Annotated in this window: 23 protein-coding genes (1 of these 23 running past the window's edge); 6 read left to right on the top strand and 17 right to left on the bottom strand. The window is 72.4% G+C overall.

Annotation, left to right across the window (positions count from 1 at the left end):
- On the top strand, positions 1–921 hold the 3' portion of the coding sequence (locus ACZ4N4_RS42200) for an acyl-CoA synthetase (protein ID WP_467599191.1). It extends 690 nt beyond the left edge of the window; 921 of the gene's 1,611 nt are visible here — the last part of the coding sequence; its start codon lies off the left edge, out of view; the stop codon is at positions 919–921.
- Between the two features lie 20 nt (positions 922–941).
- Here ACZ4N4_RS42200 and ACZ4N4_RS42195 read toward each other — a convergent pair whose 3' ends face one another.
- The 4 genes from ACZ4N4_RS42195 to ACZ4N4_RS42180 form a co-directional block, all read right to left on the bottom strand.
- Entirely contained in the window at positions 942–1,778 is an 837-nt protein-coding gene (locus ACZ4N4_RS42195) for an alpha/beta fold hydrolase (protein ID WP_467599188.1), read from the bottom strand.
- A gap of 73 nt (positions 1,779–1,851) precedes the next feature.
- A complete protein-coding gene (locus ACZ4N4_RS42190; protein ID WP_450766582.1) occupies positions 1,852–2,571 on the bottom strand; it encodes a class I SAM-dependent methyltransferase in 720 nt (239 codons plus the stop codon).
- Positions 2,572–2,598: 27 nt separating this feature from the next.
- A complete protein-coding gene (locus tag ACZ4N4_RS42185; protein ID WP_467599184.1) occupies positions 2,599–4,134 on the bottom strand; it encodes a purple acid phosphatase family protein in 1,536 nt (511 codons plus the stop codon).
- 67 nt (positions 4,135–4,201) lie between these two features.
- On the bottom strand, positions 4,202–5,704 hold the full coding sequence (locus ACZ4N4_RS42180; RefSeq protein WP_467599181.1) for an acyl-CoA synthetase: 1,503 nt from the start codon (positions 5,702–5,704) through the stop codon (positions 4,202–4,204).
- A gap of 580 nt (positions 5,705–6,284) precedes the next feature.
- Here ACZ4N4_RS42180 and ACZ4N4_RS42175 point away from each other — a divergent pair.
- From ACZ4N4_RS42175 to ACZ4N4_RS42165, 3 genes are all read left to right on the top strand, one after another.
- The gene (locus tag ACZ4N4_RS42175; protein ID WP_467599178.1) at positions 6,285–7,763 is read left to right on the top strand and encodes a cytochrome P450; all 1,479 of its coding nucleotides are present in this window, start codon (positions 6,285–6,287) and stop codon (positions 7,761–7,763) included.
- Positions 7,747–8,754, top strand: coding sequence for a (-)-alpha-amorphene synthase (locus tag ACZ4N4_RS42170; protein WP_453575643.1), 1,008 nt, complete (start codon positions 7,747–7,749; stop codon positions 8,752–8,754). Before ACZ4N4_RS42175 ends, ACZ4N4_RS42170 begins: the two co-directional genes overlap by 17 nt.
- Before the next feature lie 184 nt (positions 8,755–8,938).
- Positions 8,939–11,848 carry an ATP-binding protein gene (locus ACZ4N4_RS42165; RefSeq protein ID WP_467599173.1) on the top strand — a complete coding sequence of 970 codons (2,910 nt, stop codon included), beginning with the start codon at positions 8,939–8,941 and terminating at the stop codon, positions 11,846–11,848.
- A 12-nt stretch (positions 11,849–11,860) separates the two neighbouring features.
- Here ACZ4N4_RS42165 and ACZ4N4_RS42160 read toward each other — a convergent pair whose 3' ends face one another.
- The 8 genes from ACZ4N4_RS42160 to ACZ4N4_RS42125 all read right to left on the bottom strand — a co-directional run bounded on the left by ACZ4N4_RS42160 (position 11,861) and on the right by ACZ4N4_RS42125 (position 22,406).
- Positions 11,861–13,414: an acyl-CoA synthetase gene (locus ACZ4N4_RS42160; protein ID WP_467599170.1), complete on the bottom strand. Its 1,554-nt coding sequence runs from the start codon at positions 13,412–13,414 to the stop codon at positions 11,861–11,863.
- Positions 13,411–14,520 (bottom strand): nitronate monooxygenase, encoded by a 1,110-nt coding sequence (locus ACZ4N4_RS42155; protein WP_453575634.1) that lies wholly within the window; start codon positions 14,518–14,520, stop codon positions 13,411–13,413. The genes ACZ4N4_RS42160 and ACZ4N4_RS42155 overlap by 4 nt, the downstream gene beginning before the upstream one ends.
- 172 nt (positions 14,521–14,692) lie before the next feature.
- Complete coding sequence (locus ACZ4N4_RS42150; protein WP_467599167.1) at positions 14,693–16,258, bottom strand: phytoene desaturase family protein; 1,566 nt, start codon at positions 16,256–16,258, stop codon at positions 14,693–14,695.
- A 157-nt stretch (positions 16,259–16,415) separates the two neighbouring features.
- Positions 16,416–18,644 carry a serine/threonine-protein kinase gene (locus ACZ4N4_RS42145; RefSeq protein WP_467599164.1) on the bottom strand — a complete coding sequence of 743 codons (2,229 nt, stop codon included), beginning with the start codon at positions 18,642–18,644 and terminating at the stop codon, positions 16,416–16,418.
- 120 nt (positions 18,645–18,764) lie between these two features.
- Positions 18,765–19,610 (bottom strand): oxygenase MpaB family protein, encoded by an 846-nt coding sequence (locus ACZ4N4_RS42140; protein ID WP_467599161.1) that lies wholly within the window; start codon positions 19,608–19,610, stop codon positions 18,765–18,767.
- 9 nt (positions 19,611–19,619) lie between these two features.
- A complete protein-coding gene (locus ACZ4N4_RS42135) occupies positions 19,620–20,798 on the bottom strand; it encodes an acyl-CoA dehydrogenase family protein (protein WP_467599158.1) in 1,179 nt (392 codons plus the stop codon).
- Positions 20,799–20,935: 137 nt separating this feature from the next.
- Positions 20,936–22,270: a nucleotide disphospho-sugar-binding domain-containing protein gene (locus tag ACZ4N4_RS42130; protein ID WP_467599154.1), complete on the bottom strand. Its 1,335-nt coding sequence runs from the start codon at positions 22,268–22,270 to the stop codon at positions 20,936–20,938.
- Complete coding sequence (locus ACZ4N4_RS42125) at positions 22,263–22,406, bottom strand: hypothetical protein (RefSeq protein ID WP_467599151.1); 144 nt, start codon at positions 22,404–22,406, stop codon at positions 22,263–22,265. Before ACZ4N4_RS42125 ends, ACZ4N4_RS42130 begins: the two co-directional genes overlap by 8 nt.
- A gap of 232 nt (positions 22,407–22,638) precedes the next feature.
- Here ACZ4N4_RS42125 and ACZ4N4_RS42120 point away from each other — a divergent pair, with 232 nt between their 5' ends.
- Complete coding sequence (locus ACZ4N4_RS42120) at positions 22,639–22,896, top strand: methyltransferase family protein (protein ID WP_467599148.1); 258 nt, start codon at positions 22,639–22,641, stop codon at positions 22,894–22,896.
- Positions 22,897–22,937: 41 nt separating this feature from the next.
- Here ACZ4N4_RS42120 and ACZ4N4_RS42115 read toward each other — a convergent pair whose 3' ends face one another.
- Entirely contained in the window at positions 22,938–24,167 is a 1,230-nt protein-coding gene (locus ACZ4N4_RS42115) for a cytochrome P450 family protein (RefSeq protein ID WP_467599145.1), read from the bottom strand.
- 265 nt (positions 24,168–24,432) lie between these two features.
- Positions 24,433–27,267 (bottom strand): ATP-binding protein, encoded by a 2,835-nt coding sequence (locus tag ACZ4N4_RS42110; protein WP_467599143.1) that lies wholly within the window; start codon positions 27,265–27,267, stop codon positions 24,433–24,435.
- Positions 27,268–27,474: 207 nt separating this feature from the next.
- Between ACZ4N4_RS42110 and ACZ4N4_RS42105 the strand changes: the two genes are divergently transcribed.
- A complete protein-coding gene (locus ACZ4N4_RS42105; RefSeq protein WP_467599140.1) occupies positions 27,475–28,128 on the top strand; it encodes a sigma-70 family RNA polymerase sigma factor in 654 nt (217 codons plus the stop codon).
- A gap of 1,024 nt (positions 28,129–29,152) precedes the next feature.
- On the opposite strand, the gene eccCa is transcribed toward ACZ4N4_RS42105, so the two are convergent.
- The 3 genes from eccCa to ACZ4N4_RS42090 all read right to left on the bottom strand — a co-directional run bounded on the left by eccCa (position 29,153) and on the right by ACZ4N4_RS42090 (position 57,525).
- Positions 29,153–33,166: a type VII secretion protein EccCa gene (gene eccCa, locus ACZ4N4_RS42100; RefSeq protein ID WP_467599137.1), complete on the bottom strand. Its 4,014-nt coding sequence runs from the start codon at positions 33,164–33,166 to the stop codon at positions 29,153–29,155.
- 34 nt (positions 33,167–33,200) lie between these two features.
- Positions 33,201–33,599: a YbaB/EbfC family nucleoid-associated protein gene (locus ACZ4N4_RS42095; protein ID WP_467599135.1), complete on the bottom strand. Its 399-nt coding sequence runs from the start codon at positions 33,597–33,599 to the stop codon at positions 33,201–33,203.
- Positions 33,600–33,696: 97 nt separating this feature from the next.
- Positions 33,697–57,525, bottom strand: a complete 23,829-nt coding sequence (locus ACZ4N4_RS42090; protein ID WP_467599132.1) for a lonely Cys domain-containing protein — start codon at positions 57,523–57,525, stop codon at positions 33,697–33,699.
- Positions 57,526–57,671 lie beyond the last annotated feature (146 nt).

Here is a 57,671-nt window from a genome sequence, read left to right as displayed (position 1 = left end):
CCGCTGATGCACGGCACGTCGACGCTGACCACCTTCATCGGCTTCAACTTCGGGCAGCGGGTGGTGATCCACCGCAAGTTCGTGCCCGAGGAGGTGCTGCGGACCGTCGAGAAGGAGAAGGTCACCAGCATGTCGCTGGTCGGCGACGCGATGCTGCGCCCGCTGATCGACGCCCTGAAAGGGCCGTTGAAGGGCACCGACTGCTCCTCCATGTTCAGCGTCTCCTCCTCCGGCGCGATCCTCTCCGAGACCGTGCGCCGGCAGTTCAGCGAACTCGTCCCCAACTGCATGCTGCTGAACAACTTCGGGTCCTCCGAGTCCGGCTTCAACGGCACCGCGACGAACGACTCCGGCGCCGGCAGTCGGTTCCGCGTCCGCGTGAACTCCCGTACGCAGGTGGTCGATCCGGCCACCCATGAGCCGGTCGCGGTCGGCGAGATCGGCCGGGTCGCGCAGAGCGGCCATGTCCCGCTCGGCTACTACAACGACCCGCGGAAAACGGCCGAGACCTTCTTCGAGAAGGACGGCCGGCGCTGGGTGCTCCTCGGCGACATGGGCACGGTCGACGAGGACGGCGTCGTCACGGTGCTCGGCCGGGGCTCGCAGTGCATCAACACCGGCGGCGAGAAGGTGTACCCGGAGGAGGTCGAACAGGCGCTCAAGTCCCATCCGGACGTCTACGACGCGCTGGTGGCCGGGGTGCCGGACGCCCAGTGGGGCAACCATGTGGCGGCCGTGGTGCAGCTGCGCGAGGGCGCCGGTCAGCCCTCTCTCGCGGACATCCAGACCCACTGCCGTACCCAGCTGGCCGGCTACAAGATCCCCCGTCAGCTGGTGATCGCCGAGTCCATCCAGCGGTCACCGAGCGGCAAGGCGGACTACCGGTGGGCCCGGGAGGTGGCGGTGGCCGCCGACCGGTAGGCCGCGGAACCGATCCCGGCTCAGGCGTCCAGGAAACCGACGGTACGGCGGACGAACTCCTCGGGGTCGTCGAGCCAGGGGTAGTGGGCGGCTCCGGGCTGCACGATGACCTCGGCGTTCGGGAAGGCCGCGGCGGCGCGCCGGACCAGTGCGGGACTGGGTCCACCGTCGAGTTCGCCCGCGTACAGCAGGACGCGGGCGGTGAGGGCGCGCAGGGCTCTCCGGGTGGCGTCGGGGGCGAAGGCGCCGTCGGCGAAGTAGCGTTCGCCGGCCTCGTCGTTGGTCTGTTCCTCGGCGGCCGCGTCATGGGCCCGGGCGGTGTCGTCCCAACGGCCGTAGAAGAAGGGCATGAACGCCTCGTCGAAGTCCCCGGTGCCGTTCAGCCAGGCCTCCAGCGCGGGGAACGCTTCGGCGAACCAGGGCTCCGTGGCCCGCTGCCGGGCCGCCGCCAGGCGTTCCTCCGGGGTGGTCCGCAGGCCGAGGGCCGAGGGGTTGCCGGTGATCAGCGCGAGCCGCCGTACCCGGTGCGGTCGGGCCGCCGCGTACAGGATCGCCAGGCTCGCGCCCGCCGAGTGCGCCAGTACGTCCATGTGGTCGAGCCCTATGTGGGTCCGCAACATCTCCACGTCGTCGACCTGTTGGTCGCAGCGGTACGAATCCGGGTCGGCGGGCGCCGCGGAGTCGCCGGTCCCGCGCAGATCGAGCAGGATCAGCCGGCGGTGGGCTGTCAGGCCGCCCAGGTCCCCCAGGTAGGCGGAGGCGCGCATGGGTCCGCCGGGCAGCACGACGAGCGGTTCGCCCTCGCCCCGGACGTGGTAGGTGAGGCGGGTCCCGTCCGCCGCGGTGAAGGTGGGCATGAGGCCGATCATGGGGGACGGCGGCGCGGTACGGCAACGGAGTTCGGCGGGGCCCAGCCGCGCGGGCGGCGGCTCAGGTCCGCGGGGCCGGCTTGCTCACCCGGAACGCGAACTGGCCGCAGAAGGTGAGCTTGCGCAGGTTCACCAGGGCCGTGTGGCGCCCGCTCTTGCGTGCCCAGGTGTCGATCTCCGTGTTGAGCGGCGACTCCGTCTGCCAGAACCGGCCGTACTCCTTCTTCCGCGATGAGTGGTAGGTGCGCATGATCAGCGTCACGCCGTCCAGCGAGGGCCGGATCTCCTCCAGGGCCAGCCCGGCCTCCTCCACCAGCACCCGGAAGCCGTACGGCGTGTAGTTCCACAGGCTGAAGGAGTGGTAGGGCTCGAACTGGGAGGTGCTGCCGATGAACAGTCCGCCCGGACGCAGCACCCGGCCCACCTCCGCGAGCAGTTCCCTGGGCCGGGCGACGTGTTCGAAGACCTGGTGCGAGTAGACCAGCGGCACGGCGCCGGAGCGGAAGGGCATGTTGACGCCGTCGAAGTACACCACCGGGTCGCCGCCGGGCGAGCGCTGTGCGGCTTCCGGGGAGTCGCGGATGTCGAGCCCCACCCACCGCACGTCCGGGGCGTGCCGTCGGAAGAGCCCGGCCGAGGTGCCCCGCCCGCATCCGAGGTCGACCACCCGGTCCGGGGCCCTCGGCGAGCTCATGGCCTCGTCGAGGTAGTAGCGGGAGGTGACCTGGCGGGCGTGGTCGTCAGGGATGCAGTCGTGCATGAGTTCCCACAGGGTCGACATGCGTCCACGCTACGGAGGCGCCGTGTCTCAGGCCACATCCTGGCGGGGGTTCGGGTCGGCCGTCATCCCTTGGGGCGAACGGGGCGGCGCGGACGGCTGTGCCGGGCGGCTGATGCCGGACAGGTCGCGGACGGCCACGCTGTTGCGGTCTGCCACCGTTCGGCCGAGCGCGTGGTAGGGCCAGACTCCCCCGGCCTGGCGCCGGCTGCGCTCGTTCCACTCCAGGGCCTCGGCGTGACGGGCCCGGAAGAAGTTCAGGGCGTACCCGCCGGAGTGGATGCGCAGCAGGAAGAACCCGCCGGGGTACTCCTTGGCGGCACCGACCTCCTGCAGGGTCACCTGGGGGGCGAGGGACACATGGGTGCGCTTGTTGCGATGGGTGTGGCCGGCATGGTGCAGGAACACACCCGGGGCGGCGGCATAGGCCCGCAGGATCGCGCGGGCCTGGCGGCGGCCGAGGCGCTGGCCGGGGCTCACCGGGAAGAGGGCGTCCCGGACGGTGAGCGGATGGTGTCCGAAGACCACGGTGGGCTGTTCCCGGTGGGCCCGCAGCCGGCGGCGGAACCAGGACAGTTGCTCGGCCCCGAGAGCGCCCGTGTCACCGCCGTTCCCGCGCTTGTCGTAGGTGTCGAGCCCGATGATCCGCAGCCCGCCCACGTCGTGTTCGAAGCAGCCTGGACCGTCCGGCGTGCCGAAGACTCGGCGGAAGGTGTCGCCCTCCCGCGCGTCGCGGTCGTGGTTGCCGCGGACCACGAGGTAGTCCCGCCGGTGGGTGCCGAAGCCGTCCAGGATCCGCCGGGCCTCCGCCAGGTCGCGGGGGCCGCCGCCGGCGGAGATGTCACCGGCGGCCAGCAGCAGCTCGGCTCCGCGGTGACGGGCCTCGTCCACCACGGCGCGGCTCATCAGCTCCGGGTAGGCGGTGCGTCCGGCCCGCTGGGCCACGCCGCGCAGGAAGGGCACGCCGGCCACCAGACCGGCGACGGTCTCGCCGATGTGCAGGTCGTTGCAGAGGGCGAGGGAGAGCAGGTGGCGGCCGGGCGGGGGCTGCGGGGTGGTGAAGGAGTAGGGGCCGCCGGGCGAGCCGAGGCCGTGCCGGGAGGTGCCGGCCGCGTTGCCGCGCACCAGGTGCAGCGCGGTGGGTGTGGCGGGCACGCCCCGGGAGCGGGCCTGGTAGTAGTACGTCTGGCCCGGCTCCAGGCCGCTGAGTTCGACATGGTGGTGGGCGGTGGGACGGTCCTCGCCCACGGTGCGGTTCAGGCGGGCGGGATGGGTGCCGTAGACGACCTCGCCCTCCGTGACGGCGGGCAGCATGCGGCCGGTGCCGTCGTCGGTGCCGGGCAGGGCGGTGTGCCAGGTGACGACGGCGCGGTCCTCGGTGAGGGTGACCAGCTCCAGGTGGACGGCGGCGAGGGAGCGGGGCTGACGGGGCGCGGGGGCGGTGGCGGACCTGAGCAGGGCGGGTGCGAGCAGGAAACCGGAGCGCAGCATCTCGCAGGGGCCGGGGATGCCCGCGAGTGCGCCGAGGGGGACGGGGAGGCAGCAGCGCATGTCTGCTATGTGCACGCCACCGGTGAACGGCGGACGTGGTACCGGAAGCCGCGCAAGGTATGGAACCGGACGTCTTGGGTTGTCATGAGGCTTCCCCGAACCGCTCCCGCAGCTCCCGCTTCAGGATCTTCCCGCTGGCGTTGCGGGGCAGCGCGTCCACGAACAGCACGCGCTTGGGCGCCTTGAAGGCGGGGATCTTCTCCTTGACATGGGCGATCAGCTCGGCCTCGCCGACCTCGCCGCGCGCCACGACGACCGCCGTGACGGCCTCGATCCACCGCTCGTCGGGCAGCCCGATCACGGCGGCCTCGGCGACCGCCTCGTGGGTGTAGAGCGCGTCCTCGACCTGTCGTGAAGCGACCAGTACGCCACCGGAGTTGATGACGTCCTTCACCCGGTCGACGATGGTGAGGTAGCCCTGGGCGTCGCGTACCGCGAGGTCGCCGGAGTGGAACCAGCCGTCCCGGAAGGCCTCCCGGGTCTCCTCGGGCTTCTCCCAGTACCCCTCGCACAACTGCGGTGAACGGTAGACGACTTCGCCGGGCGTGCCGTCGGGCACGTCCTCGCCGTCCTCGTCGACAACCCGCGCCTCCACGAACAGCACGGTACGGCCGCAGGAGTCCAGCCGCCCCTTGTGCTCCTCGGGTGCCAGTACGGTGGCCAGCGGCCCGATCTCGCTCTGCCCGAAGCAGTTGAACAGGGCGAGTTTCGGCAGCCGTTCACGCAGCCGCTCCAGGACGGGCACCGGCATGATCGACGCCCCGTAGTAGGCCTTGCGCAGTCCACTCAGGTCACGCGATGCGAAGTCGGGCCGGTTGGACAGCCCGATCCACACGGTGGGCGGTGCGAAGAGGCTGTCCACGCGTCCGGCCTCGACCAGGTCGAAGAGGGTGTCGCCGTCCGGGCCGTCCAGCACGATGTTGGTCGCGCCGACCGCCAGGTAGGGCAGCAGGAACACGTGCATCTGGGCGGAGTGGTAGAGCGGCAGCGCGTGCGCGGGCCGGTCACCGGCGCTCAGGTCGAGGGCGGCGATCGCGCTCAGGTACTCGTGCACCAGCGCGCGGTGGGTCATCATCGCGCCCTTGGGCAGCGCGGTGGTCCCCGAGGTGTACAGCAACTGCACGAGGTCCTCGCTGCGCGGTTCGGGACCGTCGTACGGCGGCGCGTCCGCGAGCCGGGCGAGGAGCGAGCCGCCGGCGTCCCGCAGCGGCAGCGCCCGTACGCCGTCCGGGAGCCGTCCGGCGAGGTCCGGGTCGGCGAGCATCAGTGAGCTGCCGGACTGGCCGACGATGTAGGCGAGGTCGTCGCCGGTCAGGTTCTGGTTGACCGGCACGTGCACCAGGCCGGCCCGGGCGCAGGCGAGGAACGTGATCAGGTAGGCGTCCGAGTTGTGCCCGTAGGTGCCGACCCGGTCACCGCGGGTGAGGCCCTGGTCGAGCAGGACGCTCGCCGCCCGGGAGACGGCGTCGTCGAGTTCCCCGTACGTCCACCGGCGCTCGCCGTACTCCAGCGCCACCCGTGCGGGGGTGCGCCGGGCGCTGCGCCGCAGCACTCCGTCAACCGTGCTGCCCTGTCCCTGCGTCATGACTCATGATCCTCGGCCCGTCGCCGGGAGAGGTCAAGCACCATGGCACCGCACCTCCCCGCATCCGGGCTCAACCGCTTTGTCCCGCAACGACGTTGGGGGAATCAGATGCGCACCACCCGCGCGAGACGGCTGCTCGTCGCAGCCGTCGCCGTGCTCACCGCCGCGGCGGGGCGCCCCGCTCAGTGTCGGCGGCGCCTGGGTGCGGCCGATCACGACACTGGACGTGGCCACCCGTTATGACGCCCTCTCCGTCCGGGGCGGCCAGGGCGGCGCCGTGGACGACATCCTCTCGTCCCCGGCGTTGAAATCCGTCCGGGTGCACGAAAACTGAGTGCGGGGGTCTCGTTCCCCATGGGGCGGCACCGCACGTGAGTGACACAAGGAAATCCCGGTCGACGCCCACTGCATCAACAGTCGTTCAGACGATCGGGATTCTGCTTCAACGTGCTCCCGTGCGCCCCTCTGGAGAAAGGTTTCGGGAAACCGAGGAACGTGAAACTTGGGCAGGACTTGCCTCGGACGTTCAACGCGAGGCACGTTCACTCATTTCACGTATAGCACCGGGCAGGAGGTTTCCATGAACGACGCCGTGCCTGAACAAAGACGAACATGGACGACAGGTACTGCTCCCGGCATATTCCCTTTCCTCGGTCACGGTATCGCCTTATACCGGCGGCCGCTGGCGTTTCTGAATTCTTTGCCCGCACACGGAGATCTGGTCGAGATACGACTGGGCCCCCAGCGTGCCTGGATGGTGTGCCACCCGGAGCTGACCCACGAGGTGCTCATGGATCCGCACACCTTCGACAAAGGGGGCCCGCTCTACGACCGGCTCGGGAAGCTGATGGGCGACGGTCTCGTCACCTGCCGCCAGCCGACCCACCGGGCCAAGCGCCGGCTGCTGCAACCGGCCTTCCGCCCCTCCCATGTCGCCGCCTACACGGACCTCATTACCGAGGAGGCCGAGTCGGTGTGCGAGGGATGGCAGGCGGGCGGGACCGTGCCGGTCACCGAGTCGATGATGACCTTCACGACCCGGGTGATCAGCCGGGTCCTGCTCTCCGACTCCCTGGACGACCGGACGACCGCACAGGTGCGGGACTGTCTCGCGGACGTCGTCCGTGGCCTGTTCCTCCGCACGGTCGTCCCGGTCGACGTCCTCTTCCGCGTTCCGACCCCCGCCAACCGCCGCTACCGGCGCGCCCTGACCCGCCTGCACGCGATCATCGACACGGCGATCGCGAGGCGGCGGCTCGGCGCCGACCGCGACGACGTGCTCGGCACGCTGCTTTCGGCCGCGCGCGGCGCCGACGGGTCGGCGGCGATCACCGACCAGGAGATCCACGACCACCTGATCACGCTGCTCCTCACCGGGGCCGAGACCTCGGCACTGGCGCTGGCCGCGGCCTTCAGCCTGCTGGCCCGCCACCCGGAGGCGGAGCAACGGGTGCACGCCGAGCTCGACGCCGTCCTCCCCGGCGGCCGCCGGGCCGGCCCGGACGACCTGCCGCGCCTCGTCCAGACCCGGTGCGTCGTCTCCGAGACGCTGCGCCACTCCTCGCCCGGCTGGCTCTTCACCCGCGTCACCACCCGGGAGACGGAGCTCGCCGGGTGCCGGCTGCCCGCGGGGGCCACCGTGCTCTACAGCCCCTACCTCCTGCACCACGATCCGTCGTGGTTCCCCGACCCCGAGCGTTTCGACCCCGACCGCTGGCTGCCGGGGCGGCCCACCGCCGCACAGCGCCGCGCGACGATGCCGTTCTCCGCGGGCAACCGCAAATGCCTCGGCGACGAGTTCGCCATGGTGGAGGTCACCCTGGCGCTCGCGACCATCGCCGGCCGCCGGCGCCTGCGCCATCTGCCCGGCGCCGCCGAACAACCCCCCCGACCGGCGATCACGCTGGGCCCGCGTTCCCTCGTCATGGCCTGCGAAGCCCGCTCCCGCATGTCGTCAGGCGCGACGCCCCGCGCCGACTCCCCCGCGTCCCGATCCGTGGCCACCCCGCGTGTCTCGGACTCCCGAACGGCAGGTGATCACGTTGTCGGCAACACATGAGGACATCACGGTCGGTGTACTGGACGAAACCCCGGTCGCCAACCTCCGCGACCTGATCGACACCCACCTCCACATGCCCTTTCCCTTCCAACGCAACCCCCATGAAGCCGAGGCCGCCGCCGGCGTCGACGCCTGGCTGCGCAGGTGGGGCCTGACAGGCGAACCGGGGGTGGCGGCGATGATCGCCTACACCCGGCCGGCCGAACTCGCCTCCTACAACAGTCCCACCATGGATTCCGACCTGCTCCAGATCGTGGCCATCCAGATCGCCTACCAGTTCATCTTCGACGACTGTGCCGAGGACGTCGGCCGACGCTCCCCGGGCAGGCTGGTCCCCATGCTGTGCGAGAGCATCGCGGTCCTGCGGGACGACCGGCCGCCCGGCACCGCCCTCGGCGCCGCCCTGGCCGACCTGTACCGACAGGTCCGGGAGCGGTGTACCCCGGCGCAAGCCGCGCGGTGGGCCTGGAAGAGCCGTGAGTACGTGCACGGCCTGCTGTACGAGGCGGTGGCGCAGGCCCAGCCCTATCTCGTACGGGCAGGCGACTGCACCTCGATTCGGTCGCTGACCGCGGGCGTCGAGCCGTTCTACCCGTTGTGCGAGGCCGCCCAGCCGTACGAACTCTCCGCCGCCGAACTGCACCACCCCGTCGTACAGCGGCTGGGACGGCTGTCGGCCGACGCGGCGGTGTGGATACCCGACCTGTTCTCCGCGGTGAAGGAACGGCGGGCGGGCGGAATGATCAATCTGGCCCTGGTCCACCAGCGCGAGCGCCGGTGCTCCCTGCAGACCGCCGTCGTCCTGGCCATCCAGCAGATCAACGCCACGATCGAGGAGTTCCAGAGGCTCTACGCCGAGGTCGAGCCGGAGTTGAGCCCCGCGGGCGTCGGCTACGTGGAGGGCATGATCGGCTGGATCAGGGGCTGTTACCACTGGTCTCGGACCGTGCCACGGTACGCGGACGTGGTGTCGGTGCCCGCCGCTTCGTAGGCTGTCGGCACACCCCGGTGACGGCGCCACTGGGACCTGGCCATCGGAGCCCCATACCCGAAGATGGGAGATTATCCCGCTCTCAGTTCATTATTCACCCTTTGGTGCCCGAACCGGCCTGCCGTACCTGGTCTGGGCGTACGCTCGGCTCCCCTGGGCCGAACGACAGAAAGCGGTACGGCACATGGCGACGGAGCCTAGGCAATCGATCATCGACCGGCGGACGTTGATCGAGCGCCAACGGGAACTGGAGGCCCTCGACGCCGCGTTCCGGGAGCTTCGGGGAACCACGGACGGTGTGCCGCGCGCGAGGCGCAGGGGACTGCTCGCCCTGACCGGCCGGGCCGGACTGGGCAAGACCGCGCTCGTCACTGAGGCCCGGGACAGGGCCGCGGCATCCGGGCTCACCGTACTGTCGGGCCGGGGCGGCGAGTCGGAGCAGGGGTCGGCGTTCCGCGTCGTACGCCAGTTGATGCAGCCCTCGCTGGCGAGGATGGACGACGCGCAACTCCACGCGTTCCTGGGCAGCTGGTACGACATCGTCGCCGCCGTGCTCGGCCTGGAAGCCCGGGGGGCCGTCCCGGCACCGGATCCGACCGGGGTCCGAGAGGGCCTGGACTGGGTCATGACGCGCCTCACGGTGCAGCAGGCACCCGTCGTCCTGCTCCTGGACGACCTGCACTGGGCGGACACCGAGTCCCTGACCTGGCTCACCTCCTTCGCCTCCCGGGTCGAGGACCTGCCGCTGCTGATCGTGGTCGCCTACCGGCCCGACGAACTGCCGCCCGAGGCCGGTGAATTCCGGGCCCTCGTCGCGGGCCACGGGGACCGCCCGTACGGCCTGGCGCCGCTCACCGCCGACGGCGTGGCACAGATCGTCAGGAGCGAGATCGGGGAGGCGGCCGAGGACCAGTTCTGCAAGGAGTGCTGGGAGGCGACGAGCGGCAGCCCCTTCGAAGCGGTGGAGCTCGCCATCGGTCTCGCCGAGCGGAAACTGGGCGGCACCGAGGACGACCTGCCGGTGATGCGCGAACTGGCCGCGGCGATCAAGGGCCCGGGGCTGATCGCGCGCCTGGAACGGCTCGGCACCGCCACCGTCCGCTTCGCGCACACCGCGGCCGTACTCGGGTCGCCCTTCGCACCGCAGCTCGCCGCGACCATCGCGGTCCTCGGCGAGCAGGCCGCGGCGGAGGCGACCAGGAAACTGCGCGCGGCGCGGATCCTGGCGGAGGGCCACGGCCCCGAGGGCGAGCAGGAGTTCGTCCATCCGCTGATCGTCACGACCATCTACGAGTCCATCGGCACGGATTTCCGGGCCGGACTGCACGACGCCGCCGCACAGGCGGTCCTGGCCGCCGGATACGGCGCGGCCAGCGCCGCCCGCCACCTGCTGGAGGTCCCCTGCGACGGCAGTACCGAGACGGTCGAGTGCCTGCGCGAGGCCGCCCGCGAATACCTTCGTGCCGGGGCCACCGAGGCGGCCGGGCGGCTGCTGACCCGCGCGCTGCAGGAGCCGCCGCTTCCCGAGGACCGTGCCGCGATCCTGCACGAACTCGCCTGCGCCACCTTCCTGATCGAACCCACGGCCACGGTGCGGCATCTGCGGCAGGCGCTGGCGGAGCCCGACGTCGACCCCGATCTGCGCGCCTCCGTCGTCTTCCGGCTGACGCAGGCTCTGGCCCACACCGACCAGATGGCCGAGGCGGAGCGGGTGGCCACCGAGGAGGCGAGGCAGGCCCCGAATCCGCGCGTCAAACTGCGGATGCAGGCCGACCAGTTCGTCTGGGGCATGTTCCGCACCGACGACCGGGACTCACCCGCGCGCTCGCGGAGGCTGGCGCGGCTGGCCGAGCACCTTCCTGGCCGCAGTCTTGAGGAGCGCTACATCCTGGGCCTGCGGGCCTGGGACGCGATTATGCGCGGCGAACCGCGGCAGACCGCCCTCGGGTACGCCGAGAAGGCCCTGGACGGCGGAATGAGCTGGACCGACGAGAACCGGGGCTTCGAGGTACCCGCTTCGGTGGCGCTGGTCTTCATGTACGGCGACCGGCCGCGCCAGGCCGAGGAGCTGTTCGGCAAGGGGATCGCCGAGTGTGTGGCCAAGGGGTGGTGCGGCTCCCATCTGGCCCTCGGCCACACTCTCGCCGGCTACATCCGCTACCGACGCGGCTGCCTGGCCGAGGCCGAGGACCTCGAACTGCAGGGTCTGCGGATCGCCGACAGGGTGGAAGGGGCCGTGCCCGCCCAGTGGTTCGCCGTCGGCATCCTGATCCAGACCCTGGTCGCCCGTGGGCGGGTGGCGGAGGCACGTGCCCTCGCCGACCGGCACCACTTCGGTGAGACGGCCCCGAACGCCGTCATCTATCCCGACCCCCGTACCGTGTACGCGGAGCTGCTGCTGGCGGAGGGACGGCATGCCGAAGCGGCGCTGCTGCTGTCCTCGGTCGGCGAGTGGCTGGACGGACGGGCCTGGCGCAACCCCTCCTGGTGCCCCTGGCAGCTACGGCTCGCCTCCGCGCTCGCCCCCACCGCCCCCCAGGAGGCGGTCGGCCATGCCCAGGAAGCCGTGCGGCGGGCCCGGGAGTTCGGGGCCGCCTCCGCCGTCGGCCAAGCCCTGCACACCCTCGCCGAGGTGACCGGCGGGCCCGCGGCCGTCCATCTGTACGCGGAGGCCGTCGGCCATCTGGAACAGTCGCCGGCCGCCTACGAACTCGCCCGCGCCCAGGTGGGCCACGGTGCCGCGCTGTCCCGCAACGGGCGGCTCCAGGAGGCCGCCGACCGGCTCTACCAGGGGCTGGAAGGAGCCGTCCACTGCGGGGCCGAGGCGCTCGCCGCGCGGGCCAGGGGAGAGCTGTCGGCGGCCGGGATGCGCCCGTTGCCGTTGCGCTACGTGCAGGCGGACACACTGACCGCCCAGGAACTCCGGACCGCCGAACTGACCGTCAAGGGACACCCGGTGGCCGTGGTCGCCAAGGAGTTACGCCTCACCGAGCAGGGCGTACGGCAGTTGCTGTCCCGCATCTACCGCAAGATCGGCACGGACGCCGCCGGCCTCGCCGGGTACCTGGAGGACCACCCTCGCCGGCACCTCTGAGTCCGCCGGTGCTCACACCGGGCGGGTGCGGCCCTCCCAGTACGGGTCGCGCAGCCGCCGCTTGTACAGCTTGCCGTTGGGGTCGCGGGGCATCTCGGTGATGAAGTCGACGGTCTTGGGCCGCTTGTAGCCGGCGAGCTGTTGCGCGCAGTGGGCGAGCAGGGCGGCGGCGAGGTCGGGTCCCGGTTCGTGTCCCGGAGCGGGTTCCACGACTGCCTTGACCTCCTCGCCCCAGTCGTCGTGCGGGATGCCGAAGGCGGCGGCGTCGGCGACGGCGGGGTGGGAGAGAAGCGCGGACTCGATCTCGGCGGGGTAGATGTTGACCCCGCCAGAGATGATCATGTCGATCTTGCGGTCGCGGAGGAAGAGGTAGCCGTCCTCGTCCAGGTAGCCGAGGTCGCCGACGGTGAAGAAGTCCCCGATGCGGTTCTTCTCCGTCTTGGCCTCGTCCTTGTGGTACGCGAAGCCGCCGGTGTTCATCTTCATGTAGACGGTGCCGAGTTCACCGGGCGGCAGCCGGTTGCCGTCGTCGTCGAAGACCGCGAGTTCGCTGATCGGCCAGGCCTTGCCGACCGTACCGGGCTTCTTCAGCCAGTCCTCGGCGGTCGCGAAGGCGCCGCCGCCCTCGCTGGCCGCGTAGTACTCCTCGACACTGGGCCCCCACCAGTCGAGCATCGCCCGCTTGACGTGGTCCGGGCAGGGGGCGGCGCCGTGGATGGCGTGCCGCATGGAGGAGACGTCGTAGCGGGAACGCACCTGTTCGGGGAGGGCGAGCAGGCGGTGGAACTGGGTGGGGACCATATGGGTGTGGGTACAGCGGTGTGCGTCGATCAGGCGGAGCATCTCCTCGGGGCTCCACTTGTCCATCAGGACCAGGCGGTGGCCTATGTGGAGTGACGCGCCCGCGAACTGCAGGACGGCCGTGTGGTAGAGCGGCGAGCAGACGAGGTGGACGTTGTCGCCGAAGGGCTGGATGCCGAAGATGCCGAGGAAGCCGCCGAGGTAGGCCGACTCCGGGAGCCTGCCGAGCAGCGGGCGGCGGATGCCGCGGGGGCGGCCGGTGGTGCCCGAGGTGTAGTTCATGACCCAGCCGAGTTCACGGTCGGCGGGCACCGCCTCGGGCTGTCCCGCGAGGAGTTCGGCGTACGGCCGGAAGCCCTCGACCTCCCCGACGGCGTACCGGTGGGTGGCCGGGAGGCCGGCCTCGTCGGCGGCGTGCCGGGCGGGGCCGGCGAAGCGTTCGTGGGCGATGAGCACCTTGGCGCCGGAGTCGGAGACGATCCAGGCGATCTCCGGGCCGACGAAGTGGTGGTTGACGGGCACCAGGTAGAGGCCGGCCTGGGTGGCGGCCAGGTACGCGACGAGGAACTCGGGCCCGTTGGGCAGCACGACCGCGAAGGCGTCGCCGCGTTCCAGGCCCGCGGCGCGCAGTCCGTGGACGAGTCTGTTGGCGGCTGCGTGCAGGCGGCCCGCGGTCCATTCCTCGCCGTCGGGTGCGACGAGCACCGTGCGGTCGGGCTCGCTGGCGGCCTGGGCCCAGAATCCGGCGGGGGGCGTGCTGGTCACTTGGCGCTCCTTCCGGCGATGCGGTTGATGCGGTCGACGGCCTGCTCGAAGCCGCGGGTGAGGTCGTCGAAGACGGCCTGGACGCTGCGTTCGCTGGTCATGCGGCCGACTATCTGGCCGACGGGGGTGCCCAGCAGGGGCTCGACCTCGTACTTCTGGATGCGGGTGACGGCCTCGGCGACCAGCAGGCCCTGCAGCGGCATGGGGAGGGTGCCGGGGCCGTTCGGGTCGTCCCAGGCGTCGGTCCACTCGGTGCGCAGCTGACGCGCCGGTTTCCCGGTCAGGGCGCGGGAGCGGACGGTGTCGCCGGAGCCGGCGGCGAGCAGTTTGCGCGTCACGCCGGGCGAGGTCAGATCGGCCTCTGTGGCGGTCAGCCATATGGAGCCCAGCCACACACCCTGGGCGCCGAGACTGAGTGCGGCGGCCACCTGCCGTCCGCTGCCGATGCCGCCCGCCGCCAGCACGGGCAGCGGGGCGACGGCGTCGACGACCTCCGGGGTGAGCACCATGGTGGCGATCTCGCCGGTGTGGCCGCCGGCCTCGTAGCCCTGTGCCACCACGACGTCGATGCCCGCGTCCCGGTGCTTGACGGCGTGCCGGGCGCTGCCCGCGAGCGCGGCGACCAGGACGTCCTGGTCGTGGGCGCGGTCGATGACGTCGGCGGGCGGGGAGCCGAGGGCGTTGGCGAGCAGCCGGATCGGGTAGTCGAAGGCGACGTCGAGCTGGGTGCGGGCGACCTGCTCCATCCAGCCGGTGATCCGCCATCCGGACGCGTCGCCCTCGGCCAGCTCGGGCACCCCGTACTTGGCGAGGGTGTCCCGCACGAACTGCCGGTGCCCGTCCGGGATCATCGCCTCGACGTCGGCCTCGCTGACGTTCTCCACCTTCTTGGCGGGCATCACGACGTCGAGTCCGTACGGCTTCCCGTCGACGTGCTCCTCGATCCAGTCGAGGTCGCGTCTGAGCTCGTCGGGGGCGGTGTAGCGGACCGCGCCGAGCACCCCGAACCCACCGGCCCGGCTGATGGCCGCGGCGACGGCGGGGAACGGCGTGAAGCCGAAGACGGCGTGCTCGATTCCCAGGGTCCTGCTCAGCTCCGTCTGCATGGGCGCAGGATGCCGCAGTCGACCGGCCGACGGAAGAGGTTTTCTGATGCTCCGTCAGATTTCTGCTCCGCCGGTCTTCGGCTGTGTCAGTTCTCTGCTGTCAGATCTCCGCCCGGTGGGATTTCCGACCTGCCGGTTCCTCCGGCGGCCACCGGTTCGGGCGAGGCGCCCGTCACACCCCCGCCAGCACCGCCATCGCCGCGTTGTGCCCGGGGACCCCGCTCACCCCTCCCCCGCGTACCGCGCCCGCCCCGCACAGCAGGACATTGGCGTGCCGGGTCTCCACGCCCCAGCGGCCTGCGCCGTCCTGGGCGTAGGGCCAGGACAGGTCGCGGTGGAAGATGTTGCCGCCGGGGAGGCGCAGGTCGCGTTCCAGGTCCAGGGGGGTCTTCGCCTCGATGCAGGGACGGCCGTCCGCGTCGAGGGCGAGACAGTCGACGAGGGGCTCGGCGAGATGGGCGTCGAGCTGGGCGACGGTGGACCTGAGGAGTTCGGCGCGTACGGCGTCGTTGTCGGCGGCGAAGAGCCGGGCGGGGGTGTGCAGGCCGAAGAGGGTGAGCGTCTGGTAGCCGCGTTCGACCAGGTCCCGGCCGAGGATCGTGGGGTCGGTCAGGGAGTGGCAGTAGATCTCGGAGGGCGGGGCGGCGGGGAGCCGGCCGGCCGCCGCCTGGGCGTGGGCGGTGGCCAGCTGCTCGTAGCCCTCGGCGATGTGGAAGGTGCCGGAGAACGCCTCGCGCGGGTCGACGGCGGTGTCGCGTAGCCGGGGCAGCCGCTTCAGCAGCATGTTCACCTTGAGCTGGGCGCCCTCGGCGGGCTCCGGGGCCGGGTCGCCGGTGAGGGCGGCGAGTTCCTGCGGGGCGGCGTTGACGAGCACGTGCCGGGCGGCGACGACGCCCTCGCCGTCGGCGGTGCGGTAGGCGACCTCGGCGGCCCGGCCGTCCGTCTCGATCCGTACCGCCTCGTGCCCGGTGGCGAGCACGGCGCCTGCCGAGCGGGCGGCGGTGGCCAGTGCGTCGGTGAGGGCGCCCATGCCGCCGACCGGCACGTCCCAGGCGCCCGTGCCGCCGCCGATGACGTGGTAGAGGAAGCAGCGGTTCTGCCGCAGCGAGGGGTCATGGGCGTCGGCGAACGTCCCGATGAGCGCGTCCGTGAGGACGATCCCGCGCACCAGGTCGTCCGTGAAGTTCTCCTCGATGGCGACCCCGATGGGCTCCTCGAACAGGGTCCGCCAGGCCTCCTTGTCGTCGATCCGGCTGCGCAGCTCCTCCCGCGAGGGCAGCGGCCCGGTGAGCGTCGGGAAGACGCGCTCGGCGACCCGGCCGGTCATGCCGTAGAACCGCTGCCAGGCCTGGTACTCCTGCTTGCCCCCGGTCAGCCGTTCGAACGCCTCGCGGATGCGTCGCTCGCCGCCGCCGACCAGCAGTCCGGTGGCCCGGCCGTTGCGCTCCACGGGCGTGTACGACGAGATGGTGCGGCCGCGGACCCGGAAGTCCAGGCCCAGGTCGCGGACGATCTTCCTGGGCAGCAGGCTGACCAGGTAGGAGTAGCGCGACAACCGCGCGTCGACACCGGCGAAGGGGCGGGTCGAGACGGCGGCGCCACCGGTGCGGGCCAGCCGCTCCAGCACCAGTACGGTGCGTCCGGCCCGGGCCAGATAGGCCGCCGCGACCAGGCCGTTGTGGCCGCCGCCGACGATGATGGCGTCGTAGGTCCTGGATGGTTCGGTGGCAGGGGGCATGGTTCTTCGTAACACATGATGATCTAGGTGGGTAAGAGGCTTGCCGGTTCGCCGTGCGGGGAGGGCCGTTCGGACAGTGCGGATCGCGGGGGCTCGGCGCGCCCACAGGGCGGAGCCGCACATGGATACAGCCCCGCGGCCTGACGGGGCGCTCGTTCTACAGGCGTCCGCCCGATGCTTGCTGTTGGCGTAGTACCGCCACACGTCGGTACAGCTCCACGGCCTCGGCCCCTCGGCCCAATTGTTCCAGGCAGTGCGCCTCGTCGTTGCGGCTGGCCAGGGTGTCCGGGTGGTCCGGGCCGAGGACTCGCTCCCGGGCGGTGGCCACCCGCCGGTACTCCGTCAGCGCGTCCGCCCAGCGGCCCAGCCAGCCCAGGCTCACCGCGACCTCTCGGCGGCTGACCAGTGTGTCGGGATGGTCGGGGCCGAGGACGCGTTCGCGGATGGCGCATACGTCCCGGGATTCCGCGAGGGCCTCCTCCCAGCGGGCGAGGCGGCCCAGGTTGACGCCGAGACCGTGGCGGGCGCGCAGGGTCTCGGGGTGGGCGGGGCCCTGGACGCGGGTGCGGTCGTCGATCAGGGCACGGTAGAGGCTGAGCGCGTCGGCGCTGCGGCCGAGACGGCCGAGGCTGATGCCGACCTCGTAGCGGGCGGCGAGGGTGTCGGGGTGGTCGGGGCCGAGGGCCCGGGAGCGCGCCTCGGCGACCTCGCGGTAGGTCCGCAGGGCCTCTTCCCAGCGCCCCAACTGTCCCAGCGCGTAGGCGACTTCGTAGCGGGTGACCAGGGTGTCGGGGTGCTGTGGGCCAAGGACACGTGCACGGGCGACGGCCACGTCGTGGGCCATGCGGTACGAGTCCTCCAGCCGGCCCAGTCTGCTGAGGTTGAAGGCGAGGTTGTGGCGGCAGCGCAGGGTGTCGGGATGGTCCGGGCCCATCAGCCGCTGCCGGACGGCGAGTACGGCGGTGTACGCCTGATGGGCTTCGAAGTGGCGGCCCAACTGACCCAGGACATAGGCCGTTTCCTGGCGGGCGGCGAGGGTGTCGGGGTGGTCGGCCCCGAGCCCGCGCTCCCGGGCGTGGGCGACCTCGGTGTACTCGCGCAGGGCGTCGGCGGCGCGCCCGGTCCGGCTGAGAGTGAAGGCGATCTCGTAGCGGCTGGCGAGGGTGTCCGGGTGGTCGGGGCCGAGAAGGCCGGCGCGCTCGGCGGCGACCGCGCGGTGCACCTCGCCGGCCTCGGCCCAGCGCCCGAGCCGGCCGAGGCTGAGCCCGGCGTTGTGCCGGCCGACCAGGGCGGCAACGGCCTCCGGGGCCGGGACCACGGGGAGGGGTTCGGCGGGGCCGGCGCCCGGGCGGGTCGTCCACTCCCCGGTGAGCCCGGCCGCGGGGTCGGGCGGGGTGGTGCGCAGGCCGGTGCCGGTCGCCTTGTGGCCGGTGGTCATGCCTCGGGTCCAGGACGGCAGCCGGGGCTCGCGGAGCGCCGTGTCCGGGGCCCTGAACTGGGGCTGCGCGGTGGCGACGGTGGGGACGTACGTGGGTGTCGTACGACCGGAGGTGATCCGGCGGCCCACCTCCTTGGCATCGTAGGGCCGTTGCTCGGGCCGTTTGGCCAGCAGGTCCAGGACGACCTTCTCCAACCAGCCCGGCAGTTCGGCGCGGTGGGCGCGGGGCGGAGCGGGTGGGGTGTCACGGTGGCCGATGAGGATCGCCCAGGCGTCGGCCAGGTCGAACGGCGGCGCCCCGGTGGCGATCTCGTACAGCACGCAGCCCAGGGAGTACAGGTCGCTGCGCTGGTCGACCTCGGTGCCGCCGATCTGCTCCGGTGACATGTAGTGCGGGGTGCCCATGGCGATGCCGGTGCCGGTCAGCCGGGAGGTGAGGCCGATGTCGTGGCCGAGGCGGGCGATGCCGAAGTCGCAGAGCTTCACCGTGCCGTCGGTGAGCCGCATGATGTTGGCGGGTTTCAGGTCCCGGTGCACGATGCCCTGTTGGTGGGTGTACGCGAGGGCGGCGGCGACCTGCTCGGCGATGTCGACGACGTCGCCGACGGGCAGCGGATGGTGCTTGTTGTCCTCCATGAGCTGGCTGAGGTTGCGGCCGTCCAGCAGCTCCATCACGAGGTAGAGGATGCCGTCGTGCTCGCCGAAGTCGTGGACCACGGTCACCCCGCGGTGGGAGAGGGCGGCGGCCACTCTCGCCTCACGGCGGAACCGTTCGCGCAGGACGCGGGTGAACGCCTGGTCGTGGTGCGGACCCAGCGGTTTGAGGCACTTGACGGCGACCTGGCGCCCGAGGGATTCGTCGCGGGCCCGCCACACCTCGCCCATCCCGCCCCGTCCGATCAGGTCGAGCAGCCGGTACCGCCCCTGGACCAGCCTGGTGTCAGCCATCGCGCGCCGTCGCCCCCCGTCGCTGCAGCCCCGCCCTCCCCAGGGGGTCGCGGTCAAGGTGCGGCCGCGTCGGACCGGCCCGTTCCGTGACACACTCCCCTGGTCGTCCAGTATGGCGGTCTAATGCCCGACTTTGTACGGTGCCGGGCGCGCGTCGGGACCGAGCCTCGCCATGGCGCGCAGGATGTGTTTGGGCGGGAGTTGCCAGCGCAGACGTGCGGGAACAGTGCGCAGCAGGGTGCCGGTGGCGCGCAGTCGCCGGGTCACGACGGCGGGTTCGGGGGCCGGTCTGCCGTACAACTCGTGGGCGTACGGCGGCAGAGAGGCGTACGCCAGGTGGGCCACGCGCCGCCACAGCACCTCGCGCGCCGGTATCAGGAGCGGGTGCGTCGGGGGGCGGAGCAGGAAGTCGTCCACCGCGCGTGCGTCGGCTCCGGCGGCGAGCAGCGGCCGTACCTTGTGGAAGTAGGCGGCCATGTCCGCCCGGTCGGCCGGTACGGCGGCCGGGTCGAGGCCCACCAGGCGGGCGCTGACCCGGTGCTCGGCGAGGTAGCGGTCGGCCTGGGCGTCGGTGAGCGGGAAACCGGAGCGGCGCAGGACGTGCAGATACGAGTCGATCTCGGCGCAGTGCACCCACAGCAGCAGTTCGGGGTCGTCCACGCCGTACCGCTCCCCGGTGTCCGGGTCGGTCGCGCCCAGCATGCTGTGGATCTTCCGCACCCGCGCCCCGGCCCGCTCGGCGGCCTCCGCCGTGCCGTAGGTCGTCGTGCCGACGAAGTTCGCGGTCCGCATCAGCCGGCCCCAGGCGTCGCGGCGAAAGTCGGAGTTCTCCATCACCCCGCGCACCGCGCGCGGGTGCAGGGCCTGCAGGTAGAGCGCGCGGACACCGGCGACCCACATCATCGGGTCGCCGTGCACCTGCCAGGTCACGGAGTCCGGGGTGAACAGCCCGGGGTCGCCGTTCATGACCGCAGACTAACGCCGGACCCGTGGCATCCCCAGTCCGATCCACGAGATGATCTCGCGCTGGATCTCGTTGTTGCCGCCGCCGAAGGTGAAGATGACCGCCGAGCGGTAGCCGCGTTCCAGGTCGCCGTGGAGGACCGCGCCGGCCGAGCCCTCCTTCAGCGGGCCCGCCGCACCGACGATCTCCATCAGCCAGGCGTAGGCGTCGCGGCGAGTCTCGGAGCCGTAGACCTTGACGGCGGAGGCGTCCTGCGGGGTGAGGGTGCCCTCCTGGACGGCGGTCACCATCTGCCAGTTCAGCAGCTTCATGGCGTCGAGGCGGGTGTGGGTGCGGGCGAGGTTGCGGCGCACCCAGGGCAGGTCGACGACGCGTCGGCCGTCGGCGAGCTTGGTCTCCATGGTCCAGCGCTGGACGTCGTGCAGGGCGCGGATCGCCATGGTGCCGTGGGCTGCGAGGGTGACCCGCTCGTGGTTGAGCTGGTTGGTGATCAGCCGCCAGCCCTGGTTCTCCTCGCCGACCCGGCGGGAGACGGGGACGCGGATGTGCTCGTAGTAGCTGGCGGTGGTGTCGTGCGAGGCGAGGGTGTTGATCACGGTGCAGCTGTAGCCGGGGTCGGAGGTCGGCACCAGGAGCATGGTGATGCCCTTGTGCGGCGGGGCCTCGGGGTCGGTACGGGTGGCCAGCCAGACCCAGTCGGCGGTGTCCCCGTTGGTGGTCCAGATCTTCTGGCCGTCGACCACGTACTCGTCGCCCTCGCGGACGGCCCGGGTCTTCAGCGCGGCCAGGTCGGTGCCTGCGTCGGGCTCGCTGTAGCCGATGGCGAAGTCGATCTCGCCGGAGAGGATGCGGGGCAGGAAGTACGCCTTCTGCTCGTCCGTGCCGTACCGCATGATCGTCGGGCCGACCGTGTTCAGCGCCATCAGCGGGAGCGGTACGCCCGCCTGGGCGGCCTCGTCGAAGAAGATGAACTGTTCCATCGCGGTCAGACCCCGGCCGCCGTACTCCTTCGGCCAGCCGACGCCCAGCCAGCCGTCCGTTCCCAGCCGGCGGATCGTCTCCCGGTAGAAGCGTTTCTGCGCGGCCGGGTCGGCGTAGCGGGCGTAGGCGTTGTCCGGCACCAGGCCGGCGAAGTAGGCGCGCAGTTCGGTGCGCAGCCGCTGCTGCTCGGGCGTGTGGTCGAGGTGCACGGCGCCTCCAGGCTCCCGACGGGCGGTCCTGACGGCGCACACCGTAGAACGTGTTCCAGAAATTGGGAATGGCGACGCGGGTGCGCGACCCGGTCCGTTCCGGCGGGACCTGTTGGAGGACGTGGTGGTGGGGTTCCTCAGGTGTCGGTGCGGGGGAAGCCCCCGGCACGGGCCGGGGCGCCGGTCAGCGAGGCGGCGAGGTCGGCGATCAGGGTGCCGCCGGTCTCGCGGCCCGGTGCGCGGCGGATGTTCTCGCGGACCTCTGCGAGGCGTTGCCGGCGGTCGGCGTCGGCGAGCAGGTCCTCGATAGTGTCCAGCAGTGCGTCCGGGTCGAAGCCGTAGGTGTCCGCCCGGACGCCGAAGCCGAGGTCGGCGACGCGTTGCGCGTTGTCGTACTGGTCCCGGAACAGCGGGAGGACGATCATCGGCAGACCCGCGGCGACGCCTTCGCCCAGGGTGTTGCTGCCGCCGTGGGTGATGAGGAGGTCGCAGTCGGGCAGCACGCCGGGCTGCGGCAGGAACGGCTCGCCGTACATGTTCGGGCCGAGGGTGACCTCGTGGTGGCAGGGGCCCATGGAGACGACGGTGCGGTGGCCGGTGCGGGCCACGACGTCCACGAGGTGCTGGAGGAGCCGGGTGTCCAGGGACCCGAGGGAGCCCAGGGACAGGTAGATGACGGGTCCGGTGCCGGGCAGGTGGTCGGCCACCCGAAACCTGCGCTCGCCGGCTCGGACCACGGTGTCGAGCCGGTGCCAGCGCCGCGTGAACTCCGCCGGGCGCGGGTAGTCCAGTGCGCTCGGATAGGTGTAGAGGTTGAGCCAGGGCGAGTCGTGGGAGAACCGCAGCGGTTCCAGCCGCGGGGCGCCCTGGGCGGTGCAGTAGGCGTCGAACTCGGCGTGCAGTCCGGTGTGCAGGGCCGCGTACTCGGCGTGGAAGGCGTCCCAGCCGGAGCGGTCGTCGAGCGGGTAGCCGGAGAAGGCGGGCGGCAGATCGGGGTCGGCCAACTCCAGCGGGTTCGCCGAGACCGACCGCACCCAGGGTGTGCCGGAGGCGGCGACGGACGGGTCCGCACGGACGTTGTCCACCACGATCAGGTCGGGCCGGACCTCGTCGATGATCGCGCACAGCCGGGGGTGGGCGTACTCGGCGGCCCGCGCCAACTCGGCCCACTGCGGCCGGATCACCGTGCGCAGTTGTTCCAGGGTGGTGCCGCGGAAGTGCGCGGCGTTCTCGCGCACCCAGGCGGCCCACATCGCCGGGCCGCCCTCGGCCGGGTCGGTGGGCGGGGGCGAGGCGTCGTACACCTCCTCGTCGAAGCCGTGGGCGGCGGCGACCCCGCGGAAGCTGCCGTCCATCGCGAACACCGGCCGCTGTCCGCGGTCGCGGACCACCTCGGCCATCGCCCGCAGCGCGTTGTACGGACCCCAGGCGGCGGCGCCCGGGACGAAGAGGATCCGGGCGTCGTCAGACACGGGCCGGCCCCCGCCCGGACAGCGGGAGCCGGCGGTCGCCGACGGTGTCGGACAACTCCGGTGCGCACAGGGGTGGTTCTCCGGCGGGCACGGTCGTCGCCGTGCCGCGGTCGAACCCGTTGCGGTGCGAGCTCATCGGCCGCCTCTCGGTCCGGGGTCCGGGCCCGCAAGCGTGCCGCGGCCCCGGGGGTGATGCCGCTCGACACCGTACGGCCACGTCACGGGGACATCGACAGATCCCCGAACGAAGACCTGTCGGCCGCCACGGCCGTGCTCCTACCTTTCTGTCCCACGCGACCCGGACATGGCCGGCCGCGGCGTCCCCGCTGCTCCGCCGGGCCCCCGGGCCCGCACCGGGCCGACGTGGCGTGTCACACCGACGAGATGGAGCCCTGCCCGTCATCACACAGCAACCCCTCGGAACCCTCCACGAACTGGCCTACGGCGCGTACCCGGCGCACTGCCTCCAGGTCGTCAGCGAGATCGGCGTCGCCGACCACATCGACGACGAGCCCGTGCCCGTCGGCAAGCTCACGGCGGCCTGCGGCGCCGACCCCGGCATGCTCACCCGGGCGCTGCGCCTGCTCGCCTCCTTCGACGTCCCGTGGGGAGCCCGGCCGGGGTGACGCCGTTCTGTGCTGGTCGTGGTCCGTGCTGGTCGGCTCCGCTACGCGGCGGGGCCCAGGAGCACGGGCAGCCCGGCGAGGTCGTTGCCGATGAATGAGTGCTGGGGCTCCAGTTCGTCGGGGGCGATGGAGAGGGTCAGCCGGGGGAAGCGGTCGAACAGGGCCGGCAGGGCGATCTCGGCTTCGAGCTTGCCGAGCGGGGCGCCGACGCAGTAGTGGATACCGTGGCCGAAGGCCAGGTGCTGCTTGTCGGCACGGTCGATGTGGAAGGCGGCCGGGTCGTCGTGGACGCCCGGGTCACGGCCGTGGGCGCCGAAGCCGATGAGGATGGCGTCTCCGGCCCGCACGGTGACGCCCTCGCCGAGGTCGATGTCATCGGTGGCGAACCGCAGCGGCAGGTGCATGATCGGCGGGTGCAGCCGCAGCGTTTCGTCGATCACGTCGGTCCAGCGGGCCGGCTCGGCGAGGACGGCGGCGAGCTGGTCGGGGTGGGTGAGGAGTTCGCGCACAGCGGCGTCGATCAGGGCCACGGTGGTCTCACTGCCGCCGCCGATCATCGCGATGAGGGTGGAGACGAGTTCCGTCTCGCTGAGCCGGTCGCCGTCCTCCTCGTGGGCGGTCAGAAGCACGCTGGTCATGTCGTCGGCGGGTGCGCGGCGCTTGGCCTCGATGAGCGTCCGCATCGCACGGTAGAGGTCGTCGGCCACGGCCGCGGACTGCTCGGGCGTGACGTCGGTGGCGAACACCGCTCCCATGACGCGGAGCATCTCGGGCCGCTGGTCGGCGGGGACACCGAACAGGTCACAGATGACTCGGGTGGGCACACCGTGCGCGAACTCGGCGCGCAGGTCCACGTGTTCGTCGGTGCCTCGGTCCTCCAGGGCGTCCAGGAGGTCGGTGACGACGACCTCGATCGCGGGCCGCAACTCTTCGATCCTGCGGGGGGTGAACGCCCTGCCGAGCAGCTGCCGAAGGCGCGCGTGGTCGCCGCCGTCGGAGGTGAACATGCTGACCACGTCGACCCACGGACAGAGCCACGGTACGGCGCCGGGCTGGTGTCCGGGCCAGGACTTGCGCGCGTCCTTGGAGACGTGCGGGTGGATGAGGAGCTGCCTGGCGACGTCGCCGCGGGTGACCGACCAGGCGACCACGCCCTCGGGCAGGCGCACCCGGACGGCGGGGCCGGCGGCACGCAGTTCGTCGAGTTGCTCGTACAGACGTCTGCCGCCGTCGCTGTCGAGGGTCACGGCCTCGGTGTGAGGGCTGGTCACGCGGTACCTCCTGGGGTGTGGGCCGGGGTGGACACACGCTGGGGGTGCGGGCGGGAACGAACGCGGTACCGCCTTCGGCGTTTCGAGCGCCTCGCCACCGTACGGCCGTACCACGAGGACAGGCACAGATCCCCGAACGGGGACCTGTCGGGCGGCGGGGCCGGGTTCCTACCTTTTGTGCTGCGCCAACCACGGGCGTACCGGGGCAGGTTGGCGCCGCAGGTCCTTCGGTGCCGGAACGGGAGCGCGGGTGCTTCCTGGCGGCCTACGGCGTGGGGGGCGGGGCGGCGGGGCCGACCTCGCGCCGGGAACGAACCCGCAACTTGGTGAGGATGTGCGAGACATGGGTCTCCACGGTGCGCCGCGAGAGCAGCAGCCGGGCGGCGATGTCGGGGTTGGACAGGCCCTCGGCGACCAGGTCGGCGACCCGCCGCTCGGTAGCGGTCAGTGCCTCCCAGCCGGACGACGGACGCACGTGCGGGGCCCGGCTCCCGGCGCGTACGCCCCAGGGGCGCAGCCGCGCGGCGGTCCGGCGGGCGTCCCAGTCCGCGCCCAGCTCGCCGCAGACCGCGAGGGCCTCGCCGAAGGAGACACGGGCCGCGTCGAGGTCCCCGGACCCGGCCTGGACGACGGCCAGATCCTCCAGGGCGTTGGCCAGATCCGGCTGCCGGTCGGCGGTGCGGTGGTAGCCGACGGCGGTGAGCAGCGGGGCCGGGTCCTGGTCGAGCAGCCCGGAGCACCAGTCGGCGGCGGCCCGGGTCCGCGGCCGCGGCCGGCGGTCGGCGGCCTGGCGGGCGGCGAGCGTGGCCGCGGTCGCGATCTCCCGGTCGTCGGCGGCCAGCGCCAGCCGGACCAGGGCGGGCAGCCACTCCGGGTGGTTGCCGACGTCGTGCGCGTAGGTGTCGGCCATCAGCTCCGTGAGCACCTCGACGGCCTCGGGGAGCCGGCCCGCCCGTTCGGCGACCAGGCTGCGGGCCAGCAGCAGGTGTCCGGCGGCGACGGGTCCCTGCCCCGGGGTCCGGCCGCCGCCCGGGGCGTCGAGGAGACCGGCCGCTTCCTCCCACTGCCCACGGCGGGCGCTGATCAGCGCCTTCAGGCCCCGGCGGGCCAGCCGCCACAGCGGCGGGAGATCGGTGACCTCGTCCAGCACGGTCAGCGCGTCGTCCCAGCGTCCGTGCTCGTAGTAGCGCTCGGCCCCTTGGACGAGGGTCATCGACAACCGGGTCGCGCCGACCCGTTCGGCGAGGTTGCGGGCCTGGGTGAGCGCCTCCTCCGCCTCCTGGAGACGGTCGACTCCGTCCAGGTCGGTGGCCCGGTGACCGAGCAGGATGAGCCGCAGGTCGACGAGGTCCGGGTCGTTGCCGACCTCCGCCAGCGCCTCGTCGTTCAGGGCCAGGGCGCCGGCCTGGTCACCGTGCCAGCTGCGGATGACGGAGGCGGTGTTCAGGGCGTATCCGACGGCCATCGGGTCGCCCAGTTTCCTGCCCTCGTCCAGCGCCTCTGCCATCGCCAGCCGGGCCCGGCCGATCTGCCCGAGTACGTGCCGGGCCAGCGCCACCAGGGCCAGCAGCCGGGCCCGCCATTCCGGTCCGATCCGGGGGTCGCCGCTGGCCGCGCGCCAGTTGTCGATCACGACCTCGTAGCGGCCGGTCCGCATCCCGATGGTGCTGAGCAGCCATCTGACCCGGCCGAGCAGCTCGGGGTCGGACGTCTGCCGCAGCACGGTCCTGGCCAGCTCCTCGGCGCGGTCCAGGGGGCCCATGCGGAAGTAGAGGGCGGCCAGTTGTGCGGTGAGCACGAACAGCCGCGGATCGTCCGTGGCCGCCTGGCGCACGGCGTGTTCCAGGAGTTCCGCGGCGGCGATCGGGGCCCTTACGACCAGCCGCTCGGCGTTGTCCGCGAGCCACTCCCACTCGCGGTCCTCGGCCGTCTCCAGGACCGGGAGGATCAGCTCGGCCACCCGCTCGACGGGAGCCCCGGAGGCCATCAGCTCCTGCGCCGCGCGCCGCAGGAACGCGGTCCGCAGGGCGGGCGGCATGGCCTCGTAGAGCACCTCCTTCAGGAGGCCGTGTCTGAAGCGCAGCCGGGACCCGGCGGACTCCAGCACGGCGGCGCCGAGCGCCTCCTCGGCCACGGCCAGCAGGGATCCCGTGCCGCGGCCCACCGCCGCCGCCAGGTCCCGCACCGAGAACTCCGGCCCGAGCAGCGAGGCGGCGCGCAGCGCCTCCTGGGTGTCGGCGGAGAGCCCGGCCAGCCGGTCCGCGATCACGTCCCGCAACTCGGTGAGCCGCTCCACGTCCCGGCCGGCCGCCGTCAGCTCCACCCGGCCGTCCGCGGACCGCAGGGCGCCGACCCGCGCCAGGGCGTCCAACAACTCCCTTACGTAGAGCGGGTTGCCCGCCGCGGAGCGCAGCCGTTCGGTGAGCACCGGTCCGGGTTCACCGCGCGCCAGCAGCCCGGTCAGCTCCGCGACGCGCTCCTCCGGCAACCGGTCCAGGGAGATCAACTGCCCGCCCATGGACCGCAGATCGCGGCGCAGCGGCTCCAACTCGGCACGGCCCGGCACCGGACGGCAGGTGCCGATGACCAGCAAAGGCAGCTGGACCGAGGCCCGGCACAGCCGGCGCCACATCAACAGGCTCGCCTCGTCGGCCCAGTGCAGGTCCTCCACGGCCAGCACCAACGGGCCGGTCGTACACAACCGGTCCACCAGGACGAGCAGTTGCTCGGTGGCCGCCACCACCGGGTCCCCGGCGAGCAGGCGCATGGTCCAGCCCGACGCCTGCTGGGGCTGCTCCAGGGCGAGTGCGGCCTCCGCGCGCCGGGGGTCGGGTGAGCCTGCCTCGACGCCGAGGAGCCGGGTCATCACGGAGAGCGGAAGCCGTCGGCCCAGCTCGTCGCACTGGCCGGTCGAGACCTCGCAGCCGGCCGCGCGGGCTTTGGCCAGGGCGTGCGCAAGCAACGTCGACTTACCGATGCCCGGCTCGCCCTCGATCAGCAGACTCCCGCCGCGACCTGCGGCGACATCGGAGACCAGGCGATCCAACGTGGCCCGCTCCGCTTCCCGCCCGATCACCGGGTGCAGTTGTTGCCCGAGCATGCTCATGACTCTAGAGCCTTTCTGTGAGGTCCCACTCCGTTTCAGATGACGCCTGGGGAAACTGCGGCCTCACTCACACGGCCGCCCCCGGCTCACTGAGTCGGTGGTCCCCCTGAGCCTCCGGGATCTCAGTGAGGCTCACGGATGTCTCCGTATCCGCGCTGCCGCAGGCTCGTTCCATCGGTCGGCAACAGATGGGGCAGGCTCATGACGACGGCACTGGCACCCGAGGCACGCACCTGCGCACCGCAGGCGTCCCCCACCCCGGGGTCCCCGGAGCAGAAGATGCGGATGATCTACGACGTCAACAAGGGTTCCCTGATGCGCAGTCTGCTCGGGTGGACCCAGGGCGACCGCCAGACGGCCGAGGACCTCGTCCAGGAGACCATGCTCCGGGCCTGGCGCAATCTGGACACCCTGCCCGACGACCCGCGCGCGGTACGGCCCTGGCTGCTGACGGTGTCGCGACGGCTGGCGATCGACATGCTGCGGGCCCGCTCCTCGCGCCCCACCGAGGTGGAGGACGACCCGCTGGAGTCGATACCGGTGGCAGCGGAGCCGCTGGAGCAGGTTCTCGACCGCCAGGTGCTGCGCACGGCGCTCGCCGAGCTGTCGGCCACCCACCGCGCGGTGCTGGCCCAGGTCTACTTCCTGCACCGGCCGGTCCGGCACGCGGCCGAGGCGCTCAACGTCCCGGAGGGCACGGTCAAGTCGCGCACCCACAACGCGCTGCGGGCGCTGCGTGAGGCGCTCGGCGACCGCAACGGGGCGACCCTTCGCGCCCGGCACGGCCTTCCGACGCCGGCGCCGCGGCACCCGGGCGTGCGTCCGGCCGCACGGACCGCCGTCGCCGCGCACTGATCCGGTACGCCCGGGTCGCGGCCCTACCGGATCCCGGCGCGACGCTTCCTCCCGCTCCGGGCCGATACGGGCCACCGCGTCCACGCCTCCTCGCGATGGAGGCCGGCCTCCGGCTCGGTGCGGACTCAGTACGCGCCAGGGTTCGCCAACGCCTGCCAGGACAAGGGCAGTTGCCCAGCGGTATCGGGGGTCGACCGGCCCGCTCCGGCGACTCCGGCCGATCCGACCGGTCCAGCCACACACCGCTCGCCGCCGCAGGCACCCGGCGACCTGCCTTTCCTGCCGCCCGGCGATCTGTCGTCCCGGCCGCCCAGCGACCTGCCCGGCCCGCCGCCCGCCGAGCTGCCTTTCCTGCCGCCCGGCGAGCTGCCTTCCCTGCCGCCCGGCGAGCCGGCTTACCCGCCACCTGGCGAGCCGCACGCCCTCCGCGATCCAGACCGTCGTCCGCCCCTCGGCCTCCGCACACTCCGGCGGTCGAGGGGCGGTGCCGTGTTCTCTCGGTGCACCGGCCGCGGGCAGCGTCCGCCCGGTGTGCTGGTGCTGCCGGTGTGCGGTGACGCGCAGGGCGGCGGCCGGTATTGCGTCGTGGTGAGTGCACCGCGACGGTCGGTGCGGGCCTTCGGCCGGAGGCGCAGCCGGGAGCGCGCCGCACGACCGATCGGTCAGGTCGGCGAGTTGACCGACCGCCGCGGCCATCGAGGCTTCGGTCTCCGTCCGGGACGGCAGCCGCCGGGCCGGTTCGTCGTGGGGCGCGCACGGTGCCCGGCGTACGGCTGTCCGCGCCGCGGACACAAGCGCGGGGAAGCAGGCCCCCGGCTCGCCACCCTTCATGGGCACGGCGCGGTCATGTCCCGTGCCGGGGTCCGTCAACAGAGCTTCTTCCAGGGCGGGTTCGGCCTTCCGGCCGACCGTCGAGGCCATCGTGTGCGCCGCCATGTCGCGGAGCGTAGCGATCGCCCAGGAGACGAAGGTTCCGCGGAGATGAACGTTTCCCGCTTCCCCTCCGCCCCGCCGGGCTCCTTGCTCACCCGTCCAGGGCGACCTGGACCAGGGTCGGCGGCGCCTGGCGGCCGACCAGGACCCCGCGACCGGGCGGGCGGTGCGCCGCACGCTCACTGCCGAGCACCACGCCTTCGCGGGGGTCACCGGACAGGACCAGACCCGCGGTACCCAACTCCTTCACCCGTGTCAGGAGTTGCTCGGACATCGAGCCACGGGCGCTGCCGGCGACCCGGCGGGCCACCACCATGTGCAGTCCGATCTCACGCGCCTGGGGCAGGAAGTCCAGCAGCGGATTGAGCGGTGACGTACGGCCGTTGGCGACCAGGTCGTAGTCGTCGACGACGACATAGAACTCCGGGCCGGTCCACCAGTCCCGGTTGCGCAACTGCTCCATGGTCACGTTCGCCGGGGGCAGCCGCTCGGTGAGCTTGGCGACGACCTGTTCGACGTAGACCTGGGCCGCGTTGGCATCGCCGACGTAGGCGCCGATGTACTCCTCGTCCACCGCGCCCATCAGGGCCCGTCGGTAGTCGACGACGATGAAACGCGCTTCGAAGGCGGAGCGCCGGGCCGCCAGGCCCTTCATCCAGCCGCGCAGGAACGTCGACTTGCCGCAGCCGGCGTCGCCGAAGACCAGGAAGTGCGGGTCGGCGTCCGTGAGGTTCAGGCGGACCGGGGCGAGGTCGGTCTCGGCGATGCCGATCGGCACGCCCGGGGTGGTGTCGTCCTCGCGGATCCGGCTCGACAGTTCGGCGACGGTGAGCCGCTCGGGCAGCATCCGGACCGGCGGGGCCACGGCTCCCGACCAGGAGGCCGCGAGCTTGCCGATCGCCTCTTCCTGCGCCTCCGCGAGGCCGTCGGCGGTGTCCTTGCCGTCGAGCCGGGGCAGGGCGACCTGGAACTGGATGCCGGGCGGCGCCATGCCGCGGCCGGGGGCGGAGAGGCCGAAGGCACGGGCCGCGCGGCGGTTGATCTCGGAGTCGCCCGGGTCGTTCAGGCGCAGTTCGAGGCGGGCCGAGATGGCGTCACGCAGCGCGGTGCGGATGTCGGCCCAGCGGCCCGCGGTCAGCACCAGGTGGACGGCGACGCCGAGGCCGCGGCCGGCGATGTCCAGGACGACCGCGTCGATGCCCTCCATCTCGCCGCGGATCGCACCCCAGTTGTCGATCACCAGGAAGACGTCGGCGGAGCGTATCCCCTTGGGCAGCCGGTCGGTGTTGCGCAGCCGCCGGAACTCGTCGGCGGAGTCGATGCCGAGGTGGCGGAAGAGCCGCTCCCTCTCGGCGATCAGCTGGCGCACCTCGGCCAGCGCGCGCCGGGCGCGGGCCGGGTCGTGCCGGCCGGCCACCCCGCTGACGTGCGGCGCCCGTTCGAAGGGCTGGAGCGAGCCGCCGCCGAAGTCCAGGCAGAGGAACTGCGCCTCGGCGGGCGTGTGGGTGAGCATCGTGGAGAGCATCAGGGTGCGCAGGAAGGTGCTCTTGCCGGACTGCGGGGCACCGACCACCGCGAGGTGGCCGGCCTTGGCGAAGTCCGGTACCAGCGGCTGCTGGAGCTGCTGGAGTGGCACGTCCAGGACGCCGACCGGGGTGCGCAGTGCGCCCTTGTGCGTCCACCAGTCGGCGGACATACCCCGCTCGGGGTGGACCACGACCGGTCCGGTGAGGTCGTCCAGGGCCAGCGCGCCCGGCAGCGGGGGCAGCCACACCTGGTGTGCCAACTGGCCTGCCGTGTCGAGGCGTTCGACGATGACCTGCATCTCGCTCGGCCCGTCCAGCATGGGCCGTACCCGCTCGCGCGCCTCCTCCGGCTCCGCGTCGGGGTCCGGCGGCAGCCGCAGCGCGAAGTGCACGGGATCGGTGGGCGGCGGCCCGGCGGCGAGGGCACGCTGCTCCTCCGACAGATGGGTCCCGGAGACATGGGCGACGCGGAAGCGTTCCAGGACCGTGTCGGCGACCTTGAGGTAGGCGGAGCCGGGGATCGGCGGCAGCCGGTAGGCGTCCGGGGTGCCGATGACGACCCGGGACTCCGCCGCGGAGAAGGTGCGCAGGCAGATCCGGTAGGAGAGGTTGGCCTCCAGGCCGCGCAGCCGCCCCTCCTCCAGTCGCTGGGTGGCGAGCAGCAGGTGGATGCCGAGCGATCGGCCGACCCGGCCGATCTGGACGAAGAGGTCGATGAAGTCCGGCCGGGTGGCGAGCAGTTCGCCGAACTCGTCCACGATGACCAGCAGGTACGGCAGCGGCTCCAGGGGCCGCCCGTCCGCGCCCGTGGCCCCGGCGGCGCGGCGCAGCTGGTACTCGCGGACGTTGTCGATGTTGCCGGCGTCGCGGAGCATCTTCTGCCGCCGCTGCTGTTCGCCGACGAGGGCGTCCTTGACCCGGTCGACCAGCGCGACCTCGTCCACCAGGTTGGTGATCAGGCCCGCCACATGCGGCAGGTCGGTGACACCGGCGAAGGTGGCGCCGCCCTTGAAGTCGACCAGGACCAGGCTGAGCAGTTCCGGTGAGTGGGTCATGGTCAGGCCGGTGACCAGGGTGCGCAGCAGTTCGCTCTTGCCGGAGCCGGTGGCGCCGACGATCAGGCCGTGCGGACCCATGCCGCCCTGCGCGGACTCCTTGAGGTCCAGGACGAGTTGCCGGCCGCCGCTGTCGAACCCGATCGGCATGCGCAGCACCTCCTCGTCCTGTGCGTCGACCCAGAGCGACTCGGGGCTGAAGTTCTCGAGGTCGGAGATGCCGAGCATGCTGGGCAGCGACATGGTCTGGGCGAGGATCTCCTCGCCCTCCGCGGACAGCCGCAGCGGGGCCAGCGCCCGGGCGACGGCCTCGCACAGCGGCAGTTCCGCGCTGCCCGCGACGGCCGATTCGACCGCCGAACGGGTGTCGGCGCGGCGGCCCTCCACGGTGACCGCGCCGTGCGCGTCGAGCCGTACCCGTACGTCGGCCCGGGTGGGCTCGTCGTTCTCCTGCTCCACCAGGCAGATCACGGTGATCGCGCTCTGCGGGCCGGCCGCCGCGAGGAGTTCGGCGGCGAGCGGCGAGCGGGCCCAGGCCGCCCGCGGCAGGTAGCGGTCGAGGACGACCACGAGGCGGCGACGGGTGTCCGGGACGTCCCGGTCGGTCAGGCCCAGCCGGCGGGACGGCTGCTGGACGGCCGCCTCCAGGGCCTGCTGAAGATGGTCGGCGATGCCCTCGAAGTCCTCCGCGACCAGCGGCACCACGCCGGCCTCCCCGGTGGTGTCCGGTTCATGGGTGTGCGGCAGCCACTTGGCCCAGTTCCAGTCCTCGCCGCCGGTCGCGATGGCGATGCCCACGTCGTCCGGAGCGTGCAGCACGGCGATCTGGCAGAGCAGGGCGCGTACGGCCGCGCGGGCCGACTTGGACGGCCCGAGCACGCTGACCACTCCGGCCTTCGCCAGGTCCAGCACGGCGGGCTGGTCTCCGACCACGGACATGATGTCGACCAGCCGGTCGGCCGCCGTCTTGGCGCGCGGGTCGTACTCCACGGTCGGGTCGTTGCGGGTGGACATCCGGATGGGCGTGGACAGCGGCGCGTTGCCCGTTCCCACGGACACCTTGAGGAAGTCGGCGTCGGTGACCCGGCGTTCCCATACGCGGCGGCGCTGGGAGGCGATCGCCCACAGCCGGTGCGGGGAGGGGAACTGCCAGGCGGCGACGGTGCGTTGGTTCTCCGCCACCTGGCGGGCGGTCCGCCGCACCTCGACCAGGTGGTCCAGGTAGCGGTCGCGGGCCCGCAGCTTCTGTTTACGGGCCTGGCCGCGCATCTGCATCCGGACGCCGACGGTGACGCCGATGGACATCACGACGAACGCGATGCCCAGCAGAACCAGCATCCGCCGGCCGCCGGACATCAGGTAGGCGGCCATGCTGATGCTCGACAGCAGTGGCATCAGCAGCATGAGCCAGCTGGCGTTGCTGTCCTTGCCGACCGGCTGCGGCGGCGCGGAGAGCACCACCGGGTCGGTGGGCAGCGGGGGCGGTACGACCCTGGCGGGCCGGTGGAAGATGACCCGGGACATCAGTTCTCCTCGTCGGTCGGGCTCACGGGCGGGGTCATCGCCGGGGACGGCGCTCGGGGAAGCGCGGTACGACGGGCGGCCTCTTCTCCTCGTTCCTGTCGCCGTTCAGCCCGGCCAGGATGTCCTGCAGGCCGCCCGTGATCCCCGACATGACCTCGGCGCGCTGCCCGGTGACGGTGTCGTGCGCGCTGTCGATGGCCTGGACGATGAGCCGGACCAGTCGTTCCGGGTTGTCGGGGTCGATCACCGACGGGTCGATACGCAGGTCCACGACCCGGCTCTCGGCCGAGACGGTCGCGCTGACCATGCCGTCCGTGCTGTGGCCCGTGGCCTCGATGTTCCGCAGGTCGAGCTGGGCGTCGGCCACCGTGCCCCGCATCCGGCGGGCATGGTGCGCGAGCGCGGAGAAGTCGACGTGCTCGTACTCGGGCATGCGAGCATCTGCCTTCCTGGGGGCCGTTGTTCACTCGGGGGGTTCCGCTCAGGGGTTCCACTGGGAGATACGGATCCGGGGTCCGAACGGGTCTGTGTCAGTTTCTGGACGGGCAGATGTCGGTGGGTGTCCGCAGGGCGCCGACGGTGAGCATGGCCCGGCGACCGAGACCATTGGCCACGGCACGGGCCAGTGCCATGCCCGCCATCGAGTGGTTCGGGTCCTCCATGCTCAGGTGCAGATCGACATGGCCGACCGCCAGGTCCTCCGCCGCCAGCCCCGCCTTGATGTGCTCGGTCAGCCCGGTGCCCAGCTCGTGCGCGTACTGTTCGCCCGGTGCCGGGTCCGCGGTGGCAAGCGCCTCGGACAGGGCCTGGAGTTCAGCCGGGGACACGACGTCCTCCACGCGGAACACCCGCTTTTCCAGCAGCGGTTCGAGGGGCAGTCGGCGCCCGGGGGCGGTCGGCGTCGGGGCGGGAACGTCGGTGTACGGCCGGTAGTCAGGGTTGGCGATCCACTCGCCGAGAGTGTTCCCCTCACCGGCGCCGGTGCCGGGGACGATCGGCCAGCCGCCCTTGACGAACCGGGAGGCGACGCCACCCGCGAAGAGCACCTCGTCCCGGCCGGTGGTCTTCGGACGGATCCCGTAGGCACCGAGCGTCGCGGTGATGTCGATACCGCCCGGCGTGTCGACCTCCCAGACATGACCCTCGCGCAGCCGCTGCGCCGCCGCCTCGGGCGAGGTGTCGGCGCTCACGAATCCATGGCCGGCACCGCCCACCTGGGCATAGGCGACGAGGTCGAGGCCCGTGCCGCCGGGCACCAGCCCTTCGGTGCGGACCGTTTCGGGACTGCCGGTGTCCGCGACGAAGACCGGCCGTCCCGGGTACGGGATCGGCGGCGGGATGATGTCGGCCGCGTCCGTGGGAATCGCGGCGTTCGGCATCGGCCCCTCGACCAGCTCCATGACGGCGGGGGCGGGCGACGCGGCCCGCCCGGCCGCGAGCGGCCGCGGTTCTTCACCGCCGGTGCTGTGCGTGCCGGCCGTGGTCACGACGACGGGAGCGGGTGCCGTCGGCGCGGCCGGGACGGGGGTGACCAGCCTGGGCGGGTCGGTGCGGACCCAGTCGGATCCGGATGCGGATCCTGGGGGCTGCGGGGCCACGACGACGAAGTTCTTCTCTTTCAAGGTGTCAGGGAAGATGTCGAGGTCCACCGCGGGCGTGTACACGGTCCTGCCGGTGGCCGTCCGGCTGGACAGGGCCTTCGCCAGGGCCTCACCTCGGCCGGTGTGCGGCACGATCGGCACGAGCGCCTCGTCCAGCGGGCGAGCGGTCAGCACCGGGTCGTTGGTCAGCAGTTCGGCGATCTCGTCGACGGGCACCGGGCGCCGGCTGCCGTCGGGCCAGGGCATGTCGATGGTGTCGGCACTGCCGTCGGCCAGCAGGAAGTAGGCCTGAGGGGTCCGGTCTCCGCTGTTCGCGGAGGCGTTCCACGGGGCAATCCTGGCCTGCGCACGGGCCGGATCGGCGCCGGACGCCACGGAGAGGTACCTCTCCGTGGCCAGCGGGCCGGTCAGCTGCCCGCCGGTCCAGTCGCGCCCGAGCACCGCGCCGCTCGCCGTCCGGAGCAGCGTCCGGGACGACAGGGCGCCGTTGCGCTCGAGCTGGAAGGCGGCGAGCGCCACCGGGTCGCCGGTGTCGCGGCCGGCCGCGGCGGCCCCGGCGACCGTCCAGAAGAGCTCCTCGAGCCGCGCGTCGTCCACCGGACCGGTCAGGGCACCCAGATGCAGGACCTTGGCGGCCAGCGCGTCCACGTTCGGGGCGGCTTCCAGTGTCTCGACGGCCTTGACCATCGCCCACAGCAGTTGCTGCCGGTGCGCCGCGGTGACCGGTGCCGATCCCAGACGCAGGACGTGGCGCGCCCTCAGGTCGGGATCGGCGTCCGCGGGCGTGGCGAGGGCCTGTTCCACGGACGGCAGCGGAACGAAGTCACGCAGAGCCGTTCCGGACTGCTGGGTCCGCGCCGCGTCCAGCAGTGTCTCGACGTCGCCCGGTGCCACGTCGGTGCCGGGGGCCGGGGACCGTCCGAGCCGGGACCGGGCCGCCCGGTCCAGCAGGTCGAGGGTGAACTGCCCGGTGTCCCGCAGCAGCGGATCGTCCAGGCGCATCGTCTCCAGCGCGCCGATACCGCCCAGCAGCCGCTGGTAGCGCCCCGAGACATCGTCCTTGTCGTCCTCCACCGCGACGCCGAAGGTCTGTCGCAGGGCCCGCACCAGCCGCAGGGTCGCGACCCTGGTCTCCGCCGAGGCGGGGCCCTGGGCGGTGTGCAGACCCGCCGTACGGGCCAGGGCGTCCAGCTCCGCCTCGCCCGGCTCGGGGCGCAGCTCCGCCCACTGGCCGCGCCTGCCATCCGCGGTCGTGGCGATTGCCTGCTGGGGCGGCAGGGAGTCCCTTGCCGTGTAGTGCGATCGGTCGGCCGCGAACACGGTGCGGCCGGTCTGGTTGGCCACCCGCTGGGCCTCGGAGACGGTCTCCAGCCGGTCGGCGACGAAGGGTGCACGACTGGCGGCGTTCACGGTGGTGGACCGCTCCGCGGGGGCGCCGGCCCAGCACGACATGATCACGATGACGCCGTCGACGGCCAGCCCGCGCAGGCTCGGCCTGCGCCGCAGATACCCGCCGACCTGGTCGCCGCGGGCCCACTTGGCGGTGCCGTCCCGCCGTTCGAGCGAGAACCCGCCCGGCTGCCCGTGCAGGAAGAAGTAGTACGCCTTGCGGCCCGCCCAGGGCACGTCGTCCACGGCACCGTGCTGCTCCCCGGTGAGGGGGTCGAGATGCCGGTTCTCCGTCATCACGGGCGCCGCGACGAAGTACAACTCCCGGCTGAGCATGTCCGCCTTGTCGAAGACGGCGCGGCCGTGCGGGATGCCGTCGGCGGCCATGGTCTCGCTCAGGATCTCGTCGTCCGGAACGAGCGTGCCGTCGATCGTCTGTACGACGCGGTCCTCGGCCTCCACCGCCGGGTCCCCGGCCGTGAGTTCGTCCGGCTTGCCGGCGAACCAGTTGCCCAGCGGCTCCAGCGCGTCCTCGCGATGGGTCACCGCGATCCGGGTCCGCTTGTCCTTCGGGTCCTGGTACAAGGACACGGCGCCGCTGTGCGACCAGACGGTCCTGCCGGTCCGGGCGGCGGCTGTGCGCGGCAGTCGCAGGTTCCCGGCGCCCGCTCCCGGTACCGCAAGAACGACGGCGACCCCGCTGTCGAGCGCGGCCAGGTCCGGGTCCATGGCCAGCAGTTCGGCGAAGTCCGCCAGCGGGACGCGCTGGCGGGAACCGTTCGCCGGGCGCACCATCACATGGTCCTGGTCCCCCTCGGCGACGACGACGAAGGGGCGGTGGTCACCGGGCGCGTCGTGCCACAGGGCCGGATCGAGGTCGACGAGGCGGCCGGCCCGCAGGGTGGCGTACGACATCGAGATCAGGTCCACGACCGGCTCGCCCGTCCAGTTGCGGCCCTGGGCCCTGCCGTCCGGTGCGGTGATCCGGGTCGCGGCGGACAGCGCTCCCTGCCGTACGAGGTGATACGCGCTCAGCGCGGCCAGGCTCGTCGCGCGGCCGGCCGCGGTGGCCGCGTCCATCACCGCGTGCAGTTCGCGCCGGTGGGCGTTCGTCACCTTCTGGGCCGGTGGCAGGCCCAGAATCCGGCGGGCGAGCGGATCCGGATCGAAGAGGCCCTGGTTGAGCGCGGGATCGGGATCGGCCAGCCGCAGGGCGTCCAACTGCTCGAAGGCCGACGAGTGGGCCGCCACCTCGACCTCGATCGTCGCCTGCCGCCGCAGGGCCCGCAGCTCCGCGCCGCCGGACGAGCCGTCGGTCACGACGTCCTGGCCCCGGCTGCGCGTGGTGATCACGAATTCGCCGTCGCCGACACGCCTCGCGGAGGGCGGATCGTTCTGCTGGAGCAGGTACAAGGCGTTCCCTATCTCGGTCCGCAGCTTCCCGGCGACGGCGTCCGCGCGCTCCTGGCCCGTGCGGCGGGCGCCCCAGTCGCTGAGTCCCGGTGTGAGCCACGAGCCGTTGCCGTACCCGGTGACGGTGATCTCGGGGGCCGGGAGCCCGGCCCGTACGTCACGCAGACCCGCCTCCGCCACCTTGCGGGCGAAAGCGCTGAGAGAGCCGCTGCCGCGGGAGTCGATCTCCTTGGAGCCCTCCTCGAAGGTGACCTTTTCTCTGGTCCACGGCCGGGATGACGCGGTCGCGTCGGTGGTGGCCGGATCGACGGCATTCCGACCAGAGGCGAAGCCGGCTGTGCCGACCGCGCTCGTCTGTTCCGGGCGGAGGTCCCGCGGTGACGGGGCAGGCATGGTGGGGAGGAGTTCGGGACGCGCGCCGAGGTCCGGGGAGACGGTGGCGCCGGCCGCGGACTCCGCCTCGACGTGCCGCGTGGGCGCGGGCGCATCGGTTGCCGACACCGCGGTGGTGACGGGCGCCGCAGGTGACGCCGAGTCGGGCGGGACCAGAGCCGGAGGGTCCTTGCGGACCCAGCCGGTCTTGGAGCTCGGGTGGGCGGGCTCTTCGACGATGATGTCGTACTCGTTCCTCCTGGTGTCGTGGAACAGTTCGACGTTCACCGCGGGCATGAACACGGTCCTGCCGGTCGCCGCCCGGTCCGTGAGGGCCCTCATCAGCGGGCCGCTCCGCCGGGCGTGCGGCACGATCGGCACGATCGGGTCTTCCGGCGGACGAGCGCTCAACACCGGGTCGTTGGCGAGTAGTTCGGCGATCTCCTCGGGGGGAACCGGGCGAGGGGAGCCGTCGGGCCAGGGCATGTCGATGTGGTCGCGGCCACCGTCGGCCAGCACGAAGAAGGCGCTCCCGCCTGTGCCGGCTCCGCGAACACGCCACGGCATACGGTGGAGCACGGCGCTGCTCGCACCGACGTTCGGGTCCACGGCGAGGTACTCGTCCCTGACCAGTGGATCGGTCATCGGCCTGCCGGTCCAGTTGCGGCCCACCGCCCGGCCACTGGACGACAGCAGCAGCGTGTCCGGAGACAGGGCACCGGCCCGTTCGAGGTGGTACGCGGCGAGCGCCGTCGGGTTGTGGACGTCACGCCCGGCCGCGGCCGCCCCGGTCATCGTCCACAGGAGTTCGCGGCGCCGTGCGTCGTCCACGGGCAGGGCGGAGCCGTCCAGGTGCAGGACCTTCACCGCCAGGGCATTCACATCGGCGGCGGCCAACAGGCCCTCGACAGCCTTGGCCGTCGCCCACAGCAGCCGCTGCCGGTGGACCGCCGTGACCGGGCCGGACCCCAGGTCCAGGACCTGGACGGCCCGCTGCTCGGGATCGTCCTTCGCCAGCAACGAGAGGGCCGCGTCCACCGACGGAAGCGGAACGAAGTCCCGCAGAGCCACCCCGGCCGGCTGGGTCTGTGCCGCCGCCTCCAGCACGGTCAGGATCTCGGTCGAGTCCAAGGCCGTACCCGGGGACTTGGCGCGTCCCGCGGACCGCTCGAGATGCGACCGGGCGACCCGGTCCAGCAGATCCATGGTGAACGCACCGTTGTCCCGCAGCCCCGGATCGTCGCGGCGCATCGTCTCCAGTGCGCCGATACCGCGCAGCAGCCGCTGGTACTCCCCGTAGGCATCGTCCTTGTCATCCTCGACCGAGGAGCCGAACACCTGTCGCAGTGCCCGCACCAGCCGCAGGGTCGAGGCCCTGTTCTCCTCCGAAGCCGGGTCCGCGCCCGTGTGCAGGCCCGCCGTACGGGCCAGTTCGTCGAGCGCTGCCCCGGTCGGCTCCGGCCGCAACTCCTTCCAGCCGCTCCGCTCCCCCTCGGCGGTCATGGCGACGCCTTGCCGGCTCTGCCCCCCGCTGCGCGAGACGTAATGGACCCGATCGACCGCGAACACGGTGCGGTCGACCTGGTTGGCCACCTGCTGGGCCTCGGAAACGGTCGCCAGCGGGTCGGCGACGAAGGGAGCGCGGGCGGCCTCGCCGGGGACGGAGATGTCGTCGGCGGCCGCGCCGACCCAACACGACATGAGCACGACGACGCCGTCGGCGGCAAGCCGCCGCAGACTCGGGCGCCGCTGCAGATATCCGCCGATCTGGTCGCCCGGCGTGGTCCTGGCAGTCCCGTCCGCCCTCACGATCTGGAACGAGCCCGGGTTCCCGTGCAGGTAGAAGAAGTACGCGTCCCGGCCGAACCAGGGCACGTCCTCCGCGTCACCGTACTGATTCTGGGAGACGGGGTCGATGTGCAGGTACTCGTTCGTATGCGGCACGGAATCGAAGTGCCGCTCCCGTTCGATCACATCGCCCTTGGTGAGGACGGCGCGGCCGTACGGGCGGCCCTTGGTGGTGAGGGTGTGGCTCATGATCTCGTCGTCCGGGACCGGCGTCCCGTCGATCGCGCGCAGGAACCGCTCCTCGGTCCCGGGCGCCCGGTCCACCAGCCCTGGACGGTCCGGTTCGCTGGCGAACCAGCTTCCCAACGGCTCCCCCGCCGACCGGCGGTTGACCACCGCGATCCGGGTCGTCTGCGTGGACGGGTCTTCATGCAGCTTCACCTCCCCGGTGTGCGACCACACGGTCCTGCCGGTCCGGGCGGCGGCGGTGCGCGGCAGGCGCGGACTCCGGGCGCCCGCGTGCGGGACGGCGAGGACGACGGGAAGCTGGTCGTCGAGCGCGGCCAGGTCCGGGTCCATGGCCAGCAGTTCGGCGAACTCCTCCAACGGCACGCGGGTCAGGGACCCGTCCGCCAGCCGGACCCCGACACGCTCGTGATCCCCCTTGGCCGCGACGACGTACGGGCGGTTGTCATCGGGTCCCTGCTGCAGCCACAACGCCGTCGGGCGGTCGGCGACGCCGCCCTCGCGCAGCACGAGGTAGGACTCCGTGGGCAGGTCCCCTGCCGGGGTACCCGTCCAGTTGCGGCCCAGGGCCCGGCCGTCCGCGCCGGTGATCCGGCTCGCGTCGGACAGCGCTCCCCGCCGCCACAGGTCGTATGCGCCCAGCGCCGCCAGACTCGTGGCCCGGCCCGCCGCGATCGCCTCGTCCACCAATGCGTACAGCGCGTGCCGGTCGGTGTCCCGCACCGTGTGCTGCGCGTCCAGGTGCAGAATCCGGCGGGCGAGCCGATCCGGATCGAAGGCGCCCTCGCGCAGACCGGGATCGGTGTCGGCCGGCCGTAGGGCGTCGAGACGTGCGACAGCCTGTGAGCGGGGCGCCAGGTCGATCTCGATCGTCGCCTGCCGTCGCATGGCCCCCACGTCGGCGCCACCGGACGGACCGTCGGCGGCGACGTCCCGCCCCCTGCTGTCGCTGACGATCATGAAGGCACTGGAATCGACGTGCCTGTCGGGCGGTTCGTTCCGCTGGAGCTGGTCGAGGGCGTTCCGTATCTCGGTCCGCAACAGTTCGGCGACGGCGTCCGCACGCCCCTGGCCCCTGCTTTCGGCGCCCCAATCGGGGCTCCTCGGCATGAGCCACGAGCCGTTGCCATGACCGGTGACGGTGATCCAGGGTGCCTGCAGTCCCGCCCGTATGTCGCGCAGCCCCGCCTGCACCACCTTGCGGGCCAGATGGGCGAGGTAGCCGCGCTGGAGGATGTCGACGTCCTCGGAGCCCTCCTTGAAGGTGACCTTTCCGGTGGTCCACGGCTCCGATGACGCGGTCCCCTCGATGACGGCCGGATCCACGGCGCTCCGGCCACCGGCGAAGGTGCCGCCCGCGAAGGTGCCGCCCGCGACCGCGTCCGACTGTGCCGGGGTCGAAAGGGCACTCTTCCCCGGGCCGGTCAGCGGGCCGGCGGACATGGCGGGGATCAGTTCGGGGCGGGCGGGACCGGCGGCGAGGTCCTGCCAGGAGGCGGGGGTCGGGAGCCGGGTGAAGAGATCGTTGTTGTACAGAACGTTGCCGCGCAGGTCGGACGCCAGATCGCCGAAGCCGGTTCCGCTCCACTCCTTGCTGAAGGGCCGAACGCCGTCGCCGGAGAACGTCAGCGAGACCGCGTCGTCGGCCGGCTTGTGGGTGACGGTGACGATGAGTTCGTCGGCGAGGCCGGGACGGCTCACCACGAACGACCGGACCAGCGGGTCGGTGCCCACCTCGCGGACCGTGGCGTCCTCCAGGCCGGGCCACCTGCGGAGGGAGTCCTGTTCGAACGCCCTGCCGAAGTCGGCGAACGCGGTCGCCGACGGAAGACCCGGCCACGGCTCGGTGATCACGCTCTCCAGCTCACCGGCCGGGATCTGTTCCGCGCGGACCGGGATGACGGTGATGCCGTCCTCGATCCGGGACGGGCCGGTGCGGATCAGCCTGGTCGGGGCGAGGGTGACTTCCCACTGGCCCTGGTTGAGTGGGGGCGCGTCGTCGGCTGTCCCGGCGTAGCCGGGCGGGTAGGCCATGGCGAGCTTGCCGTGGTCGGCCGGGACGTCGATCTCGAAGATCACGCGGTTGCTGTTGATACCGTGCCTGGCCCACGTGGCCTGGAACTCACGGGAGTTGGAGGTGGAGGCGGGCAGCCGCTCGATGAACCGGTCGGCCTGTGCGGCGTCGGGGTCCATGGACACACCGCGCCACAGGGTGACGCGCTGGTTCGGACCCGCGTACAGCAGACCCCTGGTGATCTTGTTGAAGGTCCGGGCCTTGGCCACCAGGTCGGTGTCGTCCGCGAGGGCGCGGGGAGTGACGAAACCGCCGTAGCCCTTCTTGGACGTGAACGCGCTGATGGTGACATCCCGCATGTACAGCATCAGCTGGTGGTCGGCCGCGGCCGCGGCCAGATGGGTCCGGGCCAGGTTCACGGCCGCGTCCCAGCGTTCACCCTGCCCGCCGGCCAGGTGTGCGGGCCGTACCGGTGGGGCGAGATCCGGTGCGGACACCCTGACGAACTCACCCGTGGTCCGGCGGTAGATCTGGTTGCCGGCCGGCGCGGCGATGACGATCTCGTCGCCCTCGCCCAGCTTGGCCGGCCATTCGGCATCGTCGGCGGGTACGTCCCCGACGTCTCCGCCCGCGATCGTGATCACGGAGCCGTGGAAGGAGCCCTCACTGAGCCGGACGTTCTCCTCCGCGAGGCGCAGACCGCCCAGGCGAGCGAACGTCCAGGTGTGTACGGCCGGACCACCGGCCGCCGCCAACTCCTGGACCACGACCTTGTTGCTCACGTTCGCCACGGTGAACAAGCCCGCATCGGCACCGCTCCCCAGCAGCTTCGGAGCCGCGCCTCGAGGAGCCTGCAGCAGCAGCCCCTCCTGGCCGGGTACCTGGATGACCGTCCGCCCGTCGACCGCCGGGAGCGGCGCGGCGGTACCGAGACGGAACTGCGATTCGGGATCGTCGTCCTGCCGATAGCCCTCCCCCCTTGGGGAGACCTCCTGCGAAGCCACTTCCGCCACCGCGGGCGCCGGGACCGGGGACACCTCGGCCACGGGCCCCTTGGCTGCGGGCACCGACTGCGGCTCGGGCTCCGGTACGTCCCGCAGGTCACGGATGACCGGCGGCCTGGGCGCCGGGGCCCTGAAGCTCTGCTGGACGTCGACCCCGAGTTCGGCCAGTCGCCGTTCGGCCGCCTGCATGCGGGCCGCCGCATCGTCCTGGCGTTGCTGGGGCGCCACCCGCGGGTCGGGGGCACTGGACGAGCTGGCACCGGTGTCCCTGGCCTCCTCCGCCGTACGGAGCACGGCGTTCAGCCGTTCCCATTCCGCGGCGGCGGCCGCACGTTCCTCCCACGCCTCGGCGACAGCGGCCGTTCGCTCCTCCGGTGTCCGCGCCACGGCCCGCTCGTCGCGCCCAGCGGGAGGCTGCTCGTCGCGCACGGCCTGCTTGCCGCGCCCGGCGGGAGCCTGCTCTTCGGAGTGCCGGGAGGTCGTCGAGGGCTCTGCCGCGGCATCGGGGCCGGTGGTGCCGGTCCGCCGCTCCGCGGCCGGGTCCGGTGTCAGGAGCTGCTCCTGCTCCGGGGACCGCCCGCTGTCGGAGCGGTGGTTCAGGGGCGGGGCGGGGTTGAGAGGTGCCACCGGGACGGCCGCGAGGTACTCGTCCCCGCGCTCGTACACCGTCACCGAGTTCGCACCGCGGACGGCCGCGGTGCCGAAGGTGTCGACCGTGCCGTCCTCGTGGACGAGGGTCAGATGAATCCCGTTGGCCCGCGCGGTCAGTTCGGCGGCCAGCAGTGCCGTGGCGCGGTCCCAGCGCCGGGCCGCGGTCACCTGCGCCCGGATCAGGGCCTCCTCCTGCGGGCGGGTGAGCGTCAGGGACGCGGGCAGCCGGCCTCCGCTCTGCCGGAACTCACGGAGCTGCTCGGGGGTGAGCGTCAGCCCGGCGGCCGTCAGCTCCTCCAGCCGGAACGTCGTCCGGGGAACGAGCCGGGCGGTGGCGGGCAGCGCCTCGGCCGGGCCGGGGACGGTCACGGTGGACTCGTCGGGAGCCTGCTCCCGGGCGGCCGCCAGCGCCGTCGTCACGGCCGCGTAGAAGCGGTTCCCGTCGCCGGGGGGCTCCACCAGGGTGGAGACATACCCGTCGGGGTCGGTCAGTCGCCCGGGGTGGGTCGCCGCGTCGAACCGGGGCCGGCCCGCGTACGCGGCCTCGTCCAGACCCTCCCAGGTCCAGGGGCGGGTGGCGTGTGCGGGCAGGTCACCCACGGGCGTGGGGGGCGAGGTCACCGCGGGCGGCGCGGCCTTGCCGGCGGTTCCTTCCGTCGCTGTCGGCTCCACGAGGCGGAAATGCCGGTCCGCGAGGTACAGCTCCACCCTTGTGGCGTCGGCCGCGGCCGGGGCATCGGGATCCGGCCCGTAGTCCTGGAAGGCACCGTCCGCGGCGACGACCCGGATGACGACACCGAACCGCTGGGCGGCGAGCGACGCCAGCAGGTCGGCGGCGCTGTGGTCCCAGCCGGTCTCGTCGTCCGCGCGGGTCTCGCCGTCGACGCCGGTCCTGTCGTCCGCGCCGACCGGGCGGCGCAGCTGCGCCACGGCGATGGCGCGGCGCTGGGCGGCGGTCAGCGGACGATGGCGCTGGCCGGGGGTGGGCTCCGGTCCGGCCGAGTGCGGGAGTACACCGAGGGCGTCGAACTCCCGCCGCTGCGGGGTGTCGGCCCCGAGGTCGACTCCGGCGGCGCGCAACTCGGCGTCGGTGAAGGTGTCCTTCGTGTCCGGGGTCGCATAGGCGAGCAGCGGTGAGTCGTCCGGCAGCGCGGCCAGCCGGTCGGCGAACTCGCGGCGCAGGGTGTCCGCGTCACCGGCCGGGCGCAGGCTCGCGCCGAGCGCGTGGAAGAAGGACCGTCCGTCCTTCGGCACGTCGACCAGGCGGTGCACCGTGCCGTCTTCGGGTGCGATCAGCGCGGGCGAGCCGTCGGAGGTGACGGCGTCGGCGTAGCGCGGGCGCGGTGCGGCCTTGGGCTTCGCCTTGTCGGTGGCGGGTGTCAGTACCGGTTCGGGCACTCCGCCCCGGGTCCGGACAGCGCCCGGGTCGTCTCCGGTCCGCGGATCGTCCGGCAGCCGGTGCCAGCGGGTCAGCCGGTCGGTCTCGGCCCGCACCTGGTGGAAGGCGGCGGCCGCGGCCTCCGCGGCGGTCTGCTGCTCGCCCACCTCCCGGACGCGGGTGTCCAGAGCTTCCTGCGCCGCCCGGAAGGCCCGGACCGCCGTCTCCACGTTCTCGTCGGCGGCCTGCACCTGCCGGTCCACCGCGGCCCGCCGTGCGCCGGCCGCCTGCCTGGCCTCCTTGACGGTCCGGAACAGTTCGTCCCGTCGGCTGTCGAGCTCGTCCTTCTCGAGTTCGGCGAGCCGCTCGTCCGCGATGCTCCGGGCCTTTCGCGCCAGGCCGATCTGCCTGTCGAGCACGTCGAGTTGGTCGCGTCCGAGCTCCGCCCAGCCGTCGTGCTCGGGTTGCGACGCGCTCAGTGCCTCCCGCTCGGCGTCGAGTGCTTCGACCGTCGCCCGGCTGTTCGCGGCCGTGGTCCGGGCCTCCGCCAGCTGTTCCGACGGCGGGCGGTCACGCCGGGCTTCGGCCGCCGTGATCGCGGCGACGAGTTCGGCGTGGGCGGCGATGTGTTCCTGCCGCGCGGCTGCGCGGAGCTGATCGCGATCACGGCGGCTGACGGATCTGGCTGCCCCGGCCGCGTCGAGGGTGTCCTGCAGATCGGCGAGGCCGCGGCGCAGTTTCCAGTACTTCCCGTCGGCGTCGGACCACGCCTTGGCTGCGTCCTTCACCCTGTCCCAGGCCTTGGCGACCTGCGGAGGGAAGTTGGCGTCGGTGATCAGCCCGAGGTCGCGGGCGACGTCCTCGCGGACCCAGGCGATGGCTTGGCTCTCGGACTCGACGGCCTGCGGACCGGGCTTGACCCCGCCGAAGGGGCCCATCAGGTGGTCCCGGACCCAGGTGGCGACCGAGCCGTCCTTGAACTGCCGGTTCACGTCGGCGACGCTCAGCCAGGTGACCGGGACGGCGAACGCGAAGGCGCGGGCCGCATTCGGCTTGACCCGGTCCTGCTGCACCCGTTCCTCGGTGTTCAACCGGCCGTCGGTCTCGATGGTGTCGGAGCCCGTGCCGCTCGCGCCGGGGCCGGTCAGACCGACCATGTCGGTCTTGACCGCCGGGAAGACGCCGATCGACGAGTCCTGGGTACCGCCCTGGGACGCGGTCACATTGGCGCTCTCCGTGTACCGGTCGGCCGCCTCCATCCGGACGTTGTCGGCCACCGTCAGCAACTCCGCGCCGGCGAAGTCCGGCCTGGAGTACAGGGCCAGCGACCCGTCGGACCGGTCCGCGAACAGGTCCTCGGTCAGCCCGGCGACCTGATAGCCATCGCTGCTCGCGCTGTCGTGGAAGAACGCGGACAGCGCGCCCTTTCCGGTGCCGTCCTCCAGTGCCTGCGCGGAGCCGGTGCCCGGTGCCGTGAGGCCGTTGGCCGTCGCCTTGTCCAGTGCCCCGTCCAGCGCCGCGCCGGTCAGCGCTCCCCGGGTGCCGGACAGCGTGTTGTCGTAGGCCTTGGCCAGCGCGATGACGTTCGCCGCCTGGACCCGCTCCGCCCCGACCACCGTGCGTACCTGGAATCCCTCGGCCGGCATCGTGAACGGCCTGGTCGTGCCGTCGGCGTGCGGGGTGGCCCGCCACTCGGCGAGCTGCTCGGGCGTCGTGGGGACCTGATCTCCGGTCAGCACGTTCACACTGGGCGGGCCGACGGCCGGCTCCGGCGGTGCCAGCGGGTCGGGGGCGGTGACCTCGGCAGCGGTCGCCGAGGTGTCCGGCCGCATCAGGCTGGTGGGTACCAGTTCGGTCAGCGTGCCGACGTCGCCCTCGGTGAAGACCTGCTGCTTCTTCTTCGCCTTCCGCTTCTTCCCGAGGCCTGACTCCGCCTTGTCGCCCTCGATCTCCATGCTGAGTTCGAGCCGGTACCGGGTGGCGAACTGGGCGTGCGGCTCATTGGTGTAGGTCGACAGCACCTTCGTGCGGGTGGCGGACCGGGACCCGGACGTCGTCTGCCGGTTGGAGCCCGTCTCGGCGTACGTGGGTCCCGCCGCCCTGACCTCCGGGTTGGAGGTGTGCACACCTTCGGTGTTGAGCACGCCGATGTCGCGGCCCTTCGTCGCGTCGAACGCCTCGCTGACGGTTTCGACCGCCACCCGGTGGTCCTCCAGCTCGATGCCCGGCCACAGCCCGGTGAACTCCTGACCGTTCGCGTCCGGAACCAGCCGCGCCCGCACCCGCACCGTCCGCGCGCCGATCCTGATCCGCTTCCAGCCGGGGCCGCCGATCGTGGCCGGCGCCGAGGTCCCGATGCCCGCCATCTCGCGGCGCAGCGCGCGGACGACCCGGGCCGAGACCAGCTGCCGGATGGCCTCCCGGCTCGCGTCGTCGATCCCCAGGTCATGGGTCTTCCCGTCGAAGTCGTCCAGCACCCTGGTGGTGTCCAGAGAGTTCACCGGATAGGTGGCGAAGGGGTTGTTCCGGAACCACTCCGGCTGCGTCCACCGGCTGATGTCGTACATCGGCACCGCGCCTGCCGCGTCCTTGATGACCTTCAGCAGGTGAGCGCTGCGCTCGGGAAGGTGTCCGAGCCAGCCGCCGCTGACCTGCCACCGTTCCCCGGCCCAGTCGTGCACCCGGCTCGGCAGCAGTCGGGAGAGCGGCGACAGCAGGCCGGCGGTACGCACCCCCGCGGCGACCTCGTGTTCCGCGTCACCGGCGACCAGCACCTGGTGACCGGCGTCGACCCGGTTGATGTCCGAGGTGATGGTCCGGGAGACCTGATACGACTGCCCCCGGGAACGCCACCAGGGGCGAACCACCAGTCCGTAACCGCCGGTGATCCCCGGGCCGGCCGAGTGGGAGTGGTTGTAGATCAGGGCGCCACCGAAGGACTGTGTGAAGGACTTGGACTGGGACCCCGACGCCTGGGTACTGCCCCCGACCGTCGCCTCGGTCTTCAGCGCAGTGGGCCGGCCCAGGGCCCGCAGCGCGGTCACCCGCACCCGGTGCACCACCGTCCCCAGGTAGTTCAGGTACGGGCCCTTGCCGAACAGCCCAGTGGTGCGCGACCCCAGCGGGCCGGAACTCTGGTCGAAGTCCGCCGTCAGGAACTGTGCCCGCTCCGAGCGCACCGCCGCGTCGTGCGCGGGCGCGCCCTCCTCGGTGAGGTGCCACAGCCCTCCCGAGGCCTTCTTCAGGACCCTGTCCACGATGCCGGGCTCGCCGCCCAGCGCCAGCACGGACACGGTGTGGTGGGGGTGCTGTCCGAGCGGCCCGGGCAGGCGGCCGGCATCGATGGCCGAGAGCGAGCCCTCCGTCAGTGCCTTGGCCTCGGCGGAGGTCATGGGCTCGCGCGTGACCCGGTCGGCGTCCGTGCCCGCGTACGGGTTGACGGCGCCCGCCGCGTGCGGGTTCCGGGCCGGCATGTGCTCCGAGGGGACGCTGAGCAGTACCCGGCCCCGCGTGGCGGGGTCGGCGGCGGTGTCCCCGAGGACCTCGGTCTTGGCCTGGCTGAAGACGAAGGGCTGGGTGCCCAGGATGCCGAGCGAGGCGATTCCCCGGAGCAGGCTGCGAAAGCGCCAGTAGCCACCGGTGCTCGCGGTCAGCTTGAAGGCGTAGCTGTACAGGTGGGACGGCTTGACGCTGACCGCCATCGGCTCGAACGTCGCGCTCGGGCCGTAGCCGGTCCCGTGCTGCGTCCGGCTGTCCGCCTGGTAACCCACCTGCCCGGTGCCACCGTGCGTGGGGGCGCCGACGTTGTCGACGGACTTGTCACGCACCGATGCCAGCACTTCGAACCCGCCGCCCGCACTCTGCGACATGCTCTGCTGCCCGGCGACGGAGGTGGCGCCCGGCGCACTCTGCCGCATCTTGAGGTCGTTCTGGGTGCCCTCGTAGCGACGGCCGGTCAGTTCGGCGTCCAGCCAGATGTACCGGTAGCCGCGGGTGGCCCGGCCGGGCTCCACCAGACCGACCCGGATGCCGGTCGTGGTCATCGCCTCCAGGTTCCCGGCCATGCTCTGATGGGACAGCGTGTTGATGACGGTCAGGGTGTTGGACAGCACCATCTGGTAGTGCGCGGCGTTCCGCCACGCGGACGGATCGCCGAGCTCGGACAGCGGGGCGACCATCTCCGGGTACTTCTGGCTGACCACCTCCAGAACCTGGTCGATGAAGGTGTCGAGCAGGGTCCGCCCGGGTCCGGCGGCCGTCTCGGTGAGCTCGACGCCGTCGGCGCCCTCCACCGGCGGAGCGGCTGCGGCAGGTCGGCCGCTGTACCGGCCGTCGGCGAAGGTGAACTGTTCCACCCGGCTCATGCCGAGGGTGGGCGGGCGGTTCTCGGTGAGATACGCCGGGGCGAACGGCTCCGCGCCGCTCTGTGCGCGCAGGGTCGTGCCGTCGTCCCATCCGGCCAGCCGGCGCGCCTCGGTGTGCGTCATCCGGTCCAGACTCCAGGTGACGAAAGGTGTCGCCTGCGCGTCCCCGGTCTTGCGCACATGGACGGTCTTCTCGACCAGGTACAGATCGGTGGCGGTGTCCTTCACCTGACCCACCGTCTTGAGCGCGCCGGAACCGCCCGTCGCCTGCGCCCGCCCCGAAGTGTGTCCGTAGCGTGCGCTCGGCCCGAACTGGAGGCGCAGTTTCACCGAGTGGGTGAGGCCGAACAGGCTCGGCAGGTTGAAGGTCGGACCCGCGACCGCGGCGAAGTCCTGATTGACCGACCTGGTCTCCCTGCGCTCGTTCCGCACCGTCAACTGGCCGGTTTCACGCAGTTCCTGGAGGTCGGTCTCGGTGACGAACTTCGCCCGTCCCGGTATCACCCGATCGATCACGAACGCGCCCAGCGGGGTGCGCTTGCTGTCGTCCGCCAGCAGCGGGACGCTGGTCACCCGGGAGTGGTTCAGCCGCCCGGCCAGCTGCTGGAAGCTGTCGGAGGAGAAGAGCGCGTCGAGCTCCTGGAAGGCGGAACTGCCGGGCTGGGCACCGATCCTGCTCGTCGCCCAGTCCCGTATCTCCCGGACCGGACCGAAGTCCTCGGTGTACACCATCCGATAGTCGGACTCCGCGCTGAGCTGCATCGTCCTCGGTGTCCGGCCCGGCTGCGACTTGTCCGTGAGGCTGTCCGGCAGCCGCACCCCGAGACCGTCACGCACTCCGAAGCCGAAGGCCCGGTCCGGCTGGGGCAGCTCGGCGGCCCTGCGCCGCCAGGGGGTGCCCAGGACGCCCTTGCGAGCGGCCCGCAGCGGCCCGTCAGTGACGGTCAGCTCGTAGTACACGTCGTCGAGATGCAGGTGGGAGGAGCCGGCGGAGCGGTTCTCGCTCTGGCTCACCACCTGTTGGCTCATCAGGTAGTCGAAGGCCCGCGTGTATCCGAACCGTGCGGAGATCCGGCCGAACCCGGCGAACAGCGCGCTCGGCGGTCCCACCGGCACGCCCGGAGCCAGCTGACGGGTGGTGGCGACCGTTTTGCCGGCCCCGGTGGTGACCTGGCTGCGGTTCAGGTTGTCGACCTTGGTCACCTTCCCCGCACCGTCGCCGAACCGCTCCCACTCCCCGTAGTTGCGCGTCCTGACGTGCAGCGTGCGGATCCGCCCTTCGGCGGTGCGGTACACGAAGTCACGCCCGTCCCCGGCGAACGTCCGCGGTGCGGTGGCCAGGGCTCGTCCCACCCGGCCGAGCAGGTCGTCGGTGCCGCTGCGGGACGGACGCTTTCCGTGCGGTCGCGCGTCCTGCGGCCGGGTCGCCGCGTCCTGCCCGAGCAGCCGCTCGATCTCCGCCGTGACCTGGTCGGCGCCGCGCAGCGTCACCTCGCTCAGGCCGAAGGCGACGGCGTCGTCGAGCACGGCCAGGCGGTCGGGGTCGGTGAGCACGTCCGGGTCACCCTCGGCCATGAACGTCAGGAGGTTGAGGTAGTCCGGCATCCTGCTGCCGTCCTCGAACCGGTGGGGGCCCTGGTGGACGGGCGGCGGCAGCAGGGCCCCGTCCGGCCGGGCCGGCCGGTGCAGCTCCAGCTCCTCGTCGATCCGCGCACCGGGAAACCCGGGCCGCTGGACCGGCGCGGACGGGACGTCTTCAGCCGGCGGGGTGATGACGATGTCCGGGACCGGGGTCCGGGCCTGCACCGGCTCAGGCCCGCGCGGGGCACCGCCGGGTCCCATGCCCAGCTTCAGTTCCGCGAGGTCGGCGATCTCCTCGTCGGACTTCATGGCCATCACCGCGCGAACGATCACGTTCGTGGTCGACTGCGGGTCCTTCTTCCAGTACGACGGCAGCGCGGCGTACACCCGCGCCACCTTCGCGGCACTCACGGGGCCCTTGGGCCAGTTCTGCCGACGCAGTTCACTGTTCACGCCGGCCTTGAGCGCGGCAAGCTTGAAGACCGACAGGCCGTCGGCCAACGACGCCTGTTCCTGTTTCTGCTCCTGCTCCTGCTCCTGCTCCTGCTCCTGCTGCGAGGGCACCGGCTCCGTCGTGTTCCGGTACGTCTGCTCGAACGCCCGGACGTGCTCCTCCCGGATGCGTTCGATCTCCTGGCGGGCCCAGCCGGCGACCGCCTCCGAGGTGACGGTCACGGGCTCGATCCGCACGACGGACAGTGCGCCGGCCAAGTCCTGGTGCGCGAGATGACGGACGCGGGCCGCCTCCCGCAACGCGTCGAGCGCGGAGGCGAGTTCCGCCGTGGCCGGGATACGGGCGTCCGGCTGGGGGCCCGCCGCGTACGTGACGAAGTCGTTGACGAGCGCCGCCTGCTGCGTCCTGTGCCAGAAGGCCAGCTCCTCGGACCACTCGGAGTCCGCGCTCCGGGCCCGGGTCAGCTCGGCGGCCTGCTGGACCACGTCACCCATGGACTCGGCCCGGGTCAGGAGACGTGCCGCCATGCGCCGAACAGCCGCATCCAAGTGGTTCACGGTCTCCGCGGGGGGCCGGCCCTGCCCGGCGGCGAGCCACCCCGCGGTGTACTGCTCGCGCAGCTCCTGAAGCCGGCTGCCGTACCAGGCGCGCTGCTCCTGGGCCCACGACGGTCGCCCGCTGGTGAGGTCGACCCCGTCGGGGAGGGAGAGCGCCTTCCGGAACTGCTCGCGCGAGGCCTCCTCGGCCCACCAGTCCTTGGACGCCTGCCGGAACTGCTGCCGGAACTGCTCCACCAGCTCCGGGGCCGGATCCTCCTTGCCGCCAGTGATCGCCCGACGGAAGTCCTCCCGGATCGACTGGGCCACGCGTGAGCTGCCGAAGTACGTGTTCGCCAGGCGCAGCTTCCCCGACGACAGGGCGACCTCACGGTCGAAGACCTCGTACGCCTCTGCCGTGGCCTTCGCCTGGCCGTACTCCTGCGCGAGCCTCGCGTCCAGCTCGGCGCGCAGCGCGTCGTGGTCGACGTCCGGCTGTTGTGCCGCCTGCGTCCACCGGTCGGCGAACCACTCCCTGGTCCTCACCTGCTCCGCGTAGGGGATGGTCTGCCGGAACGCCGGGGTGTCGGCAAGCCGCTGCTCGAACTCCTCGTACACCTGTGCGCGGAGAGCCATCCCGGCACGGAGGTCCGCCAGCGCCCGGCCCGGGCCTTCCATCGGCAGCGACACGCCCTGCGTCCGCGCGCCGGGGGACTCGGTGCCCCGAGTGACGGTCACGTCGGCCTGCTCGTGCGGTCGGTCGGATTGCTTGAACGGGGTCCGCTCGATCGTCAGCCGCGAGAGGTCGACCTTCCACTCGGGGTTCTGCCGCCACTGCCGGTGTTCCACGTCGAGTTGCGCGGCGTCGTCGTAGAGGGCCTGGATCCTCTCCTGCGCGGTGCGCACCGCCGTACCGCGGTCGTCCGGCGTCCGGGCCCCCGTCATCTCCTCCTTGAGGGAGTCCAGGACCTGCCGGCTGTCCTGCCGGAAGGACTCGCGAACGCTCTGGGAGCCGATGGTCGACGCATGCGTATCGACCTGCCGGCGCACGTCGGACTCCGCCTCCAGCGAGGTGAATCCCTGCCGCAGATGCGCCCGCCACGCCTCCTGTTCGGCGCGCTGGCGGGGCATCTCCACCTCGTGTACGAGATCGCGCCACGCCTGACCGCGTGCCGTGCCGAAGACGTCGCCGCCCGCCCGCTCCGTGTCGAGCGCGGCTTCGACGTCGCGGCCGTTCGGGCCGTAGATCTCCTGGTGGGCTTCGGCGGCATCGCTCCGGAAGTCGTCGGCCACCTTGCCCAGGTCGTACCCGTTCAGCGCGTAGCGCCCGGAGACCGTTCCGGCCTCTTCGTCGACCTTGCTGGTCAGCTCGTTGAACCGGCGGCCTCCGGCGGCCAGCGCCTCGTCAAAGGCGCCCTCGTAGGCCAGCCGGTCACCCAGGGACCGGGTGTACGGGTCCAGGACCGCGTCGCCGAAGGCCGTTTCCCGTACGTTCAGTTCCTCGGCGGACCACTGGCCCTCCTCGGGCATCCCGACATGTTCGCGGTAGGCATCGGTGAGCGTCTTGTGCATGTCGTCCTGGACCCGCTTGGCCTGCGAGCCCAGCTCGGTCCCCTTCCGCACGCCGGCGGCCGCGTGGAGCCGGTCGTCCGCCTGCGTGAGCGCCTTCTCCAGGCCGGCGTGCAGGTCGTGCCGGGCGGCCATCTGCCGCATCAGCCGAATGTGCGCCTGACTCAGTTCGGCCGTGTACGTCGCCCAGTCCTCGGCGGACAGTTCCTCCGTCCTGCGGGAGCCGAGGATCCCGGTCAGCTCTTCGTCGAAGGCCTTGCTGTGGTCGGCGAGTATCCTGTCGGCGACGTTCTGGGAGGCGACGTACCGATTGCCGCGCAGCTCATCGGCCTGCTCGCGCAGGGCGCGCTCGGCGGCCTTCGCGTCGAGCCTGGCCGCCCAGCGGTCCTCCAGTTCCCGCAGGGCCCGGTCGAACTGGTGGGCCGCGTCCGCGTACTCGGCGCTGGTGAGCTCGCGCACCGGTCGGCCGTCGGAGAGTTCGCCGGTGGTCTGGGCGTACTCGTCGAGGAAGTCCTTGCGCACCGCGCCGATGTCGTCGGAAGACCGGTCCAGGCCTCTGGCGCCGGCCATGGCGTCGAAGCTGCGCGTGGCGTCCTCGGCCAGTGTCAGCCGGGTCTCCAGGCCGCGCACCATGGCGTCGAACCGCGGCTGGGCCCCGCTGACCAGGTCCGTCAGGAAGTCCCGGTGAACCAGATGCCCGTCCAGGTCCAGCTGCCGGGTGATGTCACGCAGCTCGGTGGTGAACTCGTCCAGGAAGTCGGCCCGGAAGTTCGCCTCGTCCCTCGCCGAGAACGGCCGCCGGTCGAACAGCGCCTCGGAGACGAACAAGTCGTCGTCGGGGCGGTCCGGATGGGTCAGAGCGCGGTCGAAGGCCTCCTCCGCCGCACCCCGCAACTGACGCACCGCGGCCTCCAGCGCGAACTCCTGGGGAAGTCCCTCGTAGAGGCTCTGCTTCGCGGCCTCGCCCTGCCGGGCGCTGATGTCGCCCTGCCGGACGGCGTTCTCGATGTCCTCCAGCCGTGTTTCGAGCCGCTGCTTGACCTCCTCCCGCCACGGCCGCGGCTGACCGCCCTGGACCCTGTTCTCCTCGCGGATCATCTGGTCGGCCAACGCGCGTGCCGACAGGCCGTGTTCCAGGTTCCCGAGGTGGTCTTCCAGCTTGCCGGCCAGTGACTGCTCGAACGCGTCGGTGTTGAGGCCGGTTTCTCCCGCTCGGTGCTGCTCGTGGCGGGCCTCGTGGTAAGCACTGGCCACGGTGGAGACGAGGTCCTCCGGAACACCGAGCTTGCGGGCCCAGTCCTTCGGCCCGGAACTCTCGTCCGACGACCGCTGGATCGCCTCGACGAGCTCGGCGGGAGACGGACCCCGGTAGCTGTCGTCCAGCACCGACTCCAGTGCCTTGACGAGCTTGGCCTGCAGCGGGGAGTGCGAGACGGCGCCGGTCTCGCTGTCTGTCCCGCCCTGCAGTTCCTCGGCCCGCTTCTCCGGATGTTCCTTCAGGTAGTCACGGTGTTCCTCCACCGCCTTGCGGTAGGCGCCGGCCATCCCCTCCGCGTAGCGGTCCGAGACGCCCTCGTCCCTGACGACGGCCTCGATGTCACTGACCGCCTCGGACCTGACCGCGGGATACTCGTGCGACAGATCGCCGCGGACGTCCTCGAAGGCGTTCCACAGGCGCCGGTTGTGCTGCAGCCGCTGCTCGGCCCGTTCCGCCTCGTCCGCCAGCCTGCCTTCGTACGTCTCGTTCTGCCGGCGCTGCGATTCCTCGTACGCGGCGTTCTTCGCGTCCGACACGTCGTGCCGGTAGTCGTAGGAAACCTGCTCGTGCCCGAGCTGCTCCCCGGTCCTGTCCCCGGACAGCGCAGGCGCCGGGTCGGTGCCGGTGGTGGCGGAGTCGTGTCGCGCCGCCTGATCGACCGAGCCGTGGTCCCGGACCTGCCGCTGCGCCTCCTGCGCCGCCCTCGACGCGTCGCTCGCGTCGGTGGCCTTCGCAGCGGTGGGCCTGGACGCGCCGTCGGCGGACCTCCCGTCCGACGCCGTCCGCCCTGACCCGGCTTCCTCGTGCTGGGTGGCCGACCGCCCTTCCGCCGCGCCCCGCCGGGCGTGCGACCTCTCGCCGGGCGCACCCGTCCGGGTCTGCCCGGCCACGTCGGCCTCGGACGCGGCCTTGGCCGACGCTCCGTGCACCGTTCCGTCGGCCCGCACGATCCCCTCGGCCGCCTCCACGGGCGTGGTCCTGTCCTTCGCCGGCCCGGCGAGCGCGGCCGTGTCGCGGCCGTCGCCCGACGCGGACCTGGCATCCGCCCGGCCCGCGGGCCGCACCTGCCGACCGCCCAGACCGGCGGCCGACTTCAGCGGTTCCCGTCCCGCGTTCGGGACCGTGCGTGTCCCCTCGGCGGCACCGGAGGCGCGCTGCCCCTGGTCCGCCCCCGAACGTACGGCGGTGTTCCCGAGGTCGGCCTGGCTGCCGATCCCCTTCGCCGCGGCGCTGCCGTCCGCCGTGCCGCGGGTACCCTGCTCTGCTGTCGCGGACCTGGCAGCCGTGCTTCCCGCCGCGTCCTGCGTGCCCGTACGGGCACCGCCCTCGACCTGCCCGACCGACGCCTCGCGCACCGAACCGGCCGGATGGACGACCTCCGGCTTCCCCGAGACGACGGACCGCACCGGAGCCACCGTCTCCTCGGCCCCCGCGGTGCGGGCGCCCGTACCGGGCGTGGCCGGATGGTTGTCGCCGACGGCCCGCAGCGCGCTCTGCGCCTGCCGCACCCCGGCGTCGGCCGCCTTCCCCACGCCGGGTATCGCGTTGCCACCCGTGTCCTGCGCCTTCCCGCCGGCGGCGTCCGTCGTCGGGCTCGGCGTCTGGGGAGCCACCTCGTGCGGGACGGCGGTCGCCGGCTGGGCATCCAGGTTCGTCCGCACCACGCGCTCCGCGCCGGAGGCGCCCACCGACTCCTGACCACGCGTCGGCTGTCCTGCCGTCGAGGCGTCCACGGTCCGCTGCGCGGCCTGTGCCGTCTTGGCCACACCGCTGAGGCCGGAGCCGACGTCGTGCAGGACGCTCTGGCCGGTGGAGCCGTCCGTCACGCCGCTCGTGATCGTGTTCGTGTTCCCGCCGCCCGTCCCGGTCTTCGCAGCGGGCTGTACGGGCTGGGTGGCGCCGTCGGTGACCGTCTTGACCGCCGAGGAACCGCCGGGCGAGGTGCCGGCCTCCACCGGGGTCACCTTGTTCGGTACGGCCGTCCCGTCGCCGGCGCTCGGGCCGTCGGGGGCACCGGTCGTCGTCACCTTGGTCGGCGTCGGCGCCGGTGTCGTGTCCACCGACGCGCGCACCGTGGTGCCTGTGAGCGTCCGGGTCACGGCCGGGTTGACCTCGACGTCCGAGGACAGCGTCAGGTCGGACTTGGTGAGGCCCTTGGAGGAGTCGGCGATCGTCCCGCTGACGGAGGAGACGGAGGTGACCGAGGACGGCAGGGTCAGGCCCGTACCGGTACCGGTGCCCGTCGACGAGTTGCCGACCGAGGTGCCCACGTCGCCGGTGCCGACGTTCACGTCGCCGACGTTCAGATCGGCCTTCAGGATGTCCAGCTTCTCCCTGGTCACATTGACCAGGCCCTTGGCGGCGGAGGCCACGGCGACGCCGATCCCGCCCCACAGCACCAGGTCCGAGATGAAGCCGGGGATCTGCTCCAGGGAGGTGGGGACGGGGATGAGCTGCTGAGCGGTCGTCTGCAGACCGGCGGCTGCGTTGCCCGCCGCCACCGAAGCCGCGTTGACGCCCATGAACTCGATGCCGAACCGGGCGACGTTCCCGGTGACGCCGGCCATCGTCACCACCCAGTCGGGCAGGGTGTTGCCGACTGCGGTGACAGCGCCGCCGACGAACTCGCCGACGCGGGTCCCCACACTCAGCAGCCAGGAGGCGGCGGTCGCCACCCACCCGCCGACGTTCGCGAGGAGTTCAAGCCCAGCGCCGAGGAGGCCGAGGAGTTCCGGTGCCACGAACAGGAGTGCGCCCAGAAAGACACCGACGAGGCCCGCGATCAGCTCCGACAGTGAGTCATTCCCGGTAAGCGATGGTTGCTCGCTGTGATCGCGAGGCTGGCGCTATGGCCCGTGGCATCCCCAAGTCGGGGCAGGAGTAAGGC

The sequence above is a fragment of the Streptomyces sp. NPDC026538 genome (genome assembly GCF_055567535.1).
Note: the sequence above shows the minus strand (reverse complement) of the source record. Positions and strands in the feature narration are given on the sequence as shown.

Coding starts and splice junctions, on each gene's coding strand:
- ACZ4N4_RS42195 (WP_467599188.1), bottom strand. CDS start 1,778: ATGCCCACCTTCACCGCGGCGGACGGGACCCGCCTCACCTACCACGTC.
- ACZ4N4_RS42175 (WP_467599178.1), top strand. CDS start 6,285: ATGAACGACGCCGTGCCTGAACAAAGACGAACATGGACGACAGGTACT.
- ACZ4N4_RS42180 (WP_467599181.1), bottom strand. CDS start 5,704: ATGACGCAGGGACAGGGCAGCACGGTTGACGGAGTGCTGCGGCGCAGC.
- ACZ4N4_RS42095 (WP_467599135.1), bottom strand. CDS start 33,599: ATGCCCGAGTACGAGCACGTCGACTTCTCCGCGCTCGCGCACCATGCC.
- ACZ4N4_RS42110 (WP_467599143.1), bottom strand. CDS start 27,267: ATGCTCGGGCAACAACTGCACCCGGTGATCGGGCGGGAAGCGGAGCGG.
- ACZ4N4_RS42165 (WP_467599173.1), top strand. CDS start 8,939: ATGGCGACGGAGCCTAGGCAATCGATCATCGACCGGCGGACGTTGATC.
- ACZ4N4_RS42125 (WP_467599151.1), bottom strand. CDS start 22,406: ATGAGCTCGCACCGCAACGGGTTCGACCGCGGCACGGCGACGACCGTG.
- ACZ4N4_RS42105 (WP_467599140.1), top strand. CDS start 27,475: ATGACGACGGCACTGGCACCCGAGGCACGCACCTGCGCACCGCAGGCG.
- eccCa (WP_467599137.1), bottom strand. CDS start 33,166: ATGTCCCGGGTCATCTTCCACCGGCCCGCCAGGGTCGTACCGCCCCCG.
- ACZ4N4_RS42145 (WP_467599164.1), bottom strand. CDS start 18,644: ATGGCTGACACCAGGCTGGTCCAGGGGCGGTACCGGCTGCTCGACCTG.
- ACZ4N4_RS42150 (WP_467599167.1), bottom strand. CDS start 16,258: ATGCCCCCTGCCACCGAACCATCCAGGACCTACGACGCCATCATCGTC.
- ACZ4N4_RS42155 (WP_453575634.1), bottom strand. CDS start 14,520: ATGCAGACGGAGCTGAGCAGGACCCTGGGAATCGAGCACGCCGTCTTC.
- ACZ4N4_RS42140 (WP_467599161.1), bottom strand. CDS start 19,610: ATGAACGGCGACCCCGGGCTGTTCACCCCGGACTCCGTGACCTGGCAG.
- ACZ4N4_RS42190 (WP_450766582.1), bottom strand. CDS start 2,571: ATGTCGACCCTGTGGGAACTCATGCACGACTGCATCCCTGACGACCAC.